A 57,671-nucleotide genomic window follows, 5' to 3' on the forward strand; every position below is an offset into this window, starting at 1 on the left:
TTTCACTGGGGAGCCTATCTGGGTTCGGTCTCTACAAAAGCCGTCCAGAAGGCAGCCGTTCCCAAGAAGCAGAGCCCTTCGTCTGCGAAGGCTAAGAAGGCTGACAAGAAGGCCGCAGAAGCGGCTTCCCCGATGGCGTGAAGTTCCAGCCGGGAAAGATGGTGTTTCCCGGCTGGAGCGGATCATAGCAAGAGGTTAGGGATCCCCTGCCATAGCAGGCCAGGGATTCCCTGCACTGCCTATTAGGCAAATCCGCTTGCCTCAAACCTCGAGCCCGCATACAAATGAAGCAACGCCGCACAGGATACTATCCGGTCACGAGGTAGAGTCTCATCATGCAGCCTACGTTCAATATCGGCATTGAAGAGGAATATCAGACCGTCGATCCGATCACCCGTGATTTGCGCTCGCACATTGGGACCGAAATGCTGGCGCATGGCAAGTTGCTGCTGCATGAACAGGTCAAAGCCGAGATGCACCAGTCGGTCGTCGAGGTTGGCACCAATATCTGCCCGACGATCAAAGAAGCGCGCCAGGACCTCTTCAATCTCCGGCGGCAGATGATTCGACTGGCTCACGATAATGGGTTGCTCCTGGTCGCCGGAGCCACTCACCCCTTTGCCGACTGGCGCAAGCAGGAGATTTATCCGGACGAGCGCTATCGTCGCGTGGTGGAAGACTTGCAGACGGTGGCCCGCGCCAATCTCATCTTCGGCCTCCATGTGCATATCGGTATCGAGGACCGGGAAGCAGCGATCCGCATCATGAATACGCTGCGTTACTTCCTGCCTCACCTGCTGGCGCTTTCGACCAATTCCCCCTTCTGGCGCGGCGATAATACGGGACTCAAGAGTTATCGCGCAAAGGTCTTCGACAAGTTCCCACGCACCAATATCCCCGATGCTTTTTCGAGCTACAGCGACTTTGAGAACTTCGTCAACATCCTGATTAAAACGAACTGCCTGGACAATGCTAAAAAGATCTGGTGGGACATACGCCCCCATCCCTTCTTCAACACCATCGAGGTGCGGGTTTGCGATTTGCCGTTGCGGGCCGAAGAGACGCTCGCCATCGCCGCACTGATCCAGGCAACCGCGGCCAAGATTCACCAGCTTCATACCCGCAACCAGGACTTCCGGAACTACTCCCGCGCCTTGCTGATGGAAAACAAATGGCGGGCAGTTCGCTACGGGCTGGACGGCAAGCTGATCGACTTTGGTAAGGAGACTGAAGTACCGGAGCGCGACTTGATCCGCGAGTACCTCGAGTTTGTCGATGACGTGGTGGATGGACTCAACTGCCGCGAGGAGATCAACTACATCCGCCATATCCTTGAAATCGGCACGGGCGCGGACCGGCAGTTGAAGAAATTTGAGCAGACCGGCGATCTGGCCGCGGTCGTGGATTATATGGCGGAAGAAACCAAGGTCGGATTAGATTAGCCAGCTCTGCTTGCCTGTGCTGACCATTACAACGAAAAGATGACACCAACTCTACTTGAAATCAAGTCTGCCGGTGAACCCGTCCTGCGCGAATCCGCGCGCAAGTTGGACAGGGCCGAGATCCTCTCGGCTGAGGTTCAGGAAATCATCGGAAACATGCGCGAGACCATGTACAAGGCGCCTGGGGTCGGACTAGCCGCACCGCAGATCGGCCTCGGACTGCAGCTCGCCGTGATCGAAGACAAGACCGAATACATGAAGGACATTCGCCGTGAACTGCTCGCTGAACGCGAACGGAAACCAGTTCCCTTCCACGTGATAATCAATCCCGTACTGCATCTCGAAGAATCGAGCGATGAAGATTTCTTCGAGGGCTGCCTGAGCCTTCCCGGTTTCACCGCGCTGGTGGTACGGAAGAAACGGGTTCGCGTGGACTGTCTCGATCATAAGGGCGAGCCCCGAACCATTCATGCGTCCGGCTGGTACGCGCGCATCCTGCAGCACGAAATCGATCACTTGCACGGGACACTCTATATCGACCGGATGGAACCGCGCAGCCTTTGCACGCTAGACAACTACTCCAAGCATTGGAAGGATGCGCCGGTCGCCGAAGTCAGGAAGAGGCTGCGGAAGGGTTGATAGGATCCTGCTCTAGTTTTTTGAGGCATTCGTCCAGTTCCGGCAAGAGAGGATTCACTCCGCCTCGCTCCAGAATCGCCGCGTAAATGGCCCGGAAGTACCATAAGTGGCCACTTCGGCCGCCGCCGTAGTCTTGCCACACCTGCGGCCCTTCCGCTTTCAGGCGGCGATGGATTTCCCGGGCATTGGCTAGCTTATCGGCGGCATAGACCAAACCCGATTCAGGTAAGGCATCCTGGCGGAAGCGCTCGATCTGCTGCTCTTTGCGAACCAGAAATCCGGGTTTGTCTTCGTCATCGAAGGAGTCGGTACAATCGGCGACAATTTTACCGACGCGAGGCCCGAAGCTCTGCTCGATGCGCTTCAGAGTCGCCCGGCCGCCGCTCTTCTCCGGGCCATCGTGCAAGAGCGCGGCAATCGCCTGATCCCCGTCGCCACCTGCACGTAGCACGTACGCGCAAACCTCCAATAAATGCGCCAGAAAAGGCGCCCCCGCCTTCTTGGTTTGTCCTCCGTGAAGCTCTGTGGCGAGACGAACCCCATCAAGAAATCGCGTCGTCTGCGAGGAGCTCGGCGAAACTTCGATCGATTCCATCAGTCCCTCATAAGAGCTAAGAGGCGACCGCGCGCTACTCCGTTGCGCAGCAGTTCATAGCCTCTTGTGATCGTGGCGAGCCGATCGTCTTTCAGAAGCTCAGGCACTCACAAACCTTTGCCGCTGGCTTCCCAGACCCGCTATCTCCAGATCGACTACGTCGCCAGATTTCAGATACTGCGGAGGCTTCATTCCCAGGCCGACCCCAGGCGGCGTTCCCGTGGAGATCAGGTCGCCCGATTCGAGCGTCATGAACTGGGAAAGGTAGTGGATCAAAAAGGCGGGATTAAAGATCATCGTCGAGGTATTGCCATGCTGTCGCAGTTGCCCATTCACTGAGAGGCTCATCGAGAGTTTCGCTGGATCGGAAATCTCGTCTGGAGTCGCTAGCCAGGGCCCCAGAGGATTGAAAGTGTCGCAGCTCTTACCCTTCGTCCACTGCCCACCGCGTTCCAGCTGAAAGGCACGTTCAGAGACATCGTGGGAGATGCAGTATCCGCCGATGTGAGAAGCCGCGGCCTCAACCGAATCGACATACCGCGCCTCTCGCCCGATCAGGACGCCGAGTTCTACTTCCCAATCGGTCTTGACGCTGGTCCGGGGAATGAGGACTTCATCATAGGGTCCCACAACTGTGTTCGAGGCTTTGAGGAAGACGATCGGCTCTTCTGGAACCGGCATGTTCGACTCGGCGGCGTGGTCGGAGTAGTTCAGGCCGATGCAGATCACCTTACCCGGCCGTGCAACCGGAGCCGCCCAACGCGTCGATTCTGGTACTTGAGGGAGAGAGTCGGATCGGCTACGCATCAACTCTTCGATCTTCGGCGTACCGCCGTCCGCCCAAAACTCCTGGTTCCAATCCTTGAAAAATCCCGACAAGTCGAGCCGCTTCTTTTCGCCCAATAAAATGCCGGGCTTTTCTTGCCCCTTCTCTCCAAAACGAATGAGTCTCATCGTCCCCCGTCGGCTAGCTTTTTTTCACTACCGGAATGTGCGCAAATCTCAACTGAAGGCCAGTATAACCGTCACAAATCATCAATCGCCGTAGGCGCAGGCTCGATAGAGTTCGCGGATCCCGAAAACGGCGCCGCCTCTTCAGGAGAGTAAAATCGACTTATCCTCAGGAGCAGAGATGTCCCGCTCGCCGGCGCCAGCCACGAATTCAATCTGTCTCGCCCTCTCCGCAATCTTATTTGCCGCTCTTGTTGGCATCACCGTCTCCGCTCAATCGGCGGAGATCCAGTACATCTCGCCCTCACGGCCCATCGCAGCCGGCAAAGCCCCAGGCATGCAGGTAAAGCAGATCAAGGACACACCTGAGGAGAAGGTGTATGCGGTCGTCTTCCGGAAAGGAGACGAGGCATTAAGCGGGTTGAACGACTTCGCCAACCGGTACAAAGTGGAAGACGCGCATTTCACGGCGATCGGTGCGGTGAGTAGCGCTACCCTCGGCTGGCTCGATCTTTCCAAGAAGATGTATCGCCAGATCCCCGTCACCGAACAAGTGGAGGTGGTTTCCATGATCGGAGACATCGCGACTTTCAACGGCAAGCCCATCGTCCATACGCACGTCGTGCTCTGCAAATCGGATGGAAGTACCGTGGGAGGCCATGTGTGGGAATTGAACGTAAATCCCACCTTAGAAGTCTTTGTTACCGTAAACACAACTCCCTTGAAGAAGCGGCCCGACGATCCCTCGGGAATGAAGCTGATCGATCCCACTCAATAGGCGGATCACCCGCAGCAGAAATATGGCTTGGCGGCCAATCTTTCCGGATTATGTAGTCTTTTAGTCAGGTTGCACAAGGTTGCAGTCCGGAGACAAATTCACAATCCTTTTGCATTTCCTTTGCCCCAATCAGTTACGCTAAGGCTGTCTAGCCGGCTGTAGGATTCCGACTGCTCGGCAGACAGAGGAAGACGGCTTGAGCCAAATCGTGTTTGTTTTAGAAGATGACGGCGACATTTCGCGCCTCGTGCAGCACCATCTGGAAGCTGCTGGATTCACGGTACGCGTTTACGGAACTCCCACAAACATCGTCGCGGACGCCGAGCGTCAGAATCCTGCTCTTTTTCTCCTCGACATCATGGTTCCTGGCGGCGACGGCCTGGATGTCTGCCGCCGTTTGCGGAACCATCCCGCTTTGAGCACTATTCCGATCATCTTTTTGACTGCCCGCGCGGGTGAAAATGACAGGGTTCTAGGCCTTGAGCTTGGCGCCGACGATTACATCACCAAGCCTTTTGCGACTCGTGAGCTGGTTGCCCGGGTGAAGGCGGTGCTGCGGCGCTTTGAGCGTCCAACCACTCCCTCGATCATCAGCTTTGAGGAGATCGTCATCGATGCGAGCGCGATGCAGCTCAGGGTCCGCGGCGAACTAACAACCACCACCGCGACCGAGTTCCGGCTGCTCGACTATCTCGCCCGCCATCCCGGGCGGGTCTTCAGTCGAGACCACTTGCTGGATGCGGTCTGGGGAGACGCCCGCTTCGTCACTCCTCGTTCCGTGGATGTCTATGTACGCCGCATTCGTGAGAAAATCGAAGGCGACGCTGAAAATCCCCGCTATCTCAAGACAGTACGCGGCGCGGGCTATCGTTTTGAGGTTCCGAAGCCCGCTTAATGCATTTTCACAATAGATACAGTGCAGGATGTCGGTCGGCAGACCTTTTCCTTCAAGGAAAGCTCAACACAGCATTGCTTAAGAATTGTCATTCGTTGAGCCGATACTTAACTGCATGTATTTATTTCTTTTCTCCTGGCCGAGGGAGATAGCCCCATCGGCTTGAAAGGGGGATTCTCGATCCCAATCATGGACACTCCCCGCCCAAGCCGGCCTGCCGCCTCCGATGCGTTGCGAGGCGCAGAATGACCGGGCGTGTCTTCACCAAGGTCTTCTTCTCTTTCGTTCTGGTCCTATGCGCCGGGACCGCAATCCTGGATTTATCTCTACGTCGAATTCTTGAGCCTTCTCTGCGCAAGCAGGCCGAACACTCGCTCATTGACATCAACGCAACGATGCACCTCCTGCATCGGGATGTACTGATCGCGACGATGATCTCCCTGGTCCTTGCGACCATCATTGCGGCTGTGCTGGCGCAGCGTTTCTCGCTCCGGCTGCGCCGCATCGTTATCTTCGCCAGTCGCATTGCTGCCGGAGAACTCTCGGCGCGCGTCGAAGAAGGCAATCTTGATGAGATTTCCGAAGTCGCGCATGCGCTTGACGCTACCGCCAGCCGCCTGGAGCAGAGCTTCCATGCGCTCGATACCAACCGGCGCGAACTGGAGGCGTTGCTCGACTCGATGCAAGAAGCGGTTGTCGCCGTCAACGCCCATGGACAAGTGAGCTGGTCAAATGCGGTGATGCAACGCGTCTCCCCAAGTCCGGTGCGCGAGGGCCGCTCGCTGGTGCACACGATCCGCGACCCGCAAGTCCTCGCCTGCGTGGAAGGCGCTCTTGAGAGCCGTGAAGTTCACCGCGCACGAGCCACCTCTGTTGCCCCGGGCAGAATCTATGAAGTGAGTGCCGCCCCGACTCCCGGCGGCGGAGCTGTCGCCGTGCTTCACGATGTCACCGAAGTCGAACGCGCCGAAAAGACCCGGCGGGATTTCGTGGCCAACGTCTCTCATGAGCTGCGGACCCCCCTGACTTCCATCTCCGGATATGTCGAAACGTTGCTGGACGGTCATCACTCAGAGAAGGACACTCGCGATTTCCTCTCGATCATTTTGAAAAATGCGACCAGGGTAAACCGGCTTACTGAAGATCTTCTAGCGCTGGCCAGCGTCGAATCAGGCGACTATAAGCTCAGGACGCTTCCGGTTCGTGCCTCAGTGCTCGTCCAGGATGCCATCGAATCTCTCGCAGGCATGGTGCTCGACTCCCCTGTAACCCTCGAAGCCGCCGAAACTACCACAGACTTTGTGTTAGCCGATCCCGACTCTCTCAACCAGGTCTTTGGGAATTTGATTGAGAACGCTATGAAATATGGGAAGAGCGGTGAACGCGTCTGCGTTGGAGCGAGACGACTCGAAAATGAAGTGGAGTTCTTCGTGCGGGACTTCGGCCCTGGTATACCCTTCGAGCACCTCGACCGTATCTTCGAGCGATTCTATCGGATCGACAAGGCCCGCTCTCGCGATTCCGGAGGTACTGGATTAGGCCTTGCGATCGCGAAGCACATCGTGCTCGCTCATGGAGGTATTATCCGGGCGGAGAGTGAGCTCGGTCTGGGCGCAACTTTTCTTTTCACCCTGCCCATCGCTCCGGCGAGGCCTCAACAAGTCAGCCCCGTCATTTCCGCCCGCACCGAAGAGTCTGCGCCGTTCCCGGTCGAGAAATAGAGGAATCGGAGCTAGATTTTTCTCGAACATCTGACGCACCTGGACAGGATTCACCCCTTCCTCTTCTCCTCAATCCGGCGCATCACTCCTGCGGCCTCCAGGTTCCCCGGCGTTGAGGATGCCTCCAGGGCAGTCACCACTCCAAGCCGATCTGCCTCCAAGGAACGCTGGTCGAACTTCCACTTGGCCTCAAGCCGGGAGATAGGTAGCTCGACGCCGATAATCCGCTTCAGTTGCGCCTCGACGTATTCACCGGGAGCATCGGTGACCTTCCATGGCTGCGGAAACGATGCTTCGTGTTTATCCGTCAGCCGGGAAACTAGATCGCGCAGCCACTCCGCGTCGTCGATGAACTTGACCGCCCCATAAGCATGAATAGCGGCATACATCCAGGTAGGCACAACCTTTCCCGTCTCCAGTTTGCTGGGATACCAGGAAGGCGTGACATATGCATCCGAAGCAGTAAATATCGCCAGCGCCTCGACGGAAGGCATAGTCTCGCGCCACTGGAGATTGCCTCGTGCGAGATGTCCATATAGGGTGCCAAATTCGCCGGCGTCCGAATCGAGCAGGAGTGGAAGGTGTGTCGCGACAAGCCCGTTCTCCGTCAGAGTCACCAGCGTGGCCAGCTGGATCTTCTGCATCTCGGCGTGAATAGTCGGTAGATCATCCTCGCGAAAAGCAGGCGGCACGTACATAGGGCGTAGCTCCAGTCGCACAACTGAGATCCAGTTTAAAGAAGTTGCCGCGTTTGTGTCCGTCAACCCCTTCAAGCCATCTCATGTCCGCCAGATAGAAGCGATCCAGACGAGAGATAGCGACAGTCCACCTAACCAGTCCAGACGAGAAGCGAAAATGCTCTAGAATCACAACACCATGAGAATCCTTCTCAATCAAGCACGTAGTAGCCGCCAAGGTCCGGGCGCGTACTTCACTGGCCGCGTTTGGATCGACGAAATCGTCATCGGGACCGCGCCATCGAAGCTCAAAGCCAATCGAGTCTCCTTTGAGCCAGGCGCGCGGACCGCCTGGCACACCCATCCTGTCGGACAAGCGTTACATGTGCTTACCGGACTTGGTCGCGTCCAGCTACAAGGAAGCTCTCCACAGCGCATAGGCCCCGGAGACACCGTCTGGATCGAAGCCGGAGAGGTCCATTGGCACGGCGCAGAGCCTGGACGGACGATGGTGCATCTTGCCATTCAGGAGGCTGACGAGCATGGCACCGACGTCATCTGGATGGAGCAGGTCACGGACGAGGAGTATCTTGCGCCGGCGGAATGAACCACAGACATCCAGTAGGCAATCGCTTTCGATAGCGTTGTTGACTCCTCCAACAAACCTACTCAACGGCCGCGCTGGTAGCGGAGAAGCGGCAAATTTTACCGCCATGCGGAAGGTAAACTAAGTGCAATTGGAACAACGTTCGCTTCCGGGGATTGAGCCGTGAACCACGCATATATAGAACGGGTAGTCGATCTCACCGATCCAGAGGCCAATCAACTATACGACCTCGGTATCGAGGAGGCGCGAAGCATTCTACTGAGCCAGCCTGCAGAGGCGGTCGGACAGATACGAGGTTCTTTTGCCTTGTTAGCCCGCGAAGGTAAGACCGTAAGGATGGCTCGCTCTCTTGACCGCCCGATGCGGTATTTCCTTGCCAAACGGCAGGAGGGCCCGGCACTAGTAGTCGCCCACCGCATCGATACAATCTACGACTGGTTAAAGGCCGAAGGTCTGGCCAGTCAATTTCATCCGAGCTACACCCGCATGGTTCCCGCCCACTATGTCGTTGAGATCCAACTGGTCGGCTGTCCGGATCCGGATCCTCTATATAGCCGGTTTTTTGCTCCGGCCTCCGCGACTCTTCCGAATGACCTTGATGAGATCGGACGTAACTATATCTCTGCGCTGGCCGATGAGATTGCTCTCTGGCTCAAGACAATCCCGGAACACGCACCGATCGGCGTCTGTTTCTCGGGCGGCATCGATAGTGGGAGCGTCTTTCTGACCACGTACTTCATGCTGCGAAAGCTGGGGATGAACCCGGCGCGCCTGAAGGCCTTCACACTCGATCTTGGCAATGGACCTGACCTTCAGCAGGCCCGCAATTTCCTGGACCAACTTGGGCTTTCATTGTTCATGGAAACCATCGAAGCAGATCCATCGGATTTGGATGTGACCGAAACAATCCGCCTGCTCGAAGACTACAAACCGCTGGATATTCAGTCGGCTACTATGGCAATTGCCCTGTGTCGAGGTATCCGTGAGCGTTACCCCGAGTGGATCCATCTGATCGATGGCGATGGAGGCGACGAAAACCTCAAAGATTATCCGATTGAGGAAAATCCCGAACTCACCATTCGCAGTGTCATCAACAACCAGATGCTCTATCAGGAAGGCTGGGGAGTTGGCAAAATTAAGCACTCCCTCACTTACAGTGGTGGACTTAGCCGCTCGTACATCCGAACCTACGCGCCGGCCCATCACTACGGCTTCAAAGGTTTCAGCCCATATACAAAACCGAGCGTCATCGCGGTCGCAGAAGCGGTTCCCTTTATTGATTTGACCCAGTACGACGTTGCTCGTCTCTATGAATTGAAAGGCGAAATTGTCTCGCGCGGCATCGCCGCAGTTACCGGCATCAAAATGCCGACCTTTCCGAAACGCCGCTTTCAGCACGGCGCCATCAGCATAGAAGCGCTCAACCGCCGCTTGCCATCTCAGGAAGCAGAGTACCGCAAGCAATTTTTAGCACTCTATCAATGACGACTGTGTCGCTTTCGATTTATCCGGAGAAACCTGCCGATCGCGATGCGTGGATCCTGGCAAATCGTTCTATTCGGAACCCGGTCAACGCATCTCGGCCCTACGCTTTCTTTGTCGAAGATGAGCGGTCAGCCAGCGGCGAGATCGTCCCGATCGCGACTATTTTTCTGACAAACCGGGAGTGTCCATGGCGCTGCTTGATGTGCGATCTGTGGAAGAACACTTTACCTGGGACGGTAGCGCCGGGAGCCATCCCCGCACAGATTGATTTTGCGCTGACCCGGATGCCCCCCGCCCGCCAGACCAAGCTTTATAACAGCGGCAGTTTCTTTGACCCACGCGCGATCCCTACATCGGACTACGCAGCGATCGCCAAACTAGGCACCGGTTTCGAGAGAGTGATCGTCGAGAGTCATCCCGCTCTTATTAATGATCACTGTCTAGCCTTTCACGATCTGGTTGATGGACGACTTGAGGTTGCCATGGGCCTTGAGACAGCCAATCCAGGAGTTTTGGAACGTCTCAACAAGCGCATGACTTTAGCGTCCTTTGCTGCAGCAGCCGAAAAGCTAACTCTGCATGATATCGACCTTCGCGTCTTCATCCTCGTCAAACCTCCTTTCATGCTGGAAGAAGAGGCTTTAGAATGGGCCGCTCGTTCGGTCGACTTTGCTTTCAAGTGCGGAGCCACTGCAATGACTTTGATTCCGACCCGCGGCGGAAACGGTGCTCTCGAACAACTAAGTACCTCGGGAGACTTCGCTCCCCCACGATTAGCGACCCTCGAAGCCGCCCTGGATTATGGAATCTCGCTGAAAAGAGGTCGCGTCTTTGCTGACCTTTGGGACCTACGCGTACAAGGTGGCTGTCCGGTTTGTCGAGAGGAACGAGTTGACCGCCTCAGGTTGATGAATTTGCAACAAGTCTTACTCGCATCTGTCTCGTGCAGAGAATGCGGAGTCGACAATTGACAGCACGATACGATATCGCCATAGTCGGATCGGGCTTCTCTGGCTCACTCATGGCAATGATCGCCTGCCGTCTCGGATATTCGGTGGCGCTGATCGATAAAGGGAAGCACCCCCGCGTCGTGATTGGCGAGTCCTCAACGCCGCTGACTAACTTGCTGCTTGAAGAGATCTCTGTTCGCTATGATCTCCCAGTCCTCAAGTCACTTACAAAGTGGGGTACTTGGCAGAGAGACTATCCCGGCATAGCATGTGGACTAAAACGCGGATTTACCTTCTACCATCATGATCTTGCTAGTCCAATCAGCAACTTGCCAGATCGCAGCCAGCAGCTTCTGGTCGCGGCCAGTCCCAACGATCGGCTAGCCGACACTCATTGGTACCGGGCCGACTTCGACCACTTCTTGGTCAATCAGGGTCGGCAAATGGGAGTCAATTGCCTGGACGAGACACAGCTAAGTTCGATGGTTGAGTTAGACAGCGGTATCGTCTTGGAAGGTAAGCGCGGCGGGCGGGAAATGAGTCTCTTCGCAAGATTCCTCATCGATGCGTCCGGACCCAGAGGTTTCGTGCACAGAGTTCTAGATTTGGCAGAGCGCAACTTCCCTACATCTCCAAACACTCAGTCGATCTACAATCATTTTTCCGGAGTCAACAGGATTGCTTCGCATTCCCCTGACAGCGGCGAACAGCCTCCCTACCCGGTTGATGATGCGGCTGTACATCATATTTTTGATGGCGGATGGATCTGGGTCCTGCACTTCAACAATGGCTTGACTAGCGCAGGAATGGCGGCAACCGATCGGCTCGCTTCCTCATTGAACTTCTCGCATTCGGAGAATGCGTGGGGGGAAGTACTCCGAAAGATTCCGATGTTGAATACACAATTTGAGACGGCCAAGCCGGAAGCCTCCTTCTCTCATATCCCACGTCTCTCTTTCTATAGCTCCAAGATAGCTGGATCTAACTGGGCAATGCTGCCGTCAGCTGCGGGTTTCATCGACCCGCTTCTATCAACGGGCTTTCCTCTCACCCTCCTGGGAGTTGGCCGGCTAGCGGAGATCATCGAGGGGGCCTTGGAAAAGAGACATCTCGCACCGAGACTCCTGGCCTATGGTCATAAGACCGAGGAAGAGCTGCTTGCTACCGCACTGCTGATTGGAAGCCTCTACCATAACATGCATGACTTCCCCGTCTTCTCTGCTCTGACCTTGCTCTATTTCGCCGCCGCCAGTTTCTCCGAGACTGTAAGAAGACTGGATAAACCCCATTTGGCGGAGTCGTTTCTGTTGCATGACCACCCTCTGTTTGGCGCCACAAGCCGCTCTCTGATGGAGAGATCTTTGGCGCCACGAACGACGGACCAATCGGCAAGGTTGGTCGAGCAGATCCACTTAGCCATCGAACCATTCAACCTGGCTGGCTTAGGAGATAGCGGTCGCAATAATTGGTATCCCGTTTTGGCAGAGGACCTGATCAGGTCACACGCAAAGGTAAATGCCAGTCCAGCAGAGCTATCAACCCTCTTACAGCGCTGTGGCTTTCCCGATGACAATCACTCACTGTCGCCGGCTTCTATCTCTCGATCCCAGCCTTAGCCGCTCCAGGGTTAAAGACGATTGACTTGGCGGAGACAACTCCATGGCCTTCCTGGATCGTCAGAAACTGGTTAGGCTGAATATTCTGAATCTTCTCTCTCCTGCCGCTCGGCCACACGAGATCAAGGCTCACAGTCTTGTTCTGCTCTGGCCTCCCAAGGCCAAATGTAAGAGGAAGCTCGCTCTGCGACATATAGCTTGATCCGCCTTTGACGATGGCGAATTGCCGGACGCCCTTATTCGTAGTGAGTGTGACTTTGGTCCCAATTCCATCCCGATTGGAACGCACTCCAACAACCTTCACTCGTATCATGTCGTTCTGATTTCCGTTCTCATTGCGCAGTAGACGAGCGGGACCATTATTTGTGGTGAGCAGCAGATCGAGATCCCCATCGTTGTCGTAATCCGCGTACGCGGCTCCGCGCCCCACCACGGCGCGCCGCAGTGCGGGTCCCATCCGATTCGTGACATCTTCAAACTTGTCTTTGCCCTTATTCCGGAATAGCAGCGGCGCTTCTTCGTACTTGAGAGTTGGCCTGACAACACTGATGTCATCGGCAACATGACCGTTTAATGCAAAGATATCCAACAATCCATCTAGGTCGTAATCAAAGAAAAAGCTGCCAAAAGTGAGACTGTTTAATGACGCTTGCCCAACTCCGGAAGAGAGCGATTCGTCAGTGAATAAGCCTGTTCCGTCATCACGATAGAGAGCAAGACCCTCGTTCGTAAAGTTGCCTACTATAAGTCCTTGACGGCCCGAGTGATCGAAGTCGCCAGCATCCGCCCCCATCCCGGCGCGAGTGCTCCCCGATTCTCCATAGGCCACCCCGACCACCTCGCCAGTGTCGGTAAAGGTCCCATCGTGGTTGTTGTGATAAAGCTTATTACGTTGCGTGTCATTGGCGACGAACAGGTCCATCCAGCCATCGTTGTCGTAATCGAGCATAGCGATCCCAAGAGATTTACTTGTGGGATCATAGAGACCTGCACGTTTGGTGACATCTTCGAAGACGCCATTGCCTTTGTTATGGAAGAGAGTTGCACTTTCTCCCTTGTAGGCGTCCGGCGTGCAGTAGGACTTATTTTTGTTATCGAGCGAGCAATACAAATCCTTATCTTCAGTCCAGTTCACGTAATGCGACACAAATAGGTCCAGCTTGCCATCGTTGTCATAGTCGAACCAGATTGCGGAGGTCGAGAATCCCAGATCACCTACTCCGCTCTTTGCGGTCACATCGGCAAACTTCCCGTTCCTCAAGTTCCTGAACAGACGATTATTTCCCACGGCGGTGATGTAGAGATCATCATAGCCGTCGTTGTCAAAGTCGCCGACTGCACACCCCATGCCATACATTTCGACCTGTAATCCAGCCGCGGCGGTCACATCGGTAAAGGTGCCATCACCGTTGTTATGATAAAGGGATGGGTAAGATTTATGATTTTTGTGATCCGGCCAGTCCATTGAATTGACCAGCAAAATGTCTTGCCAACCATCATTGTCATAGTCAAGAAAGCACGCCCCACTACCCATCGTCTCCGGTAGATACTTCTTCCCGAACGCTCCGTTGTTGTGTTTAAAAGCGAGACCCGCCTGCGTAGTAACATCGACGAACTGAATAGGTCCGGACGGCCGGAGTGTCGATCCCTCTGACGGCTTCAAATCCGGCTGTACAGCAGACTTAGGCATGGATTGAGGGTGTGAGCTCGATCGCGTCGAACCTTCCTTTGAGGACTTCGACTTACATCCGGCCGCAGCGACAAGCAACAAGAGACAGCAAGCCCACTTGAATCGTTGTACGATAATCTTCAAACTCATTTCCGCTGTGAGGCGTTTTAGTAAGAGATGACCTTAAGAAAATGGATAAGGTCAGGCTTTAGACACTCGCGGCCAAAACTCTATGACTCCGTGATTGCAACCACATCTCCAACAACAAGGCGGTGGGACCAACCAGAAACAACGCATAAAATGGCGCATAGACGACTTGATTCAATCGAAAGATCATCTCGAGCAAGGCGATTGAGAACGCCACCAGACACTGCCCTCGTACGCTTTTGACGGTCGTCTTTGGGTCCGTAATCATGAAGAAGATATATAGCTGATACTCAGGACCCGTGAGAGGAGCAACTTCCGCTTGCCAAGGATTCCCCGTCAACCATGCCCGTATGAAGGCAAAGATCAAGAAAGACGCCACATAAGTGGCGGTGATGTGAAAGCGGCGAACTCGCCATACAATCGTGGATCCGAGCGCCCAGATGGCAATCATCGGCAACAGGTAATTGCCCCACTGAATGCTGAGGCTTGCGGCAGCATCACTGGCGAGGAAAAGGAGGGCAGAAATTCCAAAGTTCGAAGGATTCCAAAGATGCCTTCCTTTGTACCGCAAGACGTATTTAGAACTTATGGAGAGAAGCGCGCATAGAGCGTACGGCCAGAAGGCGGGCGAACGTACCAGAATGCCAACGCTGATCCCGCTGATATAAGCGCTGGCGAGATGAGGCCACTTACCCAGGAATGTCCGGCCCAAGATCAATTCGGCAGTGATGCTCGTTCCTATCGCAAGCAGGGTCTTCTTGTAGCTCTCAAGCATTCCAAAAGAGAGCTGGCCCACCAACAGGATGAGGGTAATAAAGAGCGGCGGTACGAATCGGTTATCAATGCTAAGAATCTGTTTCCAACGCGATGATCCATTTACTGGTAGCACGGATTCATCCGCAAGCGCCTGGTGACTCATCGCGGCTCCTTGATCTGGTATATCTCACCTGCGCGTAAATCGTCCATCTCCTGGACTCTGCCAGACGGCCACCGGATCACGGCCTTTTCAAGCCTCGGATCCTTACCCAGGCCGAAGTGAAGCCGCCTGTCGTTTTGCGCCGCAAAGCCACTTCCTCCGGAGACCTCCTGGGATTGCCGCTCGCCATTCCAGTACATCGTGACCGTCGCGCCGATTGCACTGCGGTTGCTCCTGACACCTTCCAGAGAAAACTCGATCCACTTGTTTTCCGGCCGCACAGTATTCCTATAGATCAAGAGCGGCCCGCGTTGATTGGCAACAACAATATCGAGAGCTCCCTTGTTCCATAGATCTGCTACAGCTACCGATCGACCGTCATACGTGTCGTTTGCTCCAACCGCCTGAGCCACGTTGACGAACTTGCCTGCTCCATCATTCAGCCACAGGCGCTTCTGCTGATAGCCCGAAAGGCTGCGGCCGTTCATGGATGGCCAATTTCTTGCATCTCCGATAATAGTGCTATTTCCGCCGGCAACATGAGAGAAGTCATACCAATAGCTGCGATTTCGATCCAGTGAAACATAGCCATTGGCCAGATAAAGGTCAAGCGTGCCATCGTTATTGAAGTCGCCGAACTGTGCGCCGAAGCTCCACCCTCCCAGCTCGACACCGAGGTCGCGAGCCAGGTTATCAAACTTGATATCCGTTCGGCTGGATCCCTCTTGTGGAACCCACAAATTGTTGCCTTGGATCAACACTCCCTCTTCGGAGATATTGGAGACGTATACCGAGTAGCGACCGTCGTTCAGGATGTCCCCAAAGGCGACATTCATCCCGCTCTTGGGCGCGAATCCCACTCCGGTGCGTTCCCCAGCTTCGTGAAAGCGATGGCCGTCATTGAGGTAAAGTTCCGAGATACCATAGTCGTTCGCGACAAAAAGATCCGGGTGACCGGTGCCGCGCAGATCCACCGCGGATGCGGCCAGCGCCCAACGTCGACTATGGATCCCTAACTTCTCGCTGACCTCCTCGAATTTTCCATTGCCCAGGTTATGGAAGAGATACTTACGCCCTCCATTCTGAGCATATTCGAAGCTGTCGGGCATTATTCTGGTGGTGGATAGATGCCATAAATCCAGGTCCTCCGCATAGTATCCCCCGATGAAGAGATCCAATAATCCATCCCCATCGTAGTCGAACCATACCGCCGTATTCGCGTTGATCCAACCAGGAAGCCCAGCTTCCTCACTTACTCGCGTGAATCCGTGACCACGATCATTGTGGAACAGTTCAGGACGGCCCCATTTATATAACAGCAGATCTTCATATCCATCGTTGTCGTAGTCTCCCCATACTGCGCCCATGGACACACCGGTACCTGCCTGGTTCACATCCGCGACGCCGAGCTCGCCAGCGACATCCTTGAAGGTACCATCGTGTTGGTTTCGGTACAGGCAATTCTTACTACCTTCCCCGCTATTGGTTACATAGATATCGGGCCAGCCGTCGCGATCGAAATCGACTATCGAGACAGCAGCGCCCATCGATGCGACTTGAGGCATAATCCCATTAAGTTTTGCGTCAAGCGTTGGAGCCTGATGGACGAAGTTCACTCCAGCTTCCTTCGAAACCTCCTGCAGATAAAACCCATGTCTCACTAGCGTTGTATCCCGGTCTAGGCGGCTTACCTGTTGTGAAGTCAGCCTACGCATGATCGCCGGGACAGTCAGCAGGCCTATAAACAGGACGCTGAGAATGGCTCGTGCAACAGTGGTGCGCTTCATTGGGTCGCCCCGCTTCGTAGAGCAGTTTGAAAAGGCTGCGAGGTAACGTAGCGGGTGTGGAACGTCTGCCAGTCATCCGGGTGATGCTGATAAACCCACTCGTCTTCCAGTTTTGTCGGACTGCTGTTGTAATCCTTCTTGTCGTGGTGCGGCAGCGGTAGAACGGTCTTAGAGTAAGTGGAGTTAAAATCGCCATCCTTGATCCACCCGTCACCTGCGATCACGTAGTCCCGCACCCATCCCGCTGGCGGTGGAGGGACGGCGGAGAACTGTAGAGATAACTCATCACCGGCATTCATGATGACGTAACGGTCGTCCGTCCCTTTCAATAACTCCCGCACGTCTCCGTACCTGGTGTAGTATCCCTCCAGGTCGCGCCACGGCTGGCGTGTCCCGGCCAAGCTGTTGTAGTCCGGTATTTCAGGAGAGGACGCGTTCGCCTGGTGAACCACCGAATACCCTCTATATCTCAGAAGGGCGGACGATGCACTCAGGCGCGTGACCTTCACGGGCGCCTGGGAGCTTCCTTGCGCCCATTCAATCGAGTCCCAGTACACTTCCAGATTTGTTCTTAGCCGAATATAGTGTGGCGTGCCCGGGTGAAATATGTTGGTGATGTCGATCACACATATCTTCTTCCGGCCTGCGGGAAAGCCCAGGTTTGAACGGGCAACCGACCAGCCTCCATGTCCATCAGGCACTTCAAGACTAAGTGGCCTCGGCGAAGGGGCGCTGCCTTGGCTGCTCGCTACATTGATGGACGAATCCGATGGATGCAACCAGCCCTTTGCGATGATGTAGAGGGGACCTTGAAGCGGAAGCTCATTGCCAAGGTCCACCTGGACGAAGTGGTCGCGTGTAATACCCTGATATTGACCTCGGCCGAATGTATCCAGGTATTGGCCGTCGAGATCGCGCACAACGGATGTTACATCGCGCCCATTGTCATCGATAGCTCCAGCAATCTTGTGCGGGGTCGCAACTGCAATAATCCTAGGCTTGGCGGCCGGAACCATGAAACGCTCATCGGTATAGATCTCGGTGCCGGCCGGATGATCGACTGCCATCAATCCGAGATAGTCATAATAGTAGGTCTCCCACAACTCCCCGGTGATTCTGAGGTCGTAGTATCCATCGTGAGGTACCAACTCGTCCAGTCCGATTTTGTACCACTCCTCGGTGGCTGCGATGCTGGCTGTGCCGAGATTGTCGATCCGTAATCCGATTGCGGAACCCCACGGGACCGCATCCTTCACAAACTCTATCTGCTTGCCGTTGTATGCGAAGAGGAACGGACAGGAACCTTTGAGCCGCTGTTCAGTAACGACCTGCTGATCGGCCTTCAACGCGAACTCGGCGCGCAAGGTGCCATTTGGCCACATGATCCGAGCCACATCAGTGTGGTCCTGATCTCCCAAACCAAAGTGGACCTGGGGACCGGTAATCTGCTGCATCTGCACCAGTAAGCCCGAGCGAATTTCAATTTCTCCTCCTACGCCGAAGGAGTTGATTCGCTGGTCGCCAACTGCTTGCTTAGCTCGCGGGCGAATCACCTGCCAATGATAGTTTTTTGATCCTATGTTGCGCGCCACGATCGCCTGACTATCTTGCGAAATCCCCAATAAATCGAGTCTGCCGTTACCATCGACATCCGCAACGGCGCACACCTTAGTGGGGCCGGCCGCTTCGCCATGCTGCGGAAAACCGCCTCTCTCATCCCCCAGCCATAACAACGCTCCCGGGCCGGTACTGCTGTTGCTGGTGGCCACTCGCTCGAGTATGAGATCGATCGCACCGTTGTTGTCAATGTCGGCGGCCTGCAACCGCACTTCGTCATCAAGAAAGCCGGGCGTCACATGCGCTATCTCCGCTGAATCCCAGCCGGTCCTATCGCTTTTTTCAGACAAGCGCTGAATCAAGCCGTTCCCCGTCGAAACCACCAAATCTAGGATTCCATCGTGACTCAAGTCGGCGGCGGCAATTGCTTTAACATCCACAATCTGGTCTGGAACCGGCACTTCGCTGAATCGTCCGGATCGATCGTTCTCAAAGACCCGCAGATGGCCTGACCCATCGATGAAAGTGGCATCGGGGTTTCCATCGCCATTCAAGTCTGCCCAAACAAATCCTCTTACCCCGCTAACTCCCTTAAAGGGCGAGATAGGGGTGAAGGATCCGTCTCCATTGTTTCTCAGGACTACCGGGCTTCCACGCTCTGAGCCAACAACCAGGTCGAGGTCCCCATCAGCTTCAATGTCAACCGCCCAAGCACCCGTATACTGCCCATTCAATATTGAGGATGGCAGTTTGGTCTGAGTGGTTACATCGGTGAAGGATTGGACGGAGTCCTGACGTAAGAAACGCAGGCCGCCGGCACCCGCTAATACCAGGTCAGTCTTAAAGTCAAAGTTGAAATCAACGGGAACAATCCCTTCGGGGGACGGTGGCGTCCGCTCGGTTCCTCCAGGAAAAGGAAACTCTGCGCCGGTCGCGGTCAAGACGCTGTCGCCATTGGCTACGATAGTCGTTGGTGCACCAGCATCGGTAAGCGTGATCGCCTCTATCCAGTTCCAGTCTTGATTCTTTGGACTTGGGAGAGGCTCAGCATTGAATCTCATCTCGGTGTCCGCCGTTGCGGGCGTAAAGACGGGAGTTTGCACCTTTAGAAAGGATGTGAATGGCTGCGCTTCATCTCCGGGCGAAGGCTTGATCGCGGCAAGCTCTTGCCGAAAGTCCGGAAGCCGCATCAGAACGTTTCTCAGAAAGGTCGTCCGCAACGCCGCATTCCGAGGATCTGAACTGGACGCGGCTGTTTCCAGTGCGGCGAGTTGCTGCTGTACCTCTGGTGGCCATCCTGAGGACTGTTGCTTAATTGCGGTGATGGCTTGCTCGAGAGCCACACCGTCGCCGCGCTTGGCTGCCATACGGCCTAACTCGAGCAAAGCGGCGACGTTGGCTGGTTGTGCTCGAACTATCTTGCGCATGAGCTCTTCGAACTCTGCATCGCTGTTTGTGTCCGCCTGCCTTTCAATCTCTTGCGCAAGTTGGTAGGTGGCAATCAGATTCGCGGGATTCAATTCGATGGCCTTTCGAAAATCCGCAATGGATTCCGCGGAGCGCCCTTTACCGGTGTCGACCAGGCCCAGCAGGTAGTAGATACGATCATTCGCCGGCGCGAGCTTTCTCGCTTTTTGCAGCCGCTCACCTGCTGCTTCGAAATCTCGTTGTCGCAGCCTCAGAATTCCCCAGTTTGCCCAGCCTGCGGGTTCAGCCGCAACCATTTCCGTGCATCGGGCCAGCTCTTTCTCGGCGCGAACATCATCCCCGACCTGGAGTGCCGCTAGGCCCGTATAGAAGGTAGAGACGAATTCGCGATAGCTCCTAGAGTCTGGTTTCGGCAAGCCGCCGCGACACCCTACCAGGAGAAGAACGATCAAAATCGACAAGAAGCTGGCGATTTGGGTGCGGCGTACTTCAGAGGCGGATTCTTTCACCTCTAGCCTGAATCCCCTGGCAATGCTCGAACTACCCTTCAACATCCTGCCCCTCGATCTAACCGCTCCCTTCAACAAGTGGGCAGTCGCACTCTGGCGCAACGTTCATACGGCGGACACAGGGCGTGCGAAACCTCCCCAAGACTAATCCGCCTATAGTGGCGATGTCGTCAACCAAAGGATGGTGCGCCATCTCCACCTTTCGATGGAGATCGACTTAGTTCCCATGCAGAAGTCCCGCCCACGACTCTCTTCCCACTCAGCGCTCCTCAGAGCACCACCTCTATCTGTCACATTGAACCGCCTGCTCCGGTCGACGGAGCAATCTCAATCTTTGGATGGTTGACCATTGACGCCCAATCTGAAATCGTTACTAAGATTTAAGCGCGGTCCGCTTTAATGAGTTCAACTACCGTGAAGACCCAGTGAAGTTCGGGCCGTATTCACACCTCGCGGGAAGGAAATATGTCAGACACTGAAATCATCTCTAACCAAAAAACGATCCTCGAAAATCAGGCAACCATCCTCTCCAATCAAAAAACGATTTTAGAGAACCAGAATGCGATTAAAAGCAATCAGGCCTCGCTCGACGCGATCCTGAAGAACCAGGAACTCATCCTCGCCGCACTCAAAAAGTAGTAAGAGGCCAGTCTGAACATTGCTTTTCACCGTTTAGAAATCGTGGTGCTCATCAATACCAGCCATCACACTTGAATCCAGTGGCAGCCCGGGCGTTATGGCGACCGGGTTGCCATCGGAAGCCTCTTCCGCCTGTGCCCGCAGCTTCGCCACAGTTTGCCAGTTGTCCTTATGCGGCCGCTCCGCCACCCACGGCGGAAGCGTCATACAAAGATATTCGCTCATTGCCTCGGCGTACCCTTCGTAAAGACCGCGCATCTGCTTCAATCGCACCATCGATCCTTCGTCGCGGCAGACTCGAACTCCGCTCTGGCAAAGCATTTTATAGAGGACGTCAAATCGCTCCGTAGGAAGACGGTCCTTCCCGTTGGTGACCGGCGGCTGCGAGAACACTTGAGAAAGATCGACTAGGGCATGGCGGGCCATAGCAAAGGTGAGCTGTGCCTGGCGCGCCGGATGTCCTTGCACCCCCGCAATCAGCAGAGAACAGGCGTCGAGGATCGCAGTCAGGGCGCTCAGCCAGCTCTGATTCGTATGTTGAGAGCGGAAATAACACAACAGAGGGTAGGAGATGTGGCTTTCCATCAACTCTGCGGCCCATCGCTCCCACTCTTCAAGCAGCAGCGTTAACGCGTTATCGCCGCCTTCAAAGGAGTGCCGTCTTAGCAGCTCAACCGCGGTTGGGGGCGAACCGGCTCGGGCATCCAACAGCGAAATGCTGACTTCCCGCCGCGAAAAAGCTCCGTAAAGCACGGGAAAGTAGCCGATCACTACCGCCACGAAGCCAAGTCCGGTCCCTGCTTCAAGGATAATCAATTCCCGCGTCAGTGCGCTGCGAGGCACCACATCGCCTAAACCAAGCGTGAAGAGGGTTGTACCACTGACATACAGGTCGGTGCGCAGCCCCGCCGCTCCACCCAGGGAATCCGTGAAAGGCGAACCTAGCCCGTAGAACATCAGAGAAAAGCCGATCACCAGTGCCGCGGCCCACGCCACGATAAGAAAGACCAGCGAGAGCGGCCCGTAGAAGCTGAAAGCCGTCTCCCGCTGGCGTGATTCTTTCATCCGCTTGACAATTGCCGACCACGGAGTCCAGGTGAACACGTAAAACAGACGCGTCAGCCGAAAGCGTCCGGTTGCCCGCCGCGGCAAGATTACGGTCTGAAACGCGTCGAGGAGAGCTGATAGTACGCATCCGAGACCGGCAATAAAACTTAAGATATGCAAGTCATCCGCCCTGCTGGCCCCGAAGGAATGGCCTTGATTTAGCAGAGCAGGAAAGCCGCCCTCAAGTCAATCCACTTGGATTCTTGCCAATTGTCCGTCCAGCTTAGCTCTCGTTTGCCTTACATCGGCTGCAAAGAACTCCACTCAACCAGCTCCAAGCTGAAGCCCTCTACCTTAGGCTGACGGATTCGTTTTCGCCGACTTTGCTCTGTCCGGCAGTCACCGCTGCCAGCAGGATCTGGAAATTGCGAACAACCGCATTTGACGGCGCGTCCCAATATTCGGCGGAATCAATGCGCACCCGAAGCACTCGGATCTCCGGATCTTCCTTGCCCTGCGGGAACCAGGCCATGTACATGGCGTTCCAAAGCTCATTGATCTTGGCCTGATCGCGCGAGACAGAGCCGAGACCGGTGAGCGCTACATAGGTATGCTTTCCGTCGGAGTAAGTCAAGGAGACATGCGCATCATGATGAATGTCGAAAACCTTACCCGAGTCGTCCCGAGTCAGGAACCATAGCTCGCCGGTAAATTCGCTGTTCTGGGTCGCCATAGGGCGGCTATGCAGACTGCCATCCGGCGCAGCGGTGGTCAGCATCGCGATCCGAATATTTTTGATCAGGCCATTGATTTTGCTCAGGGCCTCTGAGCGGTTGGAAGCATTTGATTCAGTTGCCATCCCTACCCTCCTGACTAGCTCAGATGCGGAATTTTGAACTTCCCGGCAAGTATGAGAGTGAGATTAGGCCGAAATACTTAGGGCTCCCAAAAACCAGCTGAATCTTTGGCGGCCGCCGGCTTTAACGCAACTGATAGCTCGCTTGCTGAAGGCGGGCGGCTTCCATCGCATCCATCAATTGATCGGCGAGGGCCGCGATGTGCGGCTCTGCGGAAGATGTCGTCATGGCCCCCACGAATCGCCTGCACCTCCAGATGGCCGCCTACATAACTTCCCCATCCATCGGAAGGATCCGAATCCTGGTAATACGACGAGGGAGTACGGAAGAGGACCGCTGAGCCGGGATAAGGTTGGGGAGAATAGATCCGAATGGCGCGCAAGAAAGCCTCGTTCGGCTTAAGAAAGCCAGCCGGTTGCGCTCCCGCTCCCGCCGACTTTCCTGAGACTTTGTTCAAGAGCAGCCAAGCTAAAATTCGCATATTGCCCATCATGCCGCGCACTTTTTTTCGAATCATGACTGGCCAGCCGTCCCTGCGAGCCATATTCAAACTTGCATTGAGGGATAGGAGCGCCATCCGGAAAGCGCGCTTTGAATAGAACATCTTCAGCCAATACCCACCCGCCGCCTCGACAAACGAATCGAAGAGGGCGAGAAACTGCACCTGCTCTCCGGCGGCGTGAAGCTGCTGCGCCATCTCATAAGCGACCAGACCACCAGCAGAGAACCCGCCCAGGTAATAAGGACCATAGGGTTGAAGCGCACGGATCTCCCTGATGTAGTGGGTCGCCATCTCCGGGATGCTTACAGACGAAGCGCGGCCCGAATCCATACCGTAGGCTTGCACCCCGTAAAGCGGTTGATCGGCCGGAATGTGGTGCCGTAATCCATAAAAACTAAGCACATTCCCCATTAACCCGTGCACGAGAAAAAGAGGAGGTTTGTCCCCGCTCTCATGGATAGGCACCAGGACTGACCAATGCGGCTTCCAACCTTCGGCGCGGATTACGCCGGCCAGCTTATCGATCGTGGGAGCATGAAACATGACGGCCAGCGGCAAATTCTTGTGCAGCTTCTCGCCGATGCGCGCAAACATCCGGGCGGCCAGCAGAGAGTGGCCGCCTAGCTTGAAGAAATCGTCTCGAATACCGATCCGTTTGACGCCCAGGATCTCTTCCCAGATTTGTACCAGTTCGACCTCAAGCTCATCGGAAGGCGGAACATAATTGTCCAGCCTCGACGAATCAGCGCCTTCACCAGCCAGCATGAAATCCGCCGGCTGCTTGCCCGCCTCAGCCACTGCTTGAGCGGCGCCAGTTTGCAAGTCGACGCCAAGGCGATTTGCCTCCGTAGGCGAAGGCAGGGCGGAGCGGTCCAGCTTCCCGTTCACCGTCACGGGCATGGCAGCTAACAGCACAAATGCCGAGGGGACCATGTAGTCGGGGACTTTTCGTCCTAATGCGTCGCGAAGATCGCGGTCGCGGAGGTTCGCTCCTGGCGCCAGAACCACATAGGCGACCAGCCGCTTATCGCCGGAGACATCTTCGCGCGCAACGACCACGGCTTCGCGCACCTCGGGATGTTCGGCCAGGCGACTTTCAATCTCGCCCAACTCAATGCGAAACCCTCGAATCTTCACCTGGAAATCATTGCGTCCTAGGTACTCTATATTCCCATCGGGAAGCCAGCGGCAGAGATCGCCGGTCCGATACATTCTCGCTCTCGGATCGTCCGAAAACGGATCGGAGAGAAAGCGTTCGGTTGTCAACGCGGCCCGGTTGAGATAGCCGCGCGCAACACCGATGCCCCCGATATAGAGCTCTCCGGTTGCCCCAACTGTCACGGGAGCACCGTCCTCGTCGAGGATATAGATCTGCGTATTGGCGATTGGCTTGCCGATCGGAATGCTGGTCCGAGCCGGATCCCAATCGCAGGCCCAGGCAGTGACATCCACCGTAGCCTCAGTAGGACCGTAAAGATTGTGAAGCTCGGTCTGCGGAAGACGCTGATGAAACCGCCGCATAGCCGAAGGTGGAAGCGCCTCTCCGCTCGCCATTACGCGCACGAGACTGGTGCAGGATGCGGCATCCGGATGTTCTAGAAACACCTGCAGCATGGAAGGTACGAAGTGCACCGTCGTGATCTTGTTTTGATTGATCGCTTCAACCAAATAACCAGGATCCTTATGCCCTTCGGGCCGGGCCATCACCAGTCGCGCACCGTACAGCAGCGGCCAGAAGAATTCCCAGACCGAAACATCAAAGCTGAACGGGGTCTTCTGTAGTACCGCATCCGTGGAGTTCAAGCCGTAGGCCTGCTGCATCCAGACGAGACGATTCACCAGGCTGCGGTGCTCAATCATCACTCCCTTAGGAGCGCCCGTAGAGCCTGAGGTGTAAATCACATACGCAAGATGCTGCGGCTGAAGCAGCGGGATAATGGGATTCGTTTCCGGATGGAGCGCCCATGGGGCCGAGGCCGTAGAGAGATCGAGGACCTGCATGGTCTGACTCGTGCTCGGAAATAATCCGGCCAGATGACTTTGCGTTAACAACGCCACCGGCGAGCTGTCTTCCAGCATGTACCGCAGCCGATCGACCGGATAGGCTGGATCGAGCGGCACGTAGGCGCCCCCGGCCTTCAATACCGCGAACAGGGCAATGACCATCTCGAAGCTACGTTCAATGCAGATGGCTACGCGGCTGTCCGGACCGACGCCTAATCCCGTTAGATAATGAGCCAGACGATTCGCACGCTGGTTCAGTTCAGCGTACGTTAGCTCCGCACCTTCAAAGACCAGAGCAGTCGCCTCTGCACTCAGGGCAGCTTGCTTTTCGAACAACTGGTGTACGCACTGATCCCAGGGAAAATCAGCAGCGGTGTTGTTCAGTTGTTGAAGAAATCGCAGCTGCTCCGCTACTTCCTGGTTCTTTACAGCCTCATTAACATGACTCAAAGTGGCCAAGTCGAAACCGTCTTCGGGATCAACTACGAGCTTCGCTTCCGGGTCGTTCCTAGTGAGAGAGTCGACCACGGCCGGATCGTCTCCGGGCGTACTTTCTTCGCATGCCTGAACAGGGGGGACATGCAGAGTCGAACGCTCGACCAGACGCGGTCCAAGTTCGGTAGACACTCGACTGCGGTCATACTTCAAAGCCGCAGCATTGCCATGCTTGTCCATGATTCCTCTACCTTCGTGTACTGGGGGATAGGAAGACTTCCTCACCACAAAGATTTCAGCTAGACAGTGAACTTCAGCTTAGACCGGGCTTCCTACATCTTAAGACATGGATTGAAAAACCGGCTGCTGATGAAGGACTTCCTACTCACAATATCTTTAAACTAATCGACTCATTTCAATTGCTTCGCCAAGTTCGAGGTCTTCTGTTTACCAAATAGTCTTCGGATCGACTGCCTCCACCCGCCGGAATCTGGCGACGACGAGGCGTTCATGTCATCACGCGTCGGAGCGGCTTCCGACTTCGCCGCCATCGGTGGAATTACTTCGTAGATGGGCTGCGAAACATCAGCGACCACCCGATCCACAATCCCTCTCCAGGTGGCCATCATGCGTTGCACAGTTTCGCGTTCAAACAAGTCGGCGTTATAAATCAAGCGGCCTTCGATTCCCTCCGGAAACTCGTCCAACTCGAGATGCAGATCGAACTTCGCTGAGCCGGTGTTTACATCCATCCGTGTGAACTTCCATCCGGGCATCAGGGACGCCAACGGAGGTTCAAAGGAAAACAAAACTTGAAAAAGAGAATGTTTATTACTGTCTCTCCCAGCGGAAAGCTCCTTGACCAGCAGAGAGAACGGTAATCCGTCGTTTGCAAGCGCACCGAAAAGTTCGTCCTTACAGCGGTGAACAAACTCAGGAAAGGTAGGCCCCCCACTAAGGTCGGTCCGCACCAGGACAGTATTCAAAAAACACCCTAACATCCCATCCAGTTCGGAACGGTTCCGGCTAGCCGAACTTACGCCGATGACGAGATCCTCTTCACCGGAATAAGCCCAGACGAGGAGGTAGAAAGTTGCAAGCAGGGTCATGAAGAGAGTTGCATTCATCTCCTGGCTTACTTTCTTCAACGCATCGCTGGTGCTCGAATCCAGCGCGACCCTGATCATGTCGCCGCGATACCCCTGCATCGCGTCTCTTGGGGAGTCTGTCTTGATCAAGTCCCGCCATGCAATACCTTTGAGCTTGTCGCGCCAGTAACCTAACTGCTGTTGAGAAATTTCGTCGACCCAGCCCCGCTGCCAGATGGCATAGTCTCCATACTGCAGCGGAAGGTCTTTGAGAGGAGAAGGCCGGCCTCGCGAGAACGCCTCGTATAACTCTTGTAACTCCGGAAGAAAGGCCTGGTAGAGGGAGACGCCGTCGAAAATAATATGGTGCAAGGTGAGGTAGAGTCGATGCTCCTCCTCAGAAAAGCGAATCAGCCGAGGGCGATACATCGGCCCGATCGCTAAATCGAACGGAGTCAGCGTGTCGGCGTGGGCAATCTTCAGAGCCGCGGCTTCTCTGCTACCTACTGCTACAGTCGACACGTCCAGGTATGGAATTTCTATGTGAGTCGGAGGCGGCTGAACAAACTGCACCAGCTCCGACCCTTTCCAGCCGAAGGTGGTGCGCCACGCTTCATGGCGGCGCACAATTTCGGTAAACGCTCTCTCCAAGGCATCCCTGTCAAGCGCGCCGCGCCGATGAATTGTCACCGACTCGTTGTAGATCGGGCGCGGAGAGAATTGCGAATGTAGCCAGATCTGTTGTTGCGCATAAGCCATGGGAATATCGCTCCCGGGCGCGCGAGGAATGATACCGCTCTTTTTGCTGGCGTTCTTCGTCCCGCCGCGCATGAGCTTCTGCAGCAGTTCCTTCTTCGACTCCGAGAGGGTGCTTTGCATCTCTTTCCTGTCTTCCACCTACCTTTAGGGACACTGCTGCCAAGGTCCGGAAGCGTACTCTGCCGGAATGCTCTGCGCTACGCGGGATGGCCCGTCAGTTCCAGACTCGACTCGGACGATGTGAATGTTACCGGCAGCGAGTTAAGTCCGCGGAGTCCGAGATTGTCGCGCCAGGTGAGATCGTTACTTCCCAACTCCAGGCCGGGCAGTCTGCGCAACATCGTCTCCAACATGATCTGGCCTTCCATCCGCGCGAGTGGCGCGCCAAAACAGAAATGCGCAGCCCAGCCAAAGGCAAGATGTCGATTGTCGGACCGCGAAATATCCAAGGTATCGGGATCTGAAAAGCGTTCGGGATCGCGGTTCCCAGAAGCCATCACCGCGATAACGGCTTGGCCCTTCTTAATCTCCTGACCGCCGATCACCACATCCTCACGAGCTATTCTTCCGGTTTGTTGACTGGGACTCTCATACCGCAGCAACTCCTCGATCGCTGACGGGATCAGAGAGTAATCAGACATCAAGCGGTTCTTTTCCTCAGGGTTTCGAAGCAGGGTCAAAATCCCATTGCCAATCAGGTTGGTTGTCGTCTCTTGACCCCCGACCATGGTCACGATCGTATTCGCTACTACCTCTTCGTCGGTGAGCCGGTCCCCGTTGATCTCGGCTCCCAGCAAGGACTGGATCAGCCCTTCGCGAGGAGTCTCCCGTTGTTCGGCGATTCGCGCACGGAAGTATTTGGTCATCTCTTCCGTGCTCTTCAGAACCCGCGGGATCCGATTCGGATTGTGCTGGTAGTTCCCCAGCATCTCCGCGAAGTCCTTTGACCAGTCCTTGAGCTGATCGTGATCTTCGACCGGTACTCCCAGCAATTCGGCAGTCACGATTGCGGGAAGCGGCTCCGCAATGTCCGTCATGACATCCATCCTGCCTCGAGCGAGGACCTTATCGATCAGGTCGTTCGCAATGGAGCGGATGTGTTCTTCCAGTATTTTCACTCTCCGGGGGCTGAACACCGTCGCTGCCAGACTGCGTAAACGAGTGTGGGCGGGAGGGTCGAGGAAGAGCATCTGCTTGACCATTACCTGCGCAATCGGCCCGATGGAGGACATACCCATGGCGCTCAACTGCTCCGGCGATGGTGTCCGGTCCGCCGAAAACGTCATCAACACCTGGAATACGTCGGCATACCGCGTCACCACCCAGGTATGCAGGAAGGGATCGAAGTAGACCGGCGCCTCCTCGCGCAGGCGCGCGTAGAGGGGATAGGGGTTAGCTAGCACCTCCGGGTTGAGTAACCGGGTGAGGCTTAGTTCAGGATCGAAGGCGGCCATGAAATCACCCAGCCTGGGTGTTGGAACTGCCGGTAAGAATATCGGCGGCAGCCGGCGAGCGAAGCGCCTGACTCACTTCTTCTTCGCTCATCGCTTCCAGTCTAGCGGTGAGTATCGCCTCGATCTTGGCCGCTAGTTTTGCCACCGTGGGGCATTCGAAGACGTTGCGCAGGTTCAACTCGACGTCGAAAATGTCCCTGACCTTGGCAATTACCTGAGCGCCCATCAAGGAATGGCCCCCCAGCAAAAAGAAATTATCGTGAATGCTGATTCGCTCCAGACCAAGAATCGGTCTTAGAATGCCTTCCACGATCTCTTCCAACTCGCTCCGCGGTGCTACATAATTGTCCCGCCGAACCTGATTTTTGTCGGTCGGCGTCGGAAGTGCTGCCTTGTTTAACTTGCCATTAGCGGTGACCGGAATTCGCTCCAACTGTACAAACGTCGAAGGAACCATGTAGTCCGGCAGGTTCTTGGTGAGCATATCGCGAAGATCGTGGTCCCACAGCTCCGCGCCATCGATGGCAACCACATACGCGACTAAGCGCTTCGTGCCGCTCTCGCTCCTCGCAATGACCGCGCTTGATGCGACCGCCGGATGACGATTGATGGCGAAAGCGATCTCGTCGGGCTCAACACGAAATCCCCGAATCTTGATCTGATCGTCCGCCCGGCCAACGAATGCCAGCTGCCCATCCGGCAACCTCTTGACCAAGTCGCCAGTACGGAAGAGCCGCTCTGTGCGGCCGCCGACGTTCACGTTCACAAAGCTCGCGGCCGTCAGATCTGGACGATTCCGGTAACCGCGTCCCACACTGGGGCCGCCGATATAGAGCTCTCCTGCCTGACCGTCGGCAACTTCCTTGCCGAACTCGTCGAGCATATAAAGGGTGGTATTCAAGATCGCGTTGCCGATCGCAGGCGCCTTGTGTTCGACCGCCGAATCGACTGTCTCCAACTCGATCGTCTTCGGCTCGATTGGCGTGGAGGTGGCGACGACCGTGCATTCTGTCGGTCCATAGTTATTGACCAGCACGAATGGCAGGTTGGCTGGCGGATAGATATGCAGCGCATCTCCACCGGTCAGCAGAAAACGCAGGCTGGTGCTCGCAGGCCATTCCAATTGCAGCATCACCTCAGCCAGGACCGTTGGCACGAAACTGACGGTAATCTTCGATGCAACCAGCCACTCAACCAGCAGCGCGGCGGAAAGCCGGGCTTCGCGGGGAGGAAGATGAATCGAGGCGCCTTGCGCAAGATAAGGCCACATCTCCCAGACAGCAGCGTCGAATCCAGGACCAGCGATTTGGGTGGCGCGGTCACCCTTGGTAATCGAAAACTCTCCATTGTGCCAATCCACAAGGTTCAGCAGATTGCCGTGCGTGATCTCAACGCCCTTCGGCTGGCCGGTTGAGCCAGAGGTATAAATAACGTATGCAAGATCATCCGCTGAGAGGGCGGACAAGCTCTCTACTGGCTCCTCTTCAACCAGCGATATATCCTCGATCGGGAGCGTGATCCAGGGGCCGTTGCCGAGGGCCGGCGCAAGCTTCCGCCGAGTGATCAAGACCGGCGAGCCTGAATCTAAAAGGATGAACGCCGCCCGGTCCGCCGGATAAGCCGGGTCGATCGGCAAATAGGCGCCGCCCGCTTTCCAGATCCCAAGAGCCGCCACGATCAGATCGATCGAGCTTTCGAAGTAAATAGCGACTGGCTGGCCGGGCTGAACTCCTAGGCTGCGAAGCCGGACGGCGACTGCCTTTGCTCGCGCGTCCAGCTGTGCATACGAAACCGCGCCTTCCGGGCTCACCACTGCGGGCGCATCGGGTGCAACCGAGGCCTGGAGCGCTATTCGGTCGGCAATCAGCGATGCGGAAAGGAGATGCCGTGCGTCTCCATTATGGACGTTGGAATGATTCTTGACCTCAAGCAGCGACGAACCAGGCGACAGCAAATCGACTTTCATTTTAATGGACCTCGCACAAGTGTTATGGGGGCCGCACTTTAGTGGCGGGATTATCTCACCGTTCAATCAGGATGTCTATCTATATATTCAGGTAGATAAGTTTTTTCCACCAGCATGTTGCATTTCAGAACCTAACTTACTACAGAAAACCCTGAATCGAGTAAACAGTCAATTACTTTCGTGCATCGTTCGTGGTGGCGTACAATTATCTGGTCGAAATCCATCGTTACTGTCTTCCTGCGACCCTTTTCGCTCAGCATGACCGGTTTAGTTCCTCCTGCCTTCAACCAGGCAGCAGCATCTTTATGCCGGAACACTGCCGTTCTGTAGCCATACTCACATTTCTCCCCGGTAAGGTAACAATCAAACTGGTTACCGGATGCGCAGCCGAATCTTGATCTGAGACGCAGCTACTTCCATAAACCCCGACTGCCGGGAAAAATTTCGCGCGAGTAAGAAAAAAAGCTATCTCCACCCTTTTGAGCCTATAGTTGGTGCGTATCGCCGATCGGGTGGCGCGCGGACGGCTTCTCAGTCCAAATCCTCGTGTTTGCGTTCTGAAGGAACCGGATCATGCGAAATTTTCAGCGCCATCATTGTTACAGCCCTGCGGACATCATCTTCGGCCTTATTGTTTGCTGCTGCATGCCACTCGCTTGTTTAACGGGGGCATCGGCAAGCGCTCAAAGCGTTGCTGCCGCCGATGCTACCGCCGGATCGAACAGCGAGACTTCGATAAAGACCTCCTCTCCGACCGCGTCCGTGCTGAACTATGCCCCAACTGCTCCCGTCCAGTTCGATGCCAGGGACAAGGCCAGCTATTACTTCCACAATCTGCTCAGTTTTGGCACGGTCCTCGGCCCAGCGGGCGAAGCTGCCGGCGCCATGATCCTGCCACCCAAGCATTATCCCGATCCGTGGAGACAAGGCGTCGCGGCCTACGGGCGAAACTATCTGGCCATACTCGGCCGCCAGCAGACTGCTGGATTCAGCCGCTTTGTCGCGGACGTCGCTCTTCGTGAAGATCCGCGCTATTATCCGTCAGCGAACCGCGGCTTCGCTTTCAGGGTTGGTCACGCGATCGGCTTTACCCTGATCGACCGCTCTGATTCCGGGCAAGCACGTCCCGCTCTTGCTAATCTCATCGGCGCAGCAGCAGGTGGATTCGTCGGCAACGCCTATTTGCCTTCCAACTACTCCGACCTAAGGCACGCTGGAGTTCGTACCGGCATTCAGATGGGCACCTTCGCTGTCGGCAACCTTTTCGAAGAATTCGCTCCCGAGTTTGAGAAGCTTTCCCATTCCATGGGCAACCACCTTCGTCGCACTCATTGAGAGCTTCAGCGACGCTTCCCACCTAAGAATTCGCGGTTGACCTAAGAATCGCTTTGCGAGTCATACCAAAGATTCGCATTATGGCCGCTAGAGTTACTTACGGTTCCGGGGATCTGTTCACCCGTCGACGAGCGCCAGCCCATCCTTTGCCTTGAGCAACCTCGGGCAACGATTTCGGACTTCTCTAGGACCTACTCAAATCGCCTATAAATCTTTTTTATGGCGCGCATCGATGAAAGGGACTCGCGTTCTGTTCGAGGATCAGATAGCGCCGAAATGCCTATTTTATTCTTGCAATTTTATCGTGACCCCCTTTAGTTTAGGTCATGCCACTCCGAACTTATTGTTAGTGCTTCTCCCAAAGCTCTTAGGCGTGACTTAGGCGTCGATGCTGTCCCTGCTTATTGCATAAGGCATTCAAGTCTAGCGCCTCTAACTACCTGGATGCTCGAGAAGGCTAAGTTGAAGAGGCCTCTCCACATCCCAGGCGGACTATCAACTTCTTCCCTCTGGAGGCCCCTCGTATGCGTTTCCGCACCGGACCTATAGTACTTTTCCTTATCTCCCTGCTCGCACTTACCTCGTCAGCGCTACTAGCTCACGCGCAGAATTTTCGCGGAGGAATTAGTGGATCGGTGACGGATTCCAGCGGCGCGACAGTCCCAAACGCCACTATTAAAGCCGTTGACGATGCTACCGACGCGGCCTACGACACCATATCATCGAGTGCTGGCGACTTCAATTACACTAACTTGCCGCTCGGGACTTATACCGTGACGGTAACTGCCAGGGGCTTCTCAACAGAGAAATTTGATAAGGTCTCGGTAACTGCGGGGGCAATCTATACGCTCCCCATCAAGCTGACCATTGCATCTTCGTCGGAGACGATCGAGGTCACCGCCGACGCACTGACCCTAGACACGACCACCGATACCCAGGCCACGATCCTTCCCCAAGCGGTGGTGCAAAACCTACCCAACAGCGGTCGCGACTTCACCCAGATGCTGGCCCAGACGCCCGGGTTTGCGGGCTATTCGACCGGCGGCGGCGCTGGCAACGCCAGCGTTAACGGCACCCGTTCCAATTCGGTCAACTGGCAGATCGAAGGCACGGATAACAACGATTTGTGGTGGAACATTCCCGCCGTGAATCAGGGCGGCGTCTCGGCCATCGCCGGTGTCATCCTCCCGGTCGATGCAATCGATAACTTCTCTTTCGAGACTGCGGGATCGACCGCCCTCGGGCGTAACTCCGGCGGCACTGCTAACCTGACGATTAAGTCAGGCACGAACCGGCTACACGGATCCGCTTACTACTTCAATCACAATGAATTCTTCCAGCGCATGAATCCCTTCTCGACTACCAAGCCGGCTTCCCGCAATCAGAACTATGGCTTCTCTGTCGGCGGACCTGTTATCAAGGACAAGTTCTTCTTCTTTCTAGCCTTCGAGCATCAGAACTTTCTCATCGGCGCGGCTAACAAGGCCACCGAACCGTCGGCCGCGTACCAGGCGGCATCCTATTCGCTCCTCGACTTTTATGGCGTGCCCCACAACCCGGTCGCGAATAATCTCCTCTACGGAAACGGCACGCTTGCCGGTCTGTGGCCAGCGACTGCGCTCACCGGACCTGCCTCTGCCGACAACTACCAGTCGAATGGAAACCTTACTGGCCACAGCTTCAACGGCATCGCTAAGATTGACTTCACACTTACGGAACGCGACCACCTGGCGGCCTCCTGGTTCGCCGGCCAGGGCACGCAGACTGCGCCCACCTCCTCTGAACTGCCTTACTACTTTGAGAACGCGCCGATTCATGTACAGAATTACTCGATCGTCTATAACCATGTCTTTTCGACCGCCATTACCAACCAGTTATCGGCCGGCGTCAGCTACTTCAATCAGGTGTTTAGCGATGCAAATACTGGTTTCAACCCGATCGGGCTCGGCCTGAACACCGGCGTCACCGATCCCTCGCTTCCCGGGTCGCCCCATCTGATCATTGGTCCCTCGGGCGCGAATGTCGGCCTCAGCGCCAGCAGCACTGGGTTTGACCCGCTCGGCCCTACCGCCCCTTCCGGGCGCAACGATATCACCGGGCACCTGGACGAGGCGCTGTCCTGGACCAAAGGCGCTCACCAATATAGTTTTGGCGGGGAATTCCGGCAGGCGCAGGTGGATGACTTCTACCAGACCGGCCAGCGCGGCACGATCTATTTCGATGGGACGCAGGGTCCGTGGGCAACGGGAACAAGCGGCACGGCCTGCGCCACGCTTGCCACCCAGAACCAGGGCGTTGCTGCCCCGGCCGCTCTGACGAGCGATCCCAACATCCCCTTTCTGGCCGACTTCCTGGCAGGTTGCCCTGATCCCTCCACCTCGGAAATTGTTCTTGGTAATCCGAAGCGCCAGGTCTTTGTGAACACCTGGGACCTCTATGGCGCGGATAACTGGAAGGTCAGCCCCCGATTAAGCCTGAACTATGGCGTCCGCTACGACTATGAAGGCCCGGTCCATTCTGATTTTCCTAACCTCTCCACCTTCGATCCTTCCTTACCGGGCGGACTGGCCGTCGCCGGCGTGGATGTTCCAAACATCTATAACAAATTCTGGGGAGCGGTCAGCCCGCGGGTCGGCTTCGCCTACCAGCCGAGCGAAAGCGGCAAGATGGTGATTCGCGGTGGCTATGGCCTCTACTACGATTCCATCTACATGAAATCAGTGCTACAAAACAACGGCTTGCAGAATATCTCGGTCTTTAGCCCAAGTCTGAACCCGGCCGGCTCGGATATCGCTGTCCAAGCGCAGGGTCAGAACGTTGTAGTCCAACCCGGTCAACCTATCTTCCAGTCTTTCGGGGACGCCCTCGCCGGTCAAGGCTCGGTTAAAATATCCACCTTCGCCAAGAACTTTCGCCCCTCTTACACGCAAGAGTTCGATCTGAATCTTCAACAGAGCTTCACCTCCTCTGTAGTCTGGCAACTTGGATACGTCGGCACCAAGGGGACCCACCTCATGGGCATGTCCGATATCAACGCTGGAGCATTGAACTCGCTGAACGTCGCAGTACCGTACGGTTCCGCGACCTGCGCGCCCCAGTATAGCGGCGCTACGCCGACCACGCCCGGGAACGATCTCCAGTGCTCCCGCCCCTATTTCAGCCAATTCCCACAGTTCTCCGTCATCGATCAAGCCACCAGTAACCTCGGCTCCAATTACAACTCTCTCCAAACCAGCCTGCGGCTTCAGGGCTATCACGGTTTCACTGCCCAATTCGCCTACACCTGGTCCCACGCTATCGACTACGAGACCGGTCTGCTTCCGTACCTTCCCCAAGACCCAGGCAACGAAACAGCGGAGCGTGGCAACTCCGACTATGACGTCCGGAACTCCTTCGTCAGCTATGTCGACTATGCTCTACCCAACTTCCGTGGACCGAAGCGTCTGGTCCAAGGATGGGAGTTCAACTCGGCGTGGAGCTTCCACGGCGGGACCCCCTACACCGTCACCTCGAGCAGCAATCCTAGCGGCAACGGCGAAAGCGCAGACCGCGCCGTCCAAGTAGTCGCTAACCCTAACGCTGAACCGCACGGAATCGGCGCCGTCAGTCCCGGGGTCGTTCAATGGTTCGTTCCTGGCGCATTCGTCGATGCTCCTACTGGCCAATATTCACCAACGAGGAGAGGACAGAACTATAACCCAGGCTACTCGGCCGTGGATCTCAGCATTCTCAAAAACACTCCCATCGTTGAAAGAGTCACTGCTCAGTTTCGGGCTGACATTTTCAACATCTTCAATCGAACCAACCTCGCGCCTCTAGGTTTCCCGAGCACCGGCGAAACCGGGCAGATCGGCTCGACCATCGGACCATACCTGGGTAATCCCGGTATCGGCCCCGGAGAACCGCTTAACGCTCAATTCGCGCTCAAAATTATTTTTTAGACGCTTACTCGCTACTTTTTCGAAAGTCCGGCGCCCGCGCGTCCCAGCGGGCGCCGGGCTTTTTCCAGGCACTACCCACCGATATCTCGCTCGTCTCAACCCACTATTTCGACGATAGAGGAGTTACTCCGAAGGATGGCAGTTACCCGTAGAGCCTTCCTCACCCGCATTGGCCAGCTCGGCGGATATGGAGCTGCCTTCACCTTCATGCAGCAGCTCGGCTTGTTGCCGGCGATGGGGGTGACCCACGAACAAGCCAAGCTCAGAAAAGTCCCAGGCAATGGCGCCACCGTGGTGATCCTTGGTGGAGGCATCGCCGGCCTGATCTCTGCCTATGAACTCGGCAGGCTCGGATATCGATGTACTCTGCTCGAGGCCCGCGATCGCGTCGGCGGCCGCAACTGGACCGTCCGCCGCGGTGTCAAGATCGAGTTCACCGACGGGTTTACTCAGAACTGTGAATGGGAGGAGGGAAATTATCAAAACTTCGGTCCCGGCCGCCTTCCCTCCATCCATACCACCATGCTTGGGTATTGCCGCGAGCTCAACATCCCGCTTGAGGTTGAGGTCAATACATCACGCTGCACCCTTCTTCAATCCGACAAGCTGAACGGCGGCGCGGCGGTCGAGCAACGGCGGATGATCAACGACACTCGGGGCCATGTCTCCGAACTTCTCGCCAAATCCATCAACAAAGGCGCCCTCGATCAGGATCTTACCTCCGAGGACAAGGAGCGAATGCTCACCTTCCTCCGCGAATATGGCGACCTGAGTCACGACTTTCTCTTCAAAGGCACCGACCGTTCCGGATTCAAAATCCCACCCGGCGCCGGCAAGGAAGATCCCACCGCCATCGATCCCTTGCCGATGCACGCTTTGCTCGATGCCGATCTATGGCAGGGTTTGCTCTCGGAAGATGCCATCGACTGGCAGGCCACGATGTTCCAGCCGGTCGGCGGCATGGACCTCATCCCGAAGGCCTTCGCCAAGCAACTAGGAGATGTTATCCGGTACCAGGCTGACGTCCAAAAGATACGCCACGATCATGAGGGTGTGACCGTCACCTATCTGGATTGCAAGACGGGCCAGACCGTGACCATCAAGGCGGATTACTGCATCTGCAACATACCCCTGCCGGTTCTCCAAACCATCGATGCCGACTTTGCCCCGGATGTCCGCGAGGTGATCGCTGCCGGCGCCTATGACTCCTCCTCCAAAATCGCCTGGGAGTCTCGCCGCTTCTGGGAACAGGACTACAACATCTACGGTGGCATTTCTTACCTTCGCCAGCCAGTCGAGATCGTCTGGTATCCCAGCGCCAGAATGTTTACGCCCACCGGCATCATCGTTGGCGGTTATGCCGACAACGAGTCCGGCACTCCCTTCGGCGATCTCAGAACGGTTGAGGCAAAAATAAGCGCCTCCCGCCAAGCGATCGAGCTGCTTCATCCCGGCCACGGTAAAGAACTCACCAGGCCGCTTTACGTCAACTGGGGCAAAATCCCCTACGCGCTGGGCGGTTGGCTTAGCGACTACAGCGGGAAATCGATCCAGCGGCTGCTTGAACCCGACGGCCGCATCTACTTCGCCGGGGACTACACCAGCCACTTGAGCGGCTGGCAAGAGGGTGCTGCACTCTCCGCGTATCGGAGCATGAACCAGATCGGCATCGAGGTCGAGAAGAAGAGGCCGGATCCGCCCTTCAGCAGTTCAGCCGCCCTGAGTTAGGGAGAGACAAGCCGCCTGTGATGGAACCGGATTTGCACTAGCAACTTTCAACGCCCAGCCCAGTCTGCTAACGTGAAAGCTGGGCAATGATACTCATCCACAGCTTTACAAGTATTCTCATGCTACAGGCAGACTCGTCTGCGGCGGCACCGCCGCCCGCCAGTGGCAGCGCTATCGTCGAAATGCTGCAAAACAGCGGTCCGATCGCCCTGACCGTGCTCGGCATTCTGGCGCTGTCGAGCCTGTTTTCCTGGGGCGTCATTCTGGCTAAGCTGTCGAGCTTCGGCCGAGCTCGCACTCAGAGCCAGCGCTTTCTCCGCGCCTTCCGCAAGGCGGGCCGTCTTCAGGAGATCTCCGCCGTGAGCGAGCAGTTCAAGCCTAGCCCCCTGGTCAGCGTCTTCGACGAAGTCTACGAGACCTACCGGCGCCAGACGGGAGGGTCCGGACCTCCGCGCAATATCGTTTCTCTGGAGCGCTCCGCGCAGACTGCTGCAAGCGAGGCCCTCACCGTCATGGAACGCCGCATGACCTGGTTGGCCACGATCGGGGCGGTTTCGCCCTTCGTTGGGCTCTTCGGCACCATCATGGGCATCGTGGACGCCTTCCACGGTCTCGGCACCGCGGGAACCGCGACCCTCCGGGCAGTCGCGCCGGGTATCTCCGAGGCACTCATTACCACTGCTGCTGGGCTGGTGGTCGCGGTGCCGGCGGTGATCGCCTATAACCAGTTCACGGCCCGGGTGCGGGAGTTCGGCGCGCGCATGGATGACTTTGCCCGCGAGCTGCTCAACAGCATGGAAGATTCCACGCTTCGGCCCGCGCAAGACCCAGCCGAAAGAGAGGCCGCTCGTGGCCTTCAGCGTTAGTAACGGGGGCAACTTCCGCACTCAGACCGCACTTGCCGAGATCAACATCACGCCACTCGTCGATGTGGTGCTGGTGCTGCTGGTCATCTTCATGATCTCTGCCCCGGTGCTTCAATCCGGCATCGAGGTTGCCGTTCCAAAAACTAAGACCGTCCGCGAGATCACGGAACAACGCCAGGTCGTCACCATCGATCGCGAACAACGCGTTTTTCTTGGCGACCAACCCATCAACCTGGCCGACCTGCCCACCCGCCTTCGTAAATCGAACGGAGACGAAACCAAGCAGGTTATCTACCTGCGAGCCGACGAAAAAGTCCCCTTCGGGGCCTTCGCCTCGGTGATGGATGCCGTGAAACAAGCCGGCATCACGAACATCAGCATCGTCACTCAGCCTTTAGATAACAGAAAATAGGTTCGGCTCCCCTCCTATCACACTCCTGCCGTAGCCCCAACTCAGACTTTGGTCGACATGTGCACGAGGGGCGGCCATCGGCCTCTCGTGTGAGCATCCGCAGCGGCATACAACGAATCCCACACTCAGATCAAAATTTCCCGATGTACCGTTCCGGCCCCTGCTCTAACTCTTTAGCCTGCTGGTTCTTCGATGCCACCTGAACAAGCTCAGAATGCTGGAGTGAACCCCTGGCTCATCGCCACTTCGGTGATGCTGGCGACGTTTATGGAGGTGCTTGACACTGCCATCGCTTCAGTTGCCCTACCGTACATCGCCGGTTCCCTCTCGGCGTCGAACGATGAAGCCACCTGGGTGCTGACCAGCTATCTGGTCGCCAACGCCGTCATCCTCCCCGCGAGCAACTGGTTCGCGCTCAAATTCGGGCGTAAGAATTTCCTCGTCAGTTGCGTCACTATCTTTACGATTTCGTCCTTTTTCTGCGGCGCGGCGCCGACGCTGCCACTCATGCTCCTCGCCCGGATCATTCAGGGGGCCGGCGGCGGCGCTCTGCAGCCGCTCTCTCAAGCCATCCTGCTCGAAAGCTTTCCGCCTGAGAAACGCGGCGCGGCGATGGCCGTCTTCGCCTTCGGCGTCGTGGTCGCCCCCGTCATTGGACCCACTCTCGGCGGCTGGCTCACCGATACCTACAGCTGGCGTTATGCCTTCTACATCAACATCCCCGTCGGAATCGTGGCAGTCGTCATGATTAGCCGCTTCGTCAAGGACCCTCCCTACATCGCCAACGCGAAGGTGCCGCCCTTCGACAACATCGGTTTCGGTCTGCTCGCCGTCTGGACCGGATGCCTCCAGGTCATCCTCGACAAAGGCCAGGAAGACGATTGGTTCGGGGCCGTTTGGATCCGCTGGGCCGCGTTCTTCTTGGTAACTTCCTTCGTGTGGTTTCTCGTCCACTCGTGGCGAAAGAAGAACCCCTTAGTCAATCTGCGAATCTTTAAGGATTGGAACTTCGCCATCGGCTGCTGCTTGATCGCCATGTTCGGCGTCTCGATCTACTCCACCATCACCGTGCTGCCGCTCTTCTATCAGGAGCTGCTCGGGTATACCGCCTTCACCGCCGGTCTGGTCGCCGGCCCTCGCGGCATCGGGTCCATTCTCGGCATGCCGATCATTGGCTGGCTGGGCAATAAAGTCGACCCAAGATATCTACTGACCTTCGGATTTCTGGTCTTCGGCCTCTGCTCCATCTACTTCGGCAATGTCGATCTGGACATCGGTCCTACCACGTTGCTCATCCCCATCGTGATCACCGGCTTCGCCCTCAGCTTTGTCTTCGTACCGATCACTACTCAAGCCTATGGAACGCTCCATAATGAGCAGATTGGCAATGCCAGCGGCATCTTCAACCTGATGAGAAATATCGGCGGCTCGATCGGCATCTCGGTGGCCCAGACGCTGCTCACACGCCGCGCCGATTCCCATCAGAACGAGATCCTGAACTACGTGCCTCGGTCCAGCTACTACTATCAACAACGCGTTGGTCAGATCGCCAGTTATCTCGGCCGCCAGACCAATCCCGCGAACGCGACCGCCGCAGCCCGCAGCCAGGTCTACCAGCAGCTCAATGCGCAAGCGCTGTTATGGGCATTCGTCGACGTTTTTCGTTGGACTGGGCTGCTCTGCTTCAGCGCCGTGGCGCTCGTCTGGCTCTTCCGTAAAGTGAAGCCGGGCCGGGCTCCCGCCGGGGCTCACTGATCCACCAAACTCTATGCGGCTGAGACCCGTGCAGCCACGTGCGAGCCGAGCCCCATGCGAGCCCGCCTGTATCCCCGATGCGCCGGTAAGCTACCCTGCCATGGCAGCCAATAACGCGTTCGCATCATGCACTGGCGGTAAACAGGCATTTCCCCGGCAAACGACCGCCATCACGCCATCCTCGATCCCGGGCAGCGCCGGTAAAGTCTCCGCCAGCATGGGCGGTAAACTCAGCGGCGAAATCTGCTCCGCGCCCAGGCGGATCACGCTCTTGTTCACCGCGTAACCGGCCAGCGCCGTTGCCTTCAGGCGACGCGCCTCATCGCCTTCGCCAATCACCACCACCTGCGTCGGGGCCTGTAAATATTGCTGCAGCGCCAATCCATAACTCCCCGCATACAATCCAAAGTGCTCCACGATTCCGGCGAAGTTCTCCAAGGTGTCCTCTGCCCTTTCGCGAAGGTCCTGGCGGCCGTTCAGATGCTCCAGGCGCAGCAGCGCAATTACTGCCGAAGGATTTCCCGCTGGTGTCGGCGTATCCTGCAGCGGCTTCCGCCGCGCGCTCAATGCGCCCAGCACCTTTCCTTCTGTAGGCAGCTCGGCGTCGAAAAAGCCGCCCCCGACCAGATCGTAGAACCGCGCCACCATCGCGTCCCCTATCTGCTCGGCAGCCTTGTAATACTTTATCTCTCCAGTTGCTTCCCAGCCATCAAGACAAGCTTCCACCGTGAATGCATAGTCGTCGAGGACCCCGCAAATCCGTTCCTTTGGCTTGTCACTTCCGGCATAGGAAATCACATGCGCCAGGCCCGACTCTTCATTCCAAGCCTCGGCCAGTATGCGATCGAGTGTCTTCAATGCAAAAGCGACCGTTGACCCCAGATGCAGCACCCGTCCCGCCTGCAGATAAGCCGAGACCGCCATCGCATTCCAGGAGGTATAGATCGTCTTATCGAGGAATGGAGCTGACCGCTCCAGCCGTGCCGCATACAGTTTCTTGGACGCCGAGGCAATCCGCGCTTGCACCTCCGGAACCGGCAGCTTCAACCGCCGCGCCGTGTCGTCCAGCGTGAAATTCACATGCAAGACGTTCTTTTGCGGATTGTGGTGCATGTCGCCCACATGGCCGATGTGATAGTGCAGCTCCACGACGGAAAGCTCCTCCGGCGTCAGCACCGCAGCCGCCTCTTCGCGTGTCCAGGTGAAGTAATCCCCATCGTCATCAAGCGTCACGTCGGCGTCCTGCGAGGCATAGAAGCCGCCGCGCTCCCGGTCCGTCAACCACTCGTCCATCCAGCGGATGATGTCCTTCGCCACTCGCGCAAATTCCGGATTCACAAATGTCTGGTAAGCATGCGCATAGTTCTTCAACAGCCCGGCATTGTCATACAGCATCTTCTCGAAATGCGGCACGACCCATCGCTCGTCCACCGAATAGCGATGAAACCCGCCGGCGAGCTGGTCGTAGATTCCGCCCAGCGCCATCTTCTCGAGCGTCACCACTACCGTCTTCTTCGCAGCCTCGTCGCCGGTACGGCCTACAACATCAATCAACAGATCGAGCGCCGAGGGATGCGGAAACTTCGGCTGCGACCCGAACCCGCCATGTTGCGCATCAAACTGCCCCACCGCATGGCTCACCAGCTTATCGACCAATGTCGCGCTCAACTGCCCGGAGCGGCCGGCAAACGTTTCGCCATGTTCGATCGCCGCCATCACGCTTCCAGCCGTGTCGGTGACCTCGGTGCGCTGTTTCTTCCACACCTCGGCCATGGTCCGCAACACCCGCTCGAAGCTCGGCCGGCCATAGCGCTCTTCCGGAGGAAAATACGTTCCTCCAAAGTACGGCTTGCCATCGGGCGTCAAGACCGCCGTCAGCGGCCACCCACCCTGTCCGCTCATTGACTGGACCGCCGCCTGATAGCGGCTGTCCACATCCGGCCGTTCGTCCCGATCGACTTTGATGGCAACGAAGTGCTCATTGACGACGGCCGCCAACTTCGGGTCTTCATAGGACTCGCGGTCCATCACATGGCACCAGTGACACCAGACCGCGCCAATATCCAGGAGAATGGGCTTATCTTCGCGAGCAGCTTTCGCAAACGCCTCTTCGCTCCATTCATGCCATTGCACCGGCTGATGCATGGCCGAGCGAAGGTAGGCGGAAGAAGCGTCTTTCAGAGAGTTATTAGAGGCGTGAACTGTGGAATCAGTAGTCATCGCTTCAAGTTTAGAGTATTTCGGCGAAAGGCGAGGATTCGCGAAACCACACTCCTCTCGCCGAACGACTCTAACCGGGGCTCAGCTAGCGCCTGCCGCCAATGTGGCCGCGTCCATCATGCATTTCATTGCCATGAAAGTTGGCGGGAGGATGCTCTCGGCCTACTTCCACTCGATCGCCGGGATGCGGTATCGGACCGTGGTAACCATGGTCGGGATGAAAGTGATTATCGACATAGCCATGGAAGTCGTGCGGGCCATGGAACCAGGGACCAGCACCGATAAACACTCCACCCGGGAACCACTCAGGTCCATAGTACCCGTAGGGAGCACACGCATATGGCGGAGCCTCATAGTAGCCATAAGGGCATACCGGTGCGACTCCAATGTTGACGCTGACTTGAGCCTCGGAAGGCTTGCCAGCTGCTGCAAGAACGGAAAGACCAGCGAATGCAGAAATCACTGCATACTTTAATCTGCGCACGTACATTTACACCTCTGCAGCTTAGAAGGCGTAAAAACGTCCCAGAGTTGTTCAATCTATGCAGGGTCACGGCCGAAGATAGATCATCCAAAAAGTTTCACTATCCAGGGTTTTTTTCCGAGAAGCGCTTCAGCCGAAAACATCATCCGCTGACACTCTACTGCTCTCGGAGCAAATCAAGTTAGCCGTCCCTTCGCCGTGGGGGGATGAGACGTCAGGCTCATGTAAACCGCGGTCGCCACCGTTGCCAGGATCACCAGCAACAGCGAATAAAGTGTGAAGAGATAGACCCCCAGACCGGTGTCGGGATACACAAGTCTCCACACCTTGAACTCAACCAGCACCGCGGTCCACCCCAGCGCCGCGCTGAGCCAGATGGTGCGCTTCTGATTGCTCAGCAACCATTCCTCTCGAAGCAGCAGGGCAGCTGGCAGCATCCCGCATAGCCACCCTAACCCGGCAATTGGCAAAGTCCAAGCCAGCCACACTGCGGCGCCCCAGCACAGCGACGCCGTCAATGGCTGCAGACCGCCATCCCGGTTCCCCAGCATTCTCACTAGCACGATCGGGAGCGTCACCACGATGGCTGACGCCCAGCCCAGAAAAACCGCCAGCACCGATCTTCGAATTCTTGCCCCAGCCACCCTGAGGCTCATCGGAGCAGTCGTACTGCGACCTCGGTATAAAGATCGATCGCCTGGAACAACTCTTTCTTCGCCAGCTTCTCGTATGGAGTGTGCGCCACATGGATCGATCCAGGCCCCAGCAACAGCGGCTCGCCCCAATTGGTCAGCGCCGGGATATCGGTCGTGAACGCGGCCACCATGGTTTCCAGGCCTTCGATCTTTCGCATGCGGATGAACGGAATCTCCAGCGTGAACTCGACCGTTGCCAGTCCCTCCACCGCTGCCTCAATCTTCGCTCGAAGCTCTTCAGAAGGGCCGACCAACCGCACCAGTACATGCGCCTCGGCCGCGTCGGCAATGACGTTCGGAGCATGCCCGCCCTCGATCATCCCGATATTCAGCGTGCTCGATCCGACATCCTCGACCATCGGGAGATCGAGCGCAAGCACCCGCTCCAGAGCCAAGACGAGCTTATGGATCGCGCTTTCTCCAAGCTCCGGATAGGCTGAATGACCCATTTTCCCTGAAGCGCGGATCGTCGCCCGCAATGCTCCCTTTGAGGCCAATGCCAGGCGATTATCGGTCGGCTCCCCGTTGATCAGAAATTGGCTTCCCTTTGGGTGTTCATTCGCCACCCGGGCTCCCGCCGAATCGCGCTCTTCGCCCACCACAAACAGTAGTCCGACTTTGATGCCCATCTCTCGCAAGCGAACCGCCGCCGCCGTCTGGGCCGCAATGATTCCCTTGGCATCGCAGCTTCCCCGGCCATAGATGAACTCCTGGTCCTCGCTGCTCGCAAGAAATGGAGGCACGGTGTCCATATGCGTCGATAAAACTACGTCCGGCTGAACTCCGTCGGTCGAGGCATACACGTTGAAACGGTCGCCGGCTTGACGGCTCTCCGGCGGCTGCGGAACGGCCATTCGCTCCACCTCGAATTTCAGGCCAAAGAGATACCTCTCGAGCCAGACGCCGACTTCGCCTTCGTTATAGGTGATCGATTCGATGTCGATCAAACTGCGTGTGAGATGAACCGGATCGAGTGCCATCAAGACCCAGAATACATGGCCCCTGCCTGGAGACCACGTCGATACAATAGAGCCAGTAACTCGACAGCCACTGAATGGGAATTAGAACCGAAACATGAATCCAACCTTCGCGTCTTCCGCCATTCGCAGTGTGGACGACCTCCGCGGTCCTGCCGGCCAACTCGAAGCCCTGCTCAACGCCGGAAATCCCGCCGCTGCATACTCCGCCCTCGTCTGCCATCCTCACCCGCTTTTCGGCGGCACCATGCATAATAAAGTTGCCTATCATGCCATGAAGGCGTTTGGTTCCTTTGGCTTTCCGGTGCTCCGCTTCAACTTTCGCGGCGCCGGACTTAGCGAAGGCGTCCACGACCATGGCCGCGGTGAACGCGAAGATGTCCGCGCCGCTGTCGACTGGTTGAGCAACGAATTCAATCTTCCGATTCTCTTTGCTGGCTTCTCCTTCGGAGCGAACGTCGGCCTTCGAGCCTGTTGCGGGGACCAGCGGGTGCACGGACTTGTCGCCCTCGGTACTCCCGTCCATGCCGAAGGGCGCGACTATCACTATGAATTTCTTGCCAACTGCAGGGCTCCCAAGCTCTTCGTCAGCGGGACGGCGGACAAGTATGGGCCGGTCGCCCTGGTAGAAGCCGCCGTCAGCCTTGCGCCGCCACCCACTGAGTTAGTCTGGATACCGGAAGCGGACCACTTCTTTGCCGGTCAACTCGACCGGATGCAAGACGCCATCCACAATTGGGTTGACGCGCACTTCCTGGCAGTAAGGCCGCAATGAACTCATCGAACCTATCTAATCCCGTCGCACCGTCAAAACCGCTCTCCGAGACGGCCATCGACATCTTCACCACCGCTCTCGAAGACTGCAATATCCCAGCCGCGTTCGACCGTTACCTTCATTTCGAAGAACACACGCTCTTCCTCCATCCATCGCCACTATTGAAGCCGAACGTAATCGAACTCGATCAATTCAAGAAGATCTTTGTGATTGCCTTCGGGAAGGCCGCGCTCACCATGACCGACGCGCTGCTCGCGCGCCTGCCGCAGAAGCTCAATGTTCACGGAGTTTGCTCGGCCCCGAAAATTCCTAAAGAACATACCCGCCAGATTCGTTACTTCGCGGGAGGCCATCCGCTTCCCAACAAAGAGTCCTTCGCCGCCGCCAAGGCTACCCTGAGCCTGCTCAAGACTGCCCGTAAGGACACCTTCATCTTCTTCCTGATCAGTGGCGGCGGATCAGCCATGCACGAGCTTCCGCTCAACAAGCACATTTCGCTCGAAGACACTATCGCCTTCCACGAAGCCCTGGTCGCCTCCGGCGCCACCATCACCGAAGTCAATACCGTCCGCAAGTACTTCTCCGCGGTCAAAGGTGGACGACTCGCCCTGGCCGCTCCACTCGCCGAAAAGCTAACTTTGCTTCTCGCCGATGTGCCGCTCAAAGATCGCGCCGCCGTGGCCTCGTCGCCCACCCTGCCCGACGAATCGACGCTCGAGGAGTGCCGGGAAATCCTCTCCCGCTACCGTTTGCTTGAAATGTTTCCCTTCAAGGTGCGCGAGCATTTCGCCATGCTCGGTCTGGATACCTCAGGCGTCAAGCTTCTGGATAGGCCGGCTGAGAAATCCACCGACAGATCCACTGATAAATCCGACGATCAGCCCGCAGTCACCATTGCTCCCGCTGTACACAGCGGCCTTCGCCTCCCCGGCATGAAGAAAATTGAAATCGATCCCGCCGCCGTCTTTGGCGATTCGCGTTTCATAACCCTCCTCTCGAATCACGACTTCGTCAACGCGGCCCGGGAGCGCGCCGAAGCACTCGGCTTCAAAGTCGTAATCGACAACAGCTGCGACGATTGGGATTATGCCCAGGCTGCGCATTACCTTCTCGAGCGCTTCCACGCCCTCCGCCGCGAATACCCGCGCTTGTGCCTCCTGTCGAGCGGCGAAGTCACCGTCCGTCTCGGCCCCCACCCCGGCTGCGGCGGACGCAATCAGCAGCTGGTCCTCACCGCCGCTCTGGACCTGGCCCACCACGAAGGCGAGAACCTGGCCATGCTCAGCGCAGGTTCCGACGGCATCGACGGAGACAGTCCTGCCGCTGGAGCGACTGTCGATCCGACCACCATCGCCCGGGCGCGCAGCTACAACTTCGACCCGGAAGAGACCCTCGCCGGCTTCAACACCTGCACCCTGTTTACCGCCCTCGGCGACAGCATCGTTACCGGTCCGACCGGCAACAACCTGCGCGACCTTAGGGTGCTGCTGGCCGTGCGCGATCCCGAAGCACGTGACGGTCCTAGTCACTCCTCCGGTGCGTGATAGCCTGCGGTATATACCACTTTTTCCTGAAGAAAGTTTGCATGGCCCGTATCGCAAAGCTCTTCCTCAATGGACGCAGCCAAGCCGTCAGGCTCCCCGCGGGATTTCGCTTCGAAGGCAAAGAGGTCTTCATTCGCCGCGATGAAACCACCGGCGACGGCATCCTCTCCCGTCGTCCGGGGAGTTGGGATGACTTCTTCGAATTGGTGCGCACTTCCGACCTTCCTAAAGACTTCTTGGATGATCGCTCCAAAGAGTCTGCGGAAGAACGGGACCTCTTTTGACCTCTGTTTCCTACCTGCTCGACACCAACACGGCCAGCTTCATCGTTCGCGGGAACCCTGACGTCGTTTTGAAACGCTTCGCCCAGGCGGCCCTGTGCAAACTGCTATCTCTGCTATTACCGAGGCGGAACTTTTGTTCGGCATCGCGCGCCGGCCGGAGGCGACCCGACTCAAGACCGTTGTGGGCCGAATCCTAAAGCAGATCGCCATCTTGCATGGGCTCGAAAGCAGCCAGGTACTACGCCCATATTCGAACAACCCTCGAAGGCCGGAGAGCCACTGGGCGCTTGGATACGATGATCGGTGCTCAGGCATTGGCCGAGGATCTCGTCCTCGTCTCAAACGATCACGGCTTTCGCCAAATCTCCCATTTGAAGCTCGAAGATTGGACGCTTTCCCTCTAGCGTCCCCGGTTCTAGAGTTTCCGAGGAGGACGGGAAGTGCTCTAATCGCACCAGGAGATTACCCGCGTGCTCGGTCTGCCCAAAAGAGCCCTTTTCCTCGCCGCCTTCCTTTTGTGCCTCACAATCCTCGCGACAAAAGCGTTCGCCCAGGCACCCCAGCTAGTCATCATCGATACCGACATCGGCGATGACATCGACGACGTGCTCGCCATCGGCCTTGCGCTTTCGAGTCCCGAACTTAAAATCCTCGGCATCGAGTCCGCGTGGGGTGACACCGCTCTTCGCGCCCGCATGCTCGATCGGTTGCTGTGTGAGACCGGACGCGCCGACATCCCGGTCGCCGTAGGCATCGAAAAACATGGCCCGGGCGGAGCGACCTTCTCCCAGGCTCGCTGGGCGGAACGCCAGCCGGAGAAGACACACACCCCCGCCGTCGACTTCCTGCTCGACCAGATCAAGCAGCATCCCGGCGAGATCACCCTGATCGGCATCGCGCCGCTCACCAATCTCGCGGCCGCCCTTCAGCGTGATCCCAATACCTTCAGAAAGCTGAAACGGATCGTCATCATGGGAGGCTCCATTCACCGCGGATATGACGATCTCGGCTACACCCCCGATCACGGTCCCGACGCCGAGTACAACATTGCCATGGATCCAGCTGCGGCGCAGGCCATCTTTCACGCCGGCGTACCGCTCTTCGTCATGCCGCTAGACTCCACTCAGCTCAAGCTTGACGAGGTCAAGCGCCGGCTGCTCTTCACGCAAAGCACCGACCTTACTGATGCGCTTGCGCTGCTTTACGAACAATGGTCGCGATCGACCTCCCAGGTGACCCCAACCATGTTCGACGCGGTCGCTGCCGCCTACAGCATCGAACCCGCTCTATGTCCCACCACTCCGATGAACGTCGATGTCGACGCCCGCGGCTACACCCGCCAGGTCGCGGCCCAGTCGAATGTGCACGCGAATGCGAACGTCTGCCTAAGCTCCGACTCAGACGGCTTCTTCGCGTTCTATATGCCTCGCCTGCTCAAACAGAAACTAGCGGGCTCCTGCGCTCGCTAGCAGGCCCCTGCGCTCGATCGATAATTGAGCAGAATAGGTGATGACAAGTGGATGAGACAAAGGGTCGGACTCCCGTTGCAGCCACAGCTGCGATACTCTCAAAACATGGCAGCAAAGACCCTCTACATAGCCACTAGCAATCCCGGCAAACTGCGCGATTTTGCCGCCGCCGCTCAGGCTCTTGCCTCGCCCGCAGATAAGTTTGCGATCGCGCCGATGCCTTGCCTTGACCGGATCCCGCCTCCTCCGGAGGACGAATTGACGTTCAAGGGAAATGCCCGCGCCAAAGCCATCTACTATAGTCGACTGGCTCCCGGCTTCGACATTATCGCGGATGACTCCGGTCTCGAGGTCGATGCACTGGAGGGTGAACCAGGCGTAAGGTCAGCCCGTTATGCGGAGGGAGCTTCAAAGCACGATCAGGACGAGGCAAACAACCGGCTCCTGCTCAAGAACCTGGCTTCTGTGGCGGATGAAAAGCGTACAGCCCGGTACCGCTGTGTGCTCGCCTTGGCGCGGGATGGAGAGTGTTTGGTCACTGCCGAAGGCAGTGTGGAAGGTCTGATCGCCGCTAGACCTCAGGGCGACAGAGGATTCGGATACGATCCACTTTTCTACCTGCCGGAGCTAGGCAAGACCATGGCTGAAATCGACCTCGAAATGAAAGACTCAATCAGTCACCGGGGAAGCGCTTTGCGTGATTTGTTCGAACAATTGGCGACCCATCTCTCGTGACTCTTTACCCGGTGCTCTGACCGAAGGAGTATGCTCGACCCGGGCGTGGGCGAAGCTTTAGCTCTCCCATAACTTACGAGCAAACCATACGATCACGGGCAAAACTAGGAAATCACGAGCAAACAGGGCTTGTCCGTTTCGTCCTGTTGGACTCAATAGCGTGGCTGCCTTGACTGGCATTCTTGCCGACACGAATAATAAAGATTCATGAATTGTAGATAACTGATTGTTCGATCAAGAACCATAGCCGCTGCTCGGCTGCCCACGGGAAAACTCTAGGAGTCAATATTATGGCCACTGCCACCGCACCCCCTGCTGTTCCATCTTTGCGCGGCGTTCCTCCCCTGCGCGCCGGGCAGGGGCATTCGTTTTTGCTTCGCAAGCTCCACTCGCTGAGTGGGATAGTGCCCATCGGCGCATTCCTGATCGAGCATCTGATTTCGAACTTCGAGGCACTCAAGGGACCCGCCGCTTATGCAGCGCAAGTCAAGTTTCTGAATGGATTGCCCTTCGTCAGAATTCTGGAGTGGGCGTTCATCTTTCTACCCATCCTCTATCACTCGCTTTACGGCCTCTACATCACTTTCCGCGGAAGACAGAACGTCAACGTCTATCCTTGGGCCGGCAATTGGATGTATCTATCGCAGCGGGTCACCGGGTTGATCGCGTTTGCATACATCATTCAGCATGTCTGGAGGCAGCGTTTTGCCGGGGTCAGCTTGCCCGAACATCCTGGAGCGGCCTTTCACAAAGTCCAGGTGGAGCTTTCGAATCCCTGGATGCTGGCCGTCTATGCGATCGCGATGATTGCAACCTGCTGGCACTTTGCTTATGGGATATGGCTCTTCGCCGCGAAATGGGGTCTCACTCCCGGAGACAAGGCACGCAAGCGCTTCGGCTATGTCTGCGCAGCGCTCGGCGCGGTGTTGATCGTGGTCGGACTCGCCAGCCTCTATGCCTTCGTTGGCCCGCAGTACCAAAATGCACCCTCAGATTTGACTCCTGCGCAAATAGAAGCCGGCCCCATGGCTTCGCCCCCGGCTGGAGGGAATACTCCTGCTTCACAATAGAGATATGGGGAGACTGGCGAAGTACGGGACACCCCGTCGCAGGGTTGCTCGCTTTAGTTTACGGATAGTAGAAGAAGAAATGGGGCCTTCAGGCCCGGCTGGAAAGGCCAAATAGCTTATGGCAGCAAGCCCAAGAATTATCGTAGTCGGCGGCGGATTGGCTGGACTCTCGGCCGTGATGAAGATAGCCGAGGCTGGCGGCAAGGTCGACCTCTTCTCGATCGTCCCCGTCAAGCGCTCGCACTCAGTCTGTGCGCAGGGCGGCATCAATGCCGCAAAGAACCTTAAAGGGGAAGGGGACTCGACCTGGGCGCATTTCGATGACACGATCTATGGCGGCGACTTCCTCGCCAACCAAACGCCGGTCAAGAATATGTGCGACAACGGACCGGCGATCATCGATCTGCTGGACCGTATGGGTGTGCCATTCAACCGGACACCAGAGGGTCTGCTCGACTTCCGCCGCTTCGGTGGAACGCTCTTCCATCGCACTGCATTCGCCGGTGCGACGACCGGCCAGCAGCTCCTCTATGCGCTCGATGAGCAGGTCCGCCGCTATGAGTCTGAAGGCAAGGTCCAGAAGTATGAGGGTTGGGAGTTCCTCTCGGCAGTGCTTGACGAGAGCAAGGTTTGCCGAGGCATCTGTGCGATGAATCTCCGCACCATGGAGGTTCGTACTTTCCCCGCCGACGCCATCATCATCGCCACCGGCGGCATCGGAGCGATCTTTGGCAAGAGCACCAACTCTGTCGTCTGCACCGGTTCGGCGCAGTCGGCTCTCTATCAGCAGGGTGCTTATTACGCCAATGGCGAGTTCATCCAGGTTCACCCAACTTCCATTCCCGGCGAAGACAAGCTTCGGCTGATGTCGGAGTCGGCGCGGGGGGAGGGCGGCCGCGTCTGGGTACCGCGTAAAGCTGGGGACAGCCGCGACTGGAAGAGCATTCCGGCTGCGGAGCGCTTTTACTTCCTGGAAGAGTGGTATCCCAAATACGGCAATCTGGTGCCACGCGATGTGGCGACTCGAGCGATTCATAAAGTCGTCTACGAACTTGGGCTGGGCATCGATGGTCAACCGATGGTCTATCTCGACCTCACCCACATCGACCGTGAGACCCTCAACCGCAAACTAGAAGGCATCCTCGAAATTTACGAGAAATTTGTCGGCGACGATCCTCGCGAAGTACCGATGAAAATCTTCCCGGGAATGCACTACACCATGGGTGGACTTTGGGTCGACTACAACCAGATGACCAACCTGTCCGGAGTCTTCGCGGCGGGCGAGGCTGAATACAACTATCACGGCGCGAATCGCCTGGGGGCGAATTCCCTGCTCTCCTGCATCCACGGTGGATTTGTCGCCGGACCCAAGGCTCTCGAATATGCTAAGGCGCTTCCCGCGGCACAAGGCGACGGCGGCCACAGTGCAGAAAAGAAGCGGCAGGAAGAGATGAATGCCGGCCTGATGCGGTCCGACGGCACGGAAAATCCATTCAAGCTGTGGCGTGAACTTGGCGACACCATGACCAAGAACGTCACCGTGATCCGCTACAACAAGGGCTGTAAAGAGGCCGATGTCAAGATTTACGAACTCCTGGAGCGCTACCGGAACATCAATCTGAGCGATAAAAGTTCGTGGGCCAACACCAGCTTCGCCTTCACCCGGCAGCTATATAACATGCTGCAACTCGGGCGGGTTGTCGCCCAGGGCGCAGCGCTTCGCGATGAGTCTCGCGGTGCGCACTATAAACCCGACTTTCCGGAGCGGAACGACGAGAAGTTCCTGAAAACGACCAAAGCCTACTTCGCGCCGGATGCCGATGAACCGAGGTTCGAGTACGAAACGGTAGATACGCAATTTATTAAGCCCCGCCCGCGCCGCTACGACGCCGTGAAATAAAGTAGGCGAGTTCGCCCAGGGTTAGCAAGCGGACCTAGGTCCGCGAGGCAGCAAAGAACCGGAGAAATGATGCCCGAACGCACTATCAAAATCGAAATCAAGCGCCAGAGCGGACCCGATGCCGAGGCGCACTGGGACAAGTTCGAGCTCCCTTATCGTCCTGGAATGAACGTCATCTCCTCGATGATGGAGATTGCCGCCAACCCGGTCACCGCGGATGGCAAAGCCACTACGCCGATCGCCTACGACTCCAATTGCCTGGAAGAGATCTGCGGCTCCTGTGCGATGCTGATCAACGGAAAGGCGAAGATGGCCTGTTCAGCACTCGTCGATAACCTGGAGCAGCCTATTCGTTTGGAGCCATTATCGAAATTTCCGGTAATCCGTGACCTGGCCGTCGACCGCAGTGTCCTCTTCGAGAATCTCAAGCGGGTCAAGGCCTGGGTGCCAGTCGACGGCTCCTACGACCTCGGTCCCGGACCACGCATCTTCCCGCAATCGCAGGAAGAGAGCTATCCGCTCTCCAATTGCATCTCCTGCACGATCTGCATGGAGGTCTGCCCGCAGTTCAATGAGTCGACCGGCTTTGTCGGAGCGGCCACGATAGCGCAGGTCAAGCTCTTCAATGAAAACCCTACCGGCAAGGTGCTCAAGCAAGACCGGCTGCGTGCGCTGATGGGAGATGGCGGCATTGCCGACTGCGCTTACGCACAGAACTGCGTCAACGCCTGCCCCAAGCAACTGCCGCTCACCCGCGCCATCTCCGATGTCAGCCGTGATGTGATTGTGCAAGGCATCAAGGACTTCTTCACTCACTAAGCCCTTCGTTCGCGATTCGAGTGGAATTCACTTTCGGCTGGCCATCGCCGGGGTGAATTCGACTCACTTGTTCGACTCCCTGTTTCAACTCCACGTCCTTCTTTTTTATTTTCCTTGACGGCCCTCCCTCCGTGCCTGATTATTCTTTCATTCAAACGATTGAATAGTCTGCACTTACCTTTCGACCAAGAGGACCGCCCATGGATCATTTCCCTTCCCGTCACTCTGCTCTCGCCGGTGTCCTCGTTTCTTTCGCCGCGGTTCTGTTGCCAGCTTGCTCCGTTGCGCAGGACACGAAGACGGTCCATCCCCAGAAGCGGATCGTCGGGGACTACACCTATTACAGCAAGTTCAACAACCCGCCTTACGGCGCGGACCAGATTCCCTACCACAAGCTCACCCATATCATTCATGCCGGAGTTCCGTTCGATGCCGAAGGAAACCTGCAAGTACCGGACGGATTCATCGAGCCGGAGATGATTACGAAGGCTCATGATGCCGGGACGAAGGTCGTGTTGCTGATCGGCGGAGATGTTCCGGCGCTCGAGACCAATCCCGGTATGCTCAAGCCCTTGCTCAAGAACCTGAAGACCTTCGTGACAGAACACGATTACGATGGACTCGATCTCGATTGGGAATATCCATTGAGCGCAGAAGACACGGCGGTGCTGCTTAAGCTCATGACTGCACTGCGCGCGACCTTTCCCAGCCCTCGCTACACTCTGTCGATCGATGCGGCGCCATGGAACGAGCCGGCCTATGACGTCCCCCACCTGAGAAAGGTCATCGATTGGTTCAACATCATGACTTACGATTGCGCCGGTCCGTGGACCGCGCATGCTCAATTGAATTCACCGATCTTCTGGGACCCGAAGAATCCTCATCCGGAAGAGTGCGAACCCGGCGCCAGCGACCAAGAGTCGGCTGATATCTTCCTCGCCGACGCGCCTGCGTCTCAACTGAATCAAGGAACCCCGTTCTACGGCTATGAATATACCAACGTCAAGAAACTGTTCGGCACCTGCCCCAATGCTTCAACTACGGAAGATGGGGACTGCGACGATACGGTGTTGACGCTTGGATATGGCAGCGACATCAAGAAGCTGATCAACAAGAAGGGCTGGGTCGAGCACCGCGACCCGGTCGCCTTGGTTCCCTATCTCCTGAAGAAGGATGGTTCGCCGGGATTCATCACCTACGACGATGCTGAGTCTACTTACATCCGGGTGTGGTATTCGGATTGGGAGCGTGGCCTGGGCGGTACCTTCCTGTGGGCGCTCGATGAGGACTACGACGGCCACTCGCAGGACCTGTTAGACGCAATGTACAAGGCGTCGAAACGGATCCCCCCCTGCGACGACAAACCCTCAAAGTAACAACAAGAAACAAACGACGGGCCAACTGCTCCCTCGGAGCATGGCCCGTTTGCTATGCTGGGTTACAATCCTCGTAACACGCGTTGCATTCAAACTATGAGAGCATTTGCCGGAACCTTCCTGCTGCTTGCCACTCTTGCGTCATCCGGTGCGCAAATTTCTTCCGAAAAGGATTCTGTGCCCCAGACGAAATCCACTTCGGTCGCACCTCCAACGAGCGCGATCATTATCGATACCCATGCGGACACCCCGCAGCGTTTTGTGGACGAGGGCTATGATCTCAGCGATCCGCTGAACGGTGGCCAGGTCAACTTCGACTCAGCGAAGCGGGGCAATCTTGGCGCGGAGTTCTTCTCTATCTGGGTTGAACCCGACCTCTGGAAGGGCCACTATGCCAAGCGCACCCTGGAGCTGATCGATTCGGTCTACCAGCAGGCGGCCAAGCATCCTGACAAGATGCGAATGGCATTCTCTTCCGCCGACATCGTTGCCGCACACCGCGAACACAAGCTCGCCGCATTGATGGGCATCGAAGGTGGCCACTCCATCGAAGATAGTCTCGCCTTGCTGCGCGACTACTATCGGCTTGGAGTTCGTTATATGACGCTGACCTGGTCGAACTCGACCGACTGGGCCGACTCTTCCGGTCAGATCGATCCGAAGAACCCGGATGATCCCAAGGTGCCTCATACGAAGGAGGGACTTACCGAGTTCGGTAAAGATGTGGTTTATGAGATGAACCGTCTTGGCATGATGGTCGACATCTCCCACGTCGCCGATAAGACTTTTTTCCGGACCCTGGTGATCAGCCGCGCCCCCGTGATTGCTTCCCATTCGGCGGCGCGGGCGCTCTGCGATGCTCCGCGCAACATGACGGACGATATGCTTCGGGCAATTGCCATCAACGGCGGGGTGGTGCAGGTGGTCTTCTACTCCGCGTTTATCAGCCAGGCTTTTCGCGATGCTGCCCTGGCGCAGAAGCCCGAAGTCGATAAGGCAATACAAGCTTTCAAAGACAAAGCCAGTAGTGAAGGAAAGCAAGTCACCTTTGGAGATTTAGAGAAGTTACAAAGAAGTTATGCCGACAAGATCCCGCGTCCACCGCTGAGCGCGCTTATCGATCAGATCGATCATGTGGCTAAGGTTGCGGGCATCGATCACGTTGGGCTCGGTTCCGACTTCGATGGAGTTTCCGGTCAGTTGCCGGAGGGTATCGACTCGGCCGCGGACTTGCCGAAGATCACGGCTGCGTTGATGGCTCGCGGCTATTCCGCCGCCGATTGCGAGAAGATCCTCGGCGGAAATCTGCTCCGTGTCTTCCGCGAAGTGGAGAAAGTGAGCAAGCAGTTGCAGTCGGAAAACCGTCCTCGCATCAGTGAGAAGCAGCCTTTCGATAAGAAGTGAGCGGTTCCGTGACCAGGCATGCGCTGGCCTTAATCGATACCCATGCGATAACCTCTAAGGTGGAAGCCCGCATGAAGCCAATAACGAACCTTGCCGCTGTTGCTCTGACCTGGACGCTTTGCACCTTTGTTTGCTTAGGGCAGCAGTCTACGCCGACGCCCCAACAATCCGCTCCTCCGCCCGCAGCGCCAGCGCCGCTGCCGGACGCCCCGTCATCGAACGCTCCCGTGGTACTGCAGCCTACCGGTCCGACGGCTGTCTTCGATACCAGCATGGGCCGCATGACGTGCAAGCTCTTCGACAAGGAAGCGCCAGAGACGGTTGCCAACTTCATCGGCCTGGCGGAGGGCAAGAAGGACTGGACTGACCCCGCGACCCACAAGAAAATGCACAACAAGCCGCTCTATAACGGCACCGTCTTCCATCGCGTGATCCCTGACTTCATGATTCAAGGTGGGGACCCAACCGCGACCGGTATGGGCGATCCGGGCTACATGTTCAAAGATGAGTTCAATCCGAACCTCAACTTCGATGTGCCGGGACGCTTGGCGATGGCCAATTCGGGACCTGACACGAACGGCTCGCAGTTCTTTATCACTGAAGTGCCCACCGAACATCTTAACCAGAAGCACACGATCTTCGGTCAGTGCGATGACTCGAGCGTGGCCGTCGTAAGGTCGATCGCCCGGGTCGAGCGGGACGGCAATGACAAACCAAACACAGATGTCGTTTTGACGAAGGTAACCATCGTCGCCGATGGCA

The 57,671-nt window shown here is 56.7% G+C and carries 45 protein-coding genes (2 of these 45 cut by a window edge); 28 read left to right on the top strand and 17 right to left on the bottom strand.

Annotated elements, in window-relative coordinates:
* The 3 genes from ACPOL_RS27190 to def form a co-directional block, all read left to right on the top strand.
* Positions 1-141, top strand: partial view of an ATP-grasp domain-containing protein gene (locus ACPOL_RS27190; protein ID WP_114211106.1) — the end only. The gene continues 900 nt to the left of window position 1, outside the view; only the last 141 of its 1,041 coding nucleotides appear in the window; the start codon falls outside the window, past its left edge; it ends in the stop codon at positions 139-141.
* Between the two features lie 194 nt (positions 142-335).
* Positions 336-1,442 (top strand): carboxylate-amine ligase, encoded by a 1,107-nt coding sequence (locus ACPOL_RS27195; RefSeq protein ID WP_114209829.1) that lies wholly within the window; start codon positions 336-338, stop codon positions 1,440-1,442.
* Positions 1,443-1,481: 39 nt separating this feature from the next.
* Positions 1,482-2,081 carry a peptide deformylase gene (def, locus tag ACPOL_RS27200; protein ID WP_114209830.1) on the top strand — a complete coding sequence of 200 codons (600 nt, stop codon included), beginning with the start codon at positions 1,482-1,484 and terminating at the stop codon, positions 2,079-2,081.
* Here the strand turns inward: def and ACPOL_RS27205 are convergent.
* Both ACPOL_RS27205 and ACPOL_RS27210 read right to left on the bottom strand, forming a co-directional pair.
* Complete coding sequence (locus tag ACPOL_RS27205; RefSeq protein WP_114209831.1) at positions 2,056-2,676, bottom strand: HD domain-containing protein; 621 nt, start codon at positions 2,674-2,676, stop codon at positions 2,056-2,058. The two genes, def and ACPOL_RS27205, sit on opposite strands and share 26 nt — an antisense overlap.
* 99 nt (positions 2,677-2,775) lie before the next feature.
* Positions 2,776-3,630: a fumarylacetoacetate hydrolase family protein gene (locus tag ACPOL_RS27210; protein ID WP_114209832.1), complete on the bottom strand. Its 855-nt coding sequence runs from the start codon at positions 3,628-3,630 to the stop codon at positions 2,776-2,778.
* Positions 3,631-3,808: 178 nt separating this feature from the next.
* On the opposite strand from ACPOL_RS27210, the gene ACPOL_RS27215 reads away from it, so the two are divergent.
* The 3 genes from ACPOL_RS27215 (at position 3,809) to ACPOL_RS27225 (ending at position 7,021) form a co-directional block, all read left to right on the top strand.
* Positions 3,809-4,405 carry a PPC domain-containing DNA-binding protein gene (locus tag ACPOL_RS27215; protein WP_114209833.1) on the top strand — a complete coding sequence of 199 codons (597 nt, stop codon included), beginning with the start codon at positions 3,809-3,811 and terminating at the stop codon, positions 4,403-4,405.
* A gap of 196 nt (positions 4,406-4,601) precedes the next feature.
* Entirely contained in the window at positions 4,602-5,300 is a 699-nt protein-coding gene (locus ACPOL_RS27220) for a winged helix-turn-helix domain-containing protein (RefSeq protein ID WP_114209834.1), read from the top strand.
* Between the two features lie 245 nt (positions 5,301-5,545).
* Positions 5,546-7,021: a sensor histidine kinase gene (locus ACPOL_RS27225; RefSeq protein WP_114209835.1), complete on the top strand. Its 1,476-nt coding sequence runs from the start codon at positions 5,546-5,548 to the stop codon at positions 7,019-7,021.
* A 50-nt stretch (positions 7,022-7,071) separates the two neighbouring features.
* Here the strand turns inward: ACPOL_RS27225 and ACPOL_RS27230 are convergent, their stop codons facing one another.
* Positions 7,072-7,719 carry an FMN-binding negative transcriptional regulator gene (locus ACPOL_RS27230; protein ID WP_114209836.1) on the bottom strand — a complete coding sequence of 216 codons (648 nt, stop codon included), beginning with the start codon at positions 7,717-7,719 and terminating at the stop codon, positions 7,072-7,074.
* A gap of 178 nt (positions 7,720-7,897) precedes the next feature.
* Here ACPOL_RS27230 and ACPOL_RS27235 point away from each other — a divergent pair, with 178 nt between their 5' ends.
* The 4 genes from ACPOL_RS27235 to ACPOL_RS27250 all read left to right on the top strand — a co-directional run bounded on the left by ACPOL_RS27235 (position 7,898) and on the right by ACPOL_RS27250 (position 12,356).
* Positions 7,898-8,305, top strand: a complete 408-nt coding sequence (locus tag ACPOL_RS27235) for a (R)-mandelonitrile lyase (RefSeq protein ID WP_114209837.1) — start codon at positions 7,898-7,900, stop codon at positions 8,303-8,305.
* A gap of 162 nt (positions 8,306-8,467) precedes the next feature.
* Positions 8,468-9,790 carry an asparagine synthase-related protein gene (locus ACPOL_RS27240; protein ID WP_114209838.1) on the top strand — a complete coding sequence of 441 codons (1,323 nt, stop codon included), beginning with the start codon at positions 8,468-8,470 and terminating at the stop codon, positions 9,788-9,790.
* Positions 9,787-10,761 (top strand): archaeosine biosynthesis radical SAM protein RaSEA, encoded by a 975-nt coding sequence (locus ACPOL_RS27245; protein ID WP_201758982.1) that lies wholly within the window; start codon positions 9,787-9,789, stop codon positions 10,759-10,761. Before ACPOL_RS27240 ends, ACPOL_RS27245 begins: the two co-directional genes overlap by 4 nt.
* Entirely contained in the window at positions 10,758-12,356 is a 1,599-nt protein-coding gene (locus ACPOL_RS27250; protein WP_161557587.1) for an NAD(P)/FAD-dependent oxidoreductase, read from the top strand. The genes ACPOL_RS27245 and ACPOL_RS27250 overlap by 4 nt, the downstream gene beginning before the upstream one ends.
* On the opposite strand, the gene ACPOL_RS27255 is transcribed toward ACPOL_RS27250, so the two are convergent.
* The 4 genes from ACPOL_RS27255 to ACPOL_RS27270 all read right to left on the bottom strand — a co-directional run bounded on the left by ACPOL_RS27255 (position 12,334) and on the right by ACPOL_RS27270 (position 20,414).
* The gene (locus tag ACPOL_RS27255; RefSeq protein WP_236657071.1) at positions 12,334-14,046 is read right to left on the bottom strand and encodes a CRTAC1 family protein; all 1,713 of its coding nucleotides are present in this window, start codon (positions 14,044-14,046) and stop codon (positions 12,334-12,336) included. The genes ACPOL_RS27250 and ACPOL_RS27255 overlap by 23 nt on opposite strands.
* Before the next feature lie 187 nt (positions 14,047-14,233).
* Positions 14,234-15,091, bottom strand: coding sequence for an RnfABCDGE type electron transport complex subunit D (locus tag ACPOL_RS27260; RefSeq protein WP_114209841.1), 858 nt, complete (start codon positions 15,089-15,091; stop codon positions 14,234-14,236).
* Positions 15,088-16,875, bottom strand: a complete 1,788-nt coding sequence (locus ACPOL_RS27265; RefSeq protein ID WP_114209842.1) for a CRTAC1 family protein — start codon at positions 16,873-16,875, stop codon at positions 15,088-15,090. Before ACPOL_RS27265 ends, ACPOL_RS27260 begins: the two co-directional genes overlap by 4 nt.
* Positions 16,872-20,414, bottom strand: coding sequence for a CRTAC1 family protein (locus tag ACPOL_RS27270; RefSeq protein WP_114209843.1), 3,543 nt, complete (start codon positions 20,412-20,414; stop codon positions 16,872-16,874). The genes ACPOL_RS27265 and ACPOL_RS27270 overlap by 4 nt, the downstream gene beginning before the upstream one ends.
* 420 nt (positions 20,415-20,834) lie before the next feature.
* On the opposite strand from ACPOL_RS27270, the gene ACPOL_RS33735 reads away from it, so the two are divergent.
* Complete coding sequence (locus ACPOL_RS33735) at positions 20,835-21,008, top strand: hypothetical protein (RefSeq protein WP_161557589.1); 174 nt, start codon at positions 20,835-20,837, stop codon at positions 21,006-21,008.
* A 33-nt stretch (positions 21,009-21,041) separates the two neighbouring features.
* On the opposite strand, the gene ACPOL_RS27275 is transcribed toward ACPOL_RS33735, so the two are convergent.
* The 6 genes from ACPOL_RS27275 to ACPOL_RS27300 form a co-directional block, all read right to left on the bottom strand.
* Positions 21,042-22,235, bottom strand: coding sequence for a potassium channel family protein (locus ACPOL_RS27275; protein WP_114209844.1), 1,194 nt, complete (start codon positions 22,233-22,235; stop codon positions 21,042-21,044).
* A gap of 169 nt (positions 22,236-22,404) precedes the next feature.
* Positions 22,405-22,914, bottom strand: a complete 510-nt coding sequence (locus ACPOL_RS27280) for a pyridoxamine 5'-phosphate oxidase family protein (RefSeq protein WP_114209845.1) — start codon at positions 22,912-22,914, stop codon at positions 22,405-22,407.
* Positions 22,915-22,991: 77 nt separating this feature from the next.
* Positions 22,992-26,093, bottom strand: a complete 3,102-nt coding sequence (locus ACPOL_RS27285; protein WP_114209846.1) for a non-ribosomal peptide synthetase — start codon at positions 26,091-26,093, stop codon at positions 22,992-22,994.
* A gap of 170 nt (positions 26,094-26,263) precedes the next feature.
* Positions 26,264-27,820: a condensation domain-containing protein gene (locus ACPOL_RS27290; RefSeq protein WP_114209847.1), complete on the bottom strand. Its 1,557-nt coding sequence runs from the start codon at positions 27,818-27,820 to the stop codon at positions 26,264-26,266.
* A 77-nt stretch (positions 27,821-27,897) separates the two neighbouring features.
* Positions 27,898-29,154: a cytochrome P450 gene (locus tag ACPOL_RS27295; RefSeq protein WP_114209848.1), complete on the bottom strand. Its 1,257-nt coding sequence runs from the start codon at positions 29,152-29,154 to the stop codon at positions 27,898-27,900.
* 4 nt (positions 29,155-29,158) lie between these two features.
* Positions 29,159-31,120 carry a non-ribosomal peptide synthetase gene (locus tag ACPOL_RS27300; protein ID WP_114209849.1) on the bottom strand — a complete coding sequence of 654 codons (1,962 nt, stop codon included), beginning with the start codon at positions 31,118-31,120 and terminating at the stop codon, positions 29,159-29,161.
* Positions 31,121-31,693: 573 nt separating this feature from the next.
* On the opposite strand from ACPOL_RS27300, the gene ACPOL_RS27305 reads away from it, so the two are divergent.
* From ACPOL_RS27305 to ACPOL_RS27330, 6 genes are all read left to right on the top strand, one after another.
* Positions 31,694-32,455, top strand: a complete 762-nt coding sequence (locus ACPOL_RS27305) for a hypothetical protein (RefSeq protein ID WP_114209850.1) — start codon at positions 31,694-31,696, stop codon at positions 32,453-32,455.
* 524 nt (positions 32,456-32,979) lie between these two features.
* On the top strand, positions 32,980-36,396 hold the full coding sequence (locus ACPOL_RS27310) for a TonB-dependent receptor (RefSeq protein ID WP_114209851.1): 3,417 nt from the start codon (positions 32,980-32,982) through the stop codon (positions 36,394-36,396).
* A 135-nt stretch (positions 36,397-36,531) separates the two neighbouring features.
* Complete coding sequence (locus tag ACPOL_RS27315; protein ID WP_114209852.1) at positions 36,532-38,124, top strand: flavin monoamine oxidase family protein; 1,593 nt, start codon at positions 36,532-36,534, stop codon at positions 38,122-38,124.
* A gap of 119 nt (positions 38,125-38,243) precedes the next feature.
* The gene (locus ACPOL_RS27320) at positions 38,244-38,990 is read left to right on the top strand and encodes a MotA/TolQ/ExbB proton channel family protein (RefSeq protein ID WP_236657072.1); all 747 of its coding nucleotides are present in this window, start codon (positions 38,244-38,246) and stop codon (positions 38,988-38,990) included.
* Positions 38,974-39,402, top strand: coding sequence for an ExbD/TolR family protein (locus ACPOL_RS27325; RefSeq protein ID WP_114209854.1), 429 nt, complete (start codon positions 38,974-38,976; stop codon positions 39,400-39,402). The genes ACPOL_RS27320 and ACPOL_RS27325 overlap by 17 nt, the downstream gene beginning before the upstream one ends.
* A gap of 192 nt (positions 39,403-39,594) precedes the next feature.
* Entirely contained in the window at positions 39,595-41,157 is a 1,563-nt protein-coding gene (locus ACPOL_RS27330) for a DHA2 family efflux MFS transporter permease subunit (protein ID WP_114209855.1), read from the top strand.
* A 90-nt stretch (positions 41,158-41,247) separates the two neighbouring features.
* Here ACPOL_RS27330 and ACPOL_RS27335 read toward each other — a convergent pair whose 3' ends face one another.
* From ACPOL_RS27335 to ACPOL_RS27350, 4 genes are all read right to left on the bottom strand, one after another.
* Entirely contained in the window at positions 41,248-43,377 is a 2,130-nt protein-coding gene (locus tag ACPOL_RS27335) for a thioredoxin domain-containing protein (protein ID WP_114209856.1), read from the bottom strand.
* 85 nt (positions 43,378-43,462) lie between these two features.
* Positions 43,463-43,867 (bottom strand): hypothetical protein, encoded by a 405-nt coding sequence (locus ACPOL_RS27340; RefSeq protein ID WP_236657073.1) that lies wholly within the window; start codon positions 43,865-43,867, stop codon positions 43,463-43,465.
* Between the two features lie 170 nt (positions 43,868-44,037).
* On the bottom strand, positions 44,038-44,505 hold the full coding sequence (locus ACPOL_RS27345) for a hypothetical protein (protein ID WP_150133148.1): 468 nt from the start codon (positions 44,503-44,505) through the stop codon (positions 44,038-44,040).
* Positions 44,506-44,513: 8 nt separating this feature from the next.
* Complete coding sequence (locus ACPOL_RS27350; RefSeq protein WP_114209858.1) at positions 44,514-45,536, bottom strand: M20/M25/M40 family metallo-hydrolase; 1,023 nt, start codon at positions 45,534-45,536, stop codon at positions 44,514-44,516.
* Positions 45,537-45,630: 94 nt separating this feature from the next.
* Between ACPOL_RS27350 and ACPOL_RS27355 the strand changes: the two genes are divergently transcribed.
* The 11 genes from ACPOL_RS27355 to ACPOL_RS27405 all read left to right on the top strand — a co-directional run.
* Positions 45,631-46,308, top strand: coding sequence for an alpha/beta hydrolase (locus ACPOL_RS27355; protein ID WP_114209859.1), 678 nt, complete (start codon positions 45,631-45,633; stop codon positions 46,306-46,308).
* Positions 46,305-47,852: a glycerate kinase type-2 family protein gene (locus tag ACPOL_RS27360; RefSeq protein ID WP_114209860.1), complete on the top strand. Its 1,548-nt coding sequence runs from the start codon at positions 46,305-46,307 to the stop codon at positions 47,850-47,852. Before ACPOL_RS27355 ends, ACPOL_RS27360 begins: the two co-directional genes overlap by 4 nt.
* Before the next feature lie 41 nt (positions 47,853-47,893).
* Positions 47,894-48,136 (top strand): antitoxin, encoded by a 243-nt coding sequence (locus tag ACPOL_RS27365; protein WP_114209861.1) that lies wholly within the window; start codon positions 47,894-47,896, stop codon positions 48,134-48,136.
* A 470-nt stretch (positions 48,137-48,606) separates the two neighbouring features.
* On the top strand, positions 48,607-49,605 hold the full coding sequence (locus tag ACPOL_RS27370) for a nucleoside hydrolase (protein ID WP_161557590.1): 999 nt from the start codon (positions 48,607-48,609) through the stop codon (positions 49,603-49,605).
* Between the two features lie 105 nt (positions 49,606-49,710).
* A complete protein-coding gene (locus ACPOL_RS27375; RefSeq protein WP_114211109.1) occupies positions 49,711-50,340 on the top strand; it encodes a non-canonical purine NTP pyrophosphatase in 630 nt (209 codons plus the stop codon).
* A gap of 290 nt (positions 50,341-50,630) precedes the next feature.
* Positions 50,631-51,410 (top strand): succinate dehydrogenase cytochrome b558 subunit, encoded by a 780-nt coding sequence (locus ACPOL_RS27380; protein ID WP_114209863.1) that lies wholly within the window; start codon positions 50,631-50,633, stop codon positions 51,408-51,410.
* A gap of 118 nt (positions 51,411-51,528) precedes the next feature.
* Positions 51,529-53,310 (top strand): succinate dehydrogenase flavoprotein subunit, encoded by a 1,782-nt coding sequence (sdhA, locus tag ACPOL_RS27385; RefSeq protein ID WP_114209864.1) that lies wholly within the window; start codon positions 51,529-51,531, stop codon positions 53,308-53,310.
* A 66-nt stretch (positions 53,311-53,376) separates the two neighbouring features.
* Positions 53,377-54,129: a succinate dehydrogenase iron-sulfur subunit gene (sdhB, locus tag ACPOL_RS27390; protein ID WP_479686122.1), complete on the top strand. Its 753-nt coding sequence runs from the start codon at positions 53,377-53,379 to the stop codon at positions 54,127-54,129.
* 200 nt (positions 54,130-54,329) lie between these two features.
* Positions 54,330-55,505, top strand: a complete 1,176-nt coding sequence (locus ACPOL_RS27395) for a glycoside hydrolase family 18 protein (protein WP_114209866.1) — start codon at positions 54,330-54,332, stop codon at positions 55,503-55,505.
* Between the two features lie 177 nt (positions 55,506-55,682).
* Positions 55,683-56,909, top strand: coding sequence for a dipeptidase (locus ACPOL_RS27400; protein WP_236657074.1), 1,227 nt, complete (start codon positions 55,683-55,685; stop codon positions 56,907-56,909).
* 71 nt (positions 56,910-56,980) lie between these two features.
* Positions 56,981-57,671: the 5' portion of a peptidylprolyl isomerase gene (locus ACPOL_RS27405; RefSeq protein WP_114209867.1), read on the top strand. The gene runs 74 nt beyond the window's last position; 691 of the gene's 765 nt are visible here — the first part of the coding sequence; it begins with the start codon at positions 56,981-56,983; its stop codon lies off the right edge, out of view.

The sequence above is a fragment of the Acidisarcina polymorpha genome, assembly GCF_003330725.1.
Classification (GTDB): Bacteria; Acidobacteriota; Terriglobia; order Terriglobales; family Acidobacteriaceae; genus Acidisarcina; species Acidisarcina polymorpha.

What these genes read in the sequence shown, in the direction of transcription:
- ACPOL_RS27195 (WP_114209829.1), top strand. Translation starts at nt 336, where the DNA reads ATGCAGCCTACGTTCAATATCGGCATTGAAGAGGAATATCAGACCGTC.
- def (WP_114209830.1), top strand. Translation starts at nt 1,482, where the DNA reads ATGACACCAACTCTACTTGAAATCAAGTCTGCCGGTGAACCCGTCCTG.
- ACPOL_RS27205 (WP_114209831.1), bottom strand. Translation starts at nt 2,676, where the DNA reads ATGGAATCGATCGAAGTTTCGCCGAGCTCCTCGCAGACGACGCGATTT.
- ACPOL_RS27210 (WP_114209832.1), bottom strand. Translation starts at nt 3,630, where the DNA reads ATGAGACTCATTCGTTTTGGAGAGAAGGGGCAAGAAAAGCCCGGCATT.
- ACPOL_RS27215 (WP_114209833.1), top strand. Translation starts at nt 3,809, where the DNA reads ATGTCCCGCTCGCCGGCGCCAGCCACGAATTCAATCTGTCTCGCCCTC.
- ACPOL_RS27225 (WP_114209835.1), top strand. Translation starts at nt 5,546, where the DNA reads ATGACCGGGCGTGTCTTCACCAAGGTCTTCTTCTCTTTCGTTCTGGTC.
- ACPOL_RS27230 (WP_114209836.1), bottom strand. Translation starts at nt 7,719, where the DNA reads ATGTACGTGCCGCCTGCTTTTCGCGAGGATGATCTACCGACTATTCAC.
- ACPOL_RS27235 (WP_114209837.1), top strand. Translation starts at nt 7,898, where the DNA reads ATGAGAATCCTTCTCAATCAAGCACGTAGTAGCCGCCAAGGTCCGGGC.
- ACPOL_RS27245 (WP_201758982.1), top strand. Translation starts at nt 9,787, where the DNA reads ATGACGACTGTGTCGCTTTCGATTTATCCGGAGAAACCTGCCGATCGC.
- ACPOL_RS27255 (WP_236657071.1), bottom strand. Translation starts at nt 14,046, where the DNA reads ATGCCTAAGTCTGCTGTACAGCCGGATTTGAAGCCGTCAGAGGGATCG.
- ACPOL_RS27260 (WP_114209841.1), bottom strand. Translation starts at nt 15,091, where the DNA reads ATGAGTCACCAGGCGCTTGCGGATGAATCCGTGCTACCAGTAAATGGA.
- ACPOL_RS27265 (WP_114209842.1), bottom strand. Translation starts at nt 16,875, where the DNA reads ATGAAGCGCACCACTGTTGCACGAGCCATTCTCAGCGTCCTGTTTATA.
- ACPOL_RS27270 (WP_114209843.1), bottom strand. Translation starts at nt 20,414, where the DNA reads ATGTTGAAGGGTAGTTCGAGCATTGCCAGGGGATTCAGGCTAGAGGTG.
- ACPOL_RS33735 (WP_161557589.1), top strand. Translation starts at nt 20,835, where the DNA reads ATGTCAGACACTGAAATCATCTCTAACCAAAAAACGATCCTCGAAAAT.
- ACPOL_RS27280 (WP_114209845.1), bottom strand. Translation starts at nt 22,914, where the DNA reads ATGGCAACTGAATCAAATGCTTCCAACCGCTCAGAGGCCCTGAGCAAA.
- ACPOL_RS27285 (WP_114209846.1), bottom strand. Translation starts at nt 26,093, where the DNA reads ATGGACAAGCATGGCAATGCTGCGGCTTTGAAGTATGACCGCAGTCGA.
- ACPOL_RS27290 (WP_114209847.1), bottom strand. Translation starts at nt 27,820, where the DNA reads ATGCAAAGCACCCTCTCGGAGTCGAAGAAGGAACTGCTGCAGAAGCTC.
- ACPOL_RS27295 (WP_114209848.1), bottom strand. Translation starts at nt 29,154, where the DNA reads ATGGCCGCCTTCGATCCTGAACTAAGCCTCACCCGGTTACTCAACCCG.
- ACPOL_RS27300 (WP_114209849.1), bottom strand. Translation starts at nt 31,120, where the DNA reads ATGAAAGTCGATTTGCTGTCGCCTGGTTCGTCGCTGCTTGAGGTCAAG.
- ACPOL_RS27305 (WP_114209850.1), top strand. Translation starts at nt 31,694, where the DNA reads ATGCGAAATTTTCAGCGCCATCATTGTTACAGCCCTGCGGACATCATC.
- ACPOL_RS27310 (WP_114209851.1), top strand. Translation starts at nt 32,980, where the DNA reads ATGCGTTTCCGCACCGGACCTATAGTACTTTTCCTTATCTCCCTGCTC.
- ACPOL_RS27315 (WP_114209852.1), top strand. Translation starts at nt 36,532, where the DNA reads ATGGCAGTTACCCGTAGAGCCTTCCTCACCCGCATTGGCCAGCTCGGC.
- ACPOL_RS27320 (WP_236657072.1), top strand. Translation starts at nt 38,244, where the DNA reads ATGCTACAGGCAGACTCGTCTGCGGCGGCACCGCCGCCCGCCAGTGGC.
- ACPOL_RS27330 (WP_114209855.1), top strand. Translation starts at nt 39,595, where the DNA reads ATGCCACCTGAACAAGCTCAGAATGCTGGAGTGAACCCCTGGCTCATC.
- ACPOL_RS27335 (WP_114209856.1), bottom strand. Translation starts at nt 43,377, where the DNA reads ATGACTACTGATTCCACAGTTCACGCCTCTAATAACTCTCTGAAAGAC.
- ACPOL_RS27340 (WP_236657073.1), bottom strand. Translation starts at nt 43,867, where the DNA reads ATGTACGTGCGCAGATTAAAGTATGCAGTGATTTCTGCATTCGCTGGT.
- ACPOL_RS27350 (WP_114209858.1), bottom strand. Translation starts at nt 45,536, where the DNA reads ATGGCACTCGATCCGGTTCATCTCACACGCAGTTTGATCGACATCGAA.
- ACPOL_RS27355 (WP_114209859.1), top strand. Translation starts at nt 45,631, where the DNA reads ATGAATCCAACCTTCGCGTCTTCCGCCATTCGCAGTGTGGACGACCTC.
- ACPOL_RS27360 (WP_114209860.1), top strand. Translation starts at nt 46,305, where the DNA reads ATGAACTCATCGAACCTATCTAATCCCGTCGCACCGTCAAAACCGCTC.
- ACPOL_RS27365 (WP_114209861.1), top strand. Translation starts at nt 47,894, where the DNA reads ATGGCCCGTATCGCAAAGCTCTTCCTCAATGGACGCAGCCAAGCCGTC.
- ACPOL_RS27375 (WP_114211109.1), top strand. Translation starts at nt 49,711, where the DNA reads ATGGCAGCAAAGACCCTCTACATAGCCACTAGCAATCCCGGCAAACTG.
- ACPOL_RS27380 (WP_114209863.1), top strand. Translation starts at nt 50,631, where the DNA reads ATGGCCACTGCCACCGCACCCCCTGCTGTTCCATCTTTGCGCGGCGTT.
- sdhA (WP_114209864.1), top strand. Translation starts at nt 51,529, where the DNA reads ATGGCAGCAAGCCCAAGAATTATCGTAGTCGGCGGCGGATTGGCTGGA.
- sdhB (WP_479686122.1), top strand. Translation starts at nt 53,377, where the DNA reads ATGATGCCCGAACGCACTATCAAAATCGAAATCAAGCGCCAGAGCGGA.
- ACPOL_RS27395 (WP_114209866.1), top strand. Translation starts at nt 54,330, where the DNA reads ATGGATCATTTCCCTTCCCGTCACTCTGCTCTCGCCGGTGTCCTCGTT.